The sequence below is a fragment of the Novosphingobium guangzhouense genome (assembly GCF_002896965.1).
In the GTDB taxonomy this organism is placed as follows: Bacteria; Pseudomonadota; Alphaproteobacteria; order Sphingomonadales; family Sphingomonadaceae; genus Novosphingobium; species Novosphingobium guangzhouense.
Genome location: NZ_LYMM01000001.1, coordinates 346,029 through 399,200 on the forward strand (window position 1 = coordinate 346,029; position 53,172 = coordinate 399,200).

The window sequence follows — 53,172 nt, forward strand, 5'->3', positions numbered from 1 at the left end:
CCCGCCTCTATTCCTATGACATCAAGGCGCCTGACGGTTCTACCGTCGTGCAGGGCCAGTCTAACTGCACCCTCACCGGCGACACCCGAGGGGTTCTCAACCCCACCACCGGCCTTCCGGCCGGCACTGCGGTGTCCAATCCGTACTTCTGCGGCACCATCCCGACGATGGCGAACCCGGTCACGGCGAACGTCACCAACACCGACTTCATCCGCCAGTTCCTGAACATCGGCACTAACCGCATCGTCGATCCCTCGGAAGGCGTGCAGGGCTATGGCCTTCTGCGCCGCACCAAGCATGCGCACGCCACTTTCGACTGGGAAGTTAGTGACAAGCTGACCCTCTCTGCGCTTGCCGGCTACAACCGTGAAGTCTGGACGACCATGATCGACCTTGACGGCTACGATGGTAGCGCCCTGCCCAGCGGCTATGATTATAGCGGCAATGGACAGATCGAGGCCAACGAAACCTACGGGCAGGGTTACTTCGACTATCCGTATCTGATCGAACGCAAGATCGACGACTTCTCGCTTGAAGGTCGCCTGCAGTACGTGTCCGGTCCGTTCCGCGGTGTTGCGGGCATCAGCTACCTAAGCGCTGACCAGTTGCAAGGCCTTGGCGGCGGCACCGGCGCGCTCACCGCGTCCAGCCTGTCGCCGGGCGGTCTCAGCCGTAACAAGACCACGGGCCTGTTCTTCGGCCTGACCTACGACCTGACCGACACCATCTCGGCCAGCTTCGAAGGCCGCTACCAGATCGACCAGTTGCAGTCGTTTGCACGCCCTGCCGGTGTCACGGTAGCATCGAGCGTGTTCATCCCGGCCGGTTTCTATTCGGGCGGTACTGTGCTTGCGAGCGCGAAGTACAAGAACTTCACTCCGCGTGCGATCGTGAACTGGCAGATCACCCCCGATATGATGGTCTACGCATCGTGGGCCAAGGGCGTGAACCCGGCGCAGTTCAACACCGGCATCCTTTCCAACGCGGCGTCAGTACAGCAGGCGGCATACGATGCCGGGGGCCAGCTGGCGATCGAGCCGGAGAAGATCACCAACTACGAAATCGGTCTGAAGGGTCGTATCGGTTCAACGCTGCGCTACACCTTCGCAGCGTACTATGCCCAGTGGCGCAACCAGATCAACTCGACCATCATCGTCGCGCCTGATGCCACGCAGGTTACTGGCTACAGCTTCGTCACTGCAAACATGAACGCCGGTTCGGTGAACCTGCGCGGCATAGAAGGCGAAGTGTCCTGGCGTCCGACCCAGTTCCTGACGATCGACGCGGCCGGCGCGATCAACGACTCCGACATTCAGGAGTTCAAAAGCTCGACGGTCAGTGCTCTCACGGGCATCTACGACTTCTCCGGCAAGGAGATGAAGAACACGTCGAAGTATTCGGCCAACGTTGGCGTTCAGGTCGGCACCGAAATCTCGGGCTGGGACGACAGCAGCTGGTTCCTGCGCGGCGACTGGAACTTCAAGTCGGGCGTCTGGTCGAACGAGGCGAACCTGGCTCGCACGCCTGACCTGCACCTGTTCAACGCACGTGCGGGCATCACGCGTGGCAATCTGTCGATCGAAGCGTTCGTCAATAACATCTTCAACAACAAGACGCCGCTGACGATCTCGGACAACTACACGCTCTCGCCGCTCTTCCCATATTCTTCGCGTACTTCCGCGCTGATGCTGGGCCTGGGCGATCTGCGCACCGCAGGCGTGCAGGCGAAGATCAAGTTCTGATCGAACGCTGCTTCGAAAAGGAAAAGGCCGGGGTTTCCCCCCGGCCTTTTTTTACGTCGGTTGCGGACGAAGTCATGGCTGATCCACGGCTTCGTCACGCGGGGATCACATTTTCGCCGTCACCGTCAGCACTGCCGATCGGGCATCGCCGGGGGTCGCCCAGCCATTGTTGCGAATGCGCTGGAAGTACAGCTTGTTGCCGATGTTCTTGACGTTGATCTGCGCCGAAAGATTGGGCGAGAATTCGTAGGACAGGAACCCGTTATGAACGAGGTAGTCCTTTGAATTGAGCACGACCGAATTGGTGGCGGAAGGCACGCCGAATGCGAACTTGCCCTGATAGGTCGCGCCGTACCCGATCGTCAGGCCGAACGGCAGGCGATAGGTCGTGAACAGACTGCCCGAATGCTTCGGGGTCTGCTGCAGCGACGATCCCGCACCCGGATTCGGCACATCAACGCTGTTCGGGCAGGTGTAAGTACCCTTGGTCGCGCCCGGATTGGCAAGGCAATAGTCGGAAACCGACTGCACCAGCTTGCTGTCCAGATAGGTGTAGTTCGCGGTGATCGACCAGTTCGGCGTGATATTGCCGGTGGCGCCCAGCGCAATGCCATCGACGCGCGACTGACCGTCAAGCTGCTGGGTGGGAACCAGCGGGTCTGCCGTGGCAACGGCGTACTTGTCACGCTCGTTGCGGAACGCGGCTGCGGTCAGCAGCAGGCCGCCGTCGAAAAGTTCGGCCTTCACGCCGATCTCGTAGTTCTTGGCGCTTTCCGGATTCACGTTGCAGGTGGAATTGATGACGCCGGTTCCCTCAGCCGTACACGAACCGTTGACCGAGTTCTTCGACGGCGTGCGCGAATTGCCGTAGGCCACATACAGGCTGACAGCTTCCACCGGCTTGTAGTTCAGGCCGACGCGGTAAGAGAACAGCGTGTCGGCATTGCTGCTTTCCGTCAGCGCCGTCTGCTCACCTAGCGCGAATCCGCCCGCACAACCGCCGAAGGTTGCGCAGATGCTATGGGTGTCAAGCGTGCCGGTATTGCGCTCGACGCGGGCGCCCGCGCTCAGCTCAAGCTTGCCCAGCTTCATCGTGTCGAAGATGTAACCCGCCACGTTGGTCTGTTCGCCTACCTGGTGCGAACCCGGCGTGAAGTTGACCGGGCCGACATAGACGTTGCTGCCATAGACCGACCCAGCCGGTCCGGGTACGATCTCGTTCGGGTTGGCGATGTTGATCAGAGGATAGCTGCTGTAGACCACCGAACCGTCGGCGTTGCGCAGCGAATTGCCGGTATAGAGGTCGTACTTTTCCCAGGTCAGCGCGCCGCCGACCGTCACGGTATGCTCGATCGCGCCCGTATTGAACACCGCCTTGATATCCAGCTGGTCGAACATCAGCTGGTTGCGGGTGTCACGGGTGTTGCCGCGCGGGCCGCCGGGGGCGTAGTAGCCTGCAGGCGTGGTGCCGCAGCTGGCGCCAAGCGGCGTCAGGCCGGTGCTGGCGAGGCAGTAGGTGCCCTGCGGCGGGCTGACGCGGGTCAACTGGCGTGAATCCTGCCAGCGGGCCAGATTGCGGATCGACACGGTATCGCTGAACTCATGCTCGAAAATGCCGGTCAGCTGGTCGATATTGATCTTCTGGCGGTCGAAGTTGCGGAAACCGAAGTAATCGCTGCGATGCACGCCGGGCACCAGACCCGAGTAATACGGCACACCGTACTGCGGGATATTGTCGTCCTCCTGGTGGCTGTACTGCAGCGTCAGGCGGGTCGGGCTGTCGATACCGAGAGTGATCGACGGTGCAACGCCCCAGCGCTTGTAATTGTCGACATCGCGGCCCGGCACGTCGTTGCGGTGCCACATGGCGTTGAGGCGCACCGCCACAAGGTCGTTGACGCGCTTGTTTATGTCCGCCGTGGCGCGATAATACTCATCGGTGCCGATGCCCGCCGTCGCGACGTAGGCATCGTCCGCCTTGGGCCGCTTGGTGACGATGTTGATGTTGCCACCCACCGAACCCGCGCCCGATATCACCGAATTGGCGCCGTTGGTCACTTCGATCTGTTCAAGGTTGAACGGATCGGTACGGGTCACCTGCGCACTGTCGCGCACGCCGTCGATGGTGATGTCGTTGCTGGCGCTGTAACCACGGAACGTGATGTTGTCGCCGGGGCCCGTGCCGCCCTCGCCCGCGCCGAAAGTGATACCGGGCACTGTCGCCAGCACATCGCGCAAGGTCAGCAGATTCTGCTGTTCGATGACGTCGTTCGAAAGCACTGTAATGGTCTGCGGCGTATCGCGAACGGGACGGGTACGCTTGGGCGACTCGAGCGTCCGGCCCGGTGCTTCGGTAATGGCCGAATCGGACACGGTGACACCCCCCAGGCTACGCTCGGCATCTGCGGACTGCGCCATCGTGCCGGTCGACGCGAAAGCTGGTGCGATACACGAAAGCGCAAGGAAAGTGCGACGGGCGGCCGCCTTTGACGATTGAATTGGCATGTGTTTCCCCCTCTGTGGACGAGGCGGCTGATAATGCGAATAACTCTCACTATCAAGACATATAACAGAATGTGGCTCTTATATTTCGATTCATGAAATATACGTATGCGCGGCTTCCCATGGTGAACTCCACAAGGCGCCAAATCCAAGCGGCCGCATTCTCGAATCCGACCCATGCGCAAGCCATTAAAGCCGATCCCGATTGCGCAGCCTGCCGACGCTGCTCCGCTCCCGCCGGGCATCCGGCGCTGAACCAATGCACAAGAAACCCTTTAATGCCCGAAGCATTCAAGCGGAAAAACCTTGCTCGCAGCCGCATAATATCAACGGCAATGAAGCAAAGCATCAGTCGCCTCTGCCTTTGCGAATTCCCCACGAAGGGGCATCGATATTTAGCGGGATCCCCAATATAGAACGGCTGACCTATTCAATCGGCGATCATCAACGGAGTGGGGGATGCTGACCTTCAGCCCTTCTGCCTCATCGGTTCTCTCTGATGCGTGGCAAATGAACGTAGCGCGGCGCGGGAGTCAGACCCCGGCAAGAAGCCGGACTGCCCGCTTCGCCCTTTGCAGGGTGCCGGGCTTTCGCTGTGCCCAAATATCCTCGATGTCCGGTTCCGTGGTTGCCGTGAACGCAAAGAACCGCTCGACGCCTTGCAACACGGATGCCAACCGTGCCGTGACCTGCGCTGGCGCGTAGATTTCAAGCCCGTTGCAGACCATGCCGCTTCCGTCGTGCGCAAGGACCGCCCGCACTATCGCATCAACGTCCCACGCCAGTGAATGGACCCGCAACTTATGGCTGTTGAAGCCGGGGTCGAGATAATCCGCAAGTGCATCATTGACGCTTGAAAATACCGTACAACCGTGCCCCATCGCCTCCAGGGGAGGCAGCCCGAAACCTTCGGTTGCGCCGACGTCGGCCCAATGTTCAAGCGAGTCATAGAGATAGACCTTGGAGCGTCGAAACCACGCGCCCAGATCCTCCACCCACCCGTCAAGCAGGGTGACGTCGCAATGCTCTCGCAACGCCGGCACCAGCCTTTCAAGGAGATAGCGAGAAGACTTTCTGGCCTGAACCAGAACATCAACGTCCCGATGCATCATTTCAGACGCTTCCGGAAGCTCAACTATGTTCGGCACGTGCGCAATGTAGGAGTTCGGTGCGTATCGCCCCCAATAGGCCATGGTGTTGCGGCTCACGCACAGGATCGGCACTTCGGGCGGCATGGTCATGCCCCAGCCTGTCGAATGGGCAAAGTAGACGACGTCACACCCTTTAAGCCGCTCCAGCAGCATGGCGATATCCGGCCCCCAATGGATCACGAATATCGGTGCTCCACCGCAACCCGATCTGACGGCTGGATCTGTCAGGATATCGTCCAGGTGGACCCACCCGCCAATACGCTCGCCATAGCTGGCCGCTTGCACAGGCCGTTCCACGCGGCATGCTTCCATGAAGCGGGATTGCGCGGAATTGCCACCAACGTCCATGCGATCGTGGGGAAAGAGAAATACTATCGGGCGCATCGAAGCTCCATCACGTCAGCGCGCCAGCCGGGCTCAGCGCGCGCATCAAAGGGACCAGATCGGCGGCGGACAAAGGCATACGCTTTTGCGCATCCCCCCCTGTCTGCGCGGCGTCCCATAGGCCAAGACGCTTGATGCAACTCTCGCGCAGGCTGGACAGAACAAGGCGGCGCGCTTCCCGATGCGGCCCCGCCACGCGCAGGGCGTCCAGAATCCGCCTTTCGCGCAGGGCATCAAGGGCCAACAGTTGCCGCCGCGCGCCCTCAAGATTAGCGAGCCTGGCACGCAGGAGTGCCGCAAGCCCAGCCTCGTTCGCTGAATAGCCGCGGGTCGCGGCGATCAGGCCGGCCAGGTCATCCAGCGCCAGACGATGCGACGTCGACTGGGCGTGACGACGGTAGAAATAGCTGATCCTTGGAAGAAACTCGAAACGCGCACCCGCGAGCATCGCTCTGAACAGGAGGTCGAAATCCTCTCCAATGCGTAGACCTTCGTCGTAGCGAATACCATTTTCCAGCAAGAATGCCCTGGCGAGCAGCGGCTTGAAATAACCGAGCGAGACTTCGCGCCCGCCAATCATGCCGCACCGTACAAACTCATTCGCGGTTATTCTACGCGCCCGCCGCCAGCGTGGTGCTGCGGCGAACGCCGCTGCCTGCACGCCATCCGTTGACTGGAAGAACGAAGCCATATTGCTGGCGCATATCTGCGCCCCCGTGGCTGCCTGATGCTCAAGAAGCCATTCAAGGTGTTGGGGATGAAGCAGGTCATCTGCATCCACAATGGCTACAAATGGGGCGCGGGCTGCCGCCAGGCTGGTATTGCGCACTGCGCTCAGTCCCATGCGTGGTCCATCCATCAACCGCACCCGCGGATCCTTGCCCACATGATCCCGCACGATCTCCGCCGTTTCATCGGTGGAACCATCATCCACCACGACGACTTCGATCTGTCGCAACGTCTGCGCAAGCACCGAATGCAGGGCCGCATCGATAAAATGCGCGACATTGCGCGCAACCATGAGCACGGAGACCAGAGGAGCGCTGGACGCGGATTCAATCATGGCAGTTCGGGCATAAGAGCGAAGTCCGATCGCTAGAAACCGTGCACACACGATAGCCACGGCTCGGCCCAGCGCGAACCGCAACGTCCTCCGTTCCGGATGCGATACTTTCACGCTGTCGCCGACGCTGACCTATGCTGCCTCCAATCCCGATACTGTAGCGTCGGAAGCAGACATTTGATGATCGTGAACGCCCTGGAGCAGCCACGCACGCAGACGCGTGCCTACAAGATATGCCGTCGCATCGCGATGCACATGGCGCTTAGCGCTTGTGCAAGCATTTCGGCGACCGCCGCTCCGGTGACGACACACGATGGTGGACCATTGTCTCACCTTGGCGCCCCATCTTTCGACGAACGCTTCGAAAGTTTTGACCATGGCAGCGATCAGGCACGCCCCCGGCGGCCGCATCGCTGGCGCACCGTTTTCGGGCACGGAGGACCCACATCAGTTTCCAACCGTCAGATGTCGGCGACCAGTTTCGCATCGGACTCCGGCTTTACGGGAATGACATCGGCGGGGCCTGGCCCAACTGCCCTGAACCTTGACCCCTTCCTGCATGAGCCAGGACGCCTTACAATACTGGGCCGCCGCACTCCTGCACATTTGCGCCAGTTGGCATGGAACAAACCGTTCTACGGCGGTGCCATCACTACGAAGTTCAGCTTTTCCCAGAAGTACGGCTATTTCGAAATCGAGGCCCGGCTTCCATCCGGAAAAGGAATGTGGCCGGCCTTCTGGCTAATGCCGACAGGCGGGAGCTGGCCCGAAGACGGCGAAATCGACGTGTTTGAAGGGCTTGGAGACCCCCATACTATCTACTGCACCGTGATAGCTGGAAAACTCCGGAAAAGCACACCCGTTCGGCTCACGTTCGACGCGTCGTCCGCGTTCCACCGCTACGGCATCTTGTGGGGGCCGAAGGAAATGACATGGTACGTCGATCGCAAGCGTGTGGCGCAAGCACAGACCCCGGCCGCGCTTACCAGACAACCCGCCTATATAATTGCCAACCTTGCTATCGGCGGAAACTGGGGTGGTTATCCTGACGCTAGCACATCTTTTCCGGGTAAGTACGAAGTGCGCCGCATCACCGCGTGGCCTCATCCGCACGATTGAGAAATCAATAGCCGAACGCAGCGGCTTGTCGGCGGACGACAGATCCTCAAACTCCATCACCGAGAAACGAAGCAATCAATCTGCGAGAGAGCCGCAGACTGCTGCCGAGCGCATGCTGCATGCGATTTCCACCGCTCAATTGCATTTGCGAATCATTATCTATAGCTGCAGTGGTGCGCGATACTTTCGCGTCTCGTTCTTCTTCCAAGCATGCCGGCCCCCTTCTGGCGGCCGCAGCTTGAACTGGAAAGAAATGCCCTGACATGAACACCCTTGATGACACCATGAAGCAATTCCTTGCTGTTCAATTGCCCATCCAGTCGACGGTGAGCAAAGACGGTTTGCCCGACATTGGCCCCAAACGCTCGCTCAGGGTCTATGATGACAAGACGCTGATATACAACGAGAATACCGGTGGACAGACGCTAAAGAATATTCTTGATGGTTCGAAAATGGCCGTCGCGGTAATCGATCGGGAAGCGCTCGATGGCTATCGGTTCGTCGGTCAACCGGAAGTGTTCTCCGAGGGCGAACCTTTCGACAACGCCGTCGCGTTCGCCAACGGCGCCGGAATGAAAACCCCCAAGTTCGCCGTACTGATCCATCTCGAAGAAATATTCACGCTTCGCTCAGGCCCCGCCGCCGGGACGAAAATCGCTGCCTGAGGTGTCGCTGCGTTACTGCTGAAACGGCTTCCGACCGTTCAGTTGACCAGTCGGAAGCCAAACCCTCGCATATCAAGCGCCTTGCGGCTTTCTACTGCCGATGCCGCACTCACGATTCGCATGCCGCCCATGCTAACGATTGCATATCGGACAATTTCCCCCCCGATGCGGCCAATCAGAATGGATGTTTAATCCAAAATGAATGTTTAAATTTTCAAGTCATCCAAATTCGATCGAATTTCAACATATGAATATTTCGGAAATCCTTAGTTTAGACACCATTGGATTGAAAAAGATGATCCATTTCATTGCAATTGGATCAATCATTCATACCGCACTGCAGCGTGAACCTGTTGACCCCACCTTAACTTATATTACGATGCCATAAACCAACGTATGGCAGGCAAACTGCCGGTCTTGTTTATGCAGGGTGGATCGATGGACGCTCTTTCGAGTCATTTCGACGACACGGCCCGACCTGAAGCGGCGCCACCGTTCACTGTCTATGAAAATCCGGGAAGGCCGCGACCGGTAGCCGGCGTAGTGACGCCGATCACCAACATCCCGGACAAGGTCACGTGCCGAGCGCGGGAGGAACAGATCATGGCGAACGGCACCTCTTCTGCCGGGCGCGCATTCGACATTGTAATCGCCCTGACCGCGATCATGATCTTTCTTCCGTTTCTTGTAATTGCCGCGATGGCCATCAAGCTCTCGGCACCCGGTCCGGTGCTCTTTGTGCAGTATCGCGTCGGTCGGGACGGCAAGCTCTTCCCGTGCCTGAAATTTCGCTCGATGGTCATAAATGCCCAGGAAGTGCTACATGATGTTCTGGCATCATCGCCCGAAGCACGCGCGGAATGGCACCGGGATCAGAAGTTACGAAACGACCCGCGTATAACCCCGATCGGATCGCTGCTGCGCAAGAGCAGTCTGGACGAGCTGCCGCAGCTCTTCAATATCCTCGCCGGACACATGAGCATTGTTGGGCCACGCCCCATCATCGAAGCTGAAATCCATCGCTATGGCGCGCGGTTCGGCGCATACTGTTCCGTCCGACCGGGGCTTACCGGCCTGTGGCAAGTCAGTGGCCGCAACGAAGTATCTTATGAAGCACGCGTCAGACTTGACGCATTCTACGCGCTTCGCAAATCAACGCTCTACGATCTTGCAATTTGCTTTCGCACCATTCCTGCCGTTCTGGCATCGCGCGGGGTGTACTAGGCTGCGGCATTCACCCGTTATAATGCGCTCGATGTAAGCAGGTTCTTGTGGACCACGCCATTCTTGACGATCACCAGCAGGTTGCGCTCGAAATCTTCCAGAAGTCGCAAGTCATCCAGCGGATTGCCCCTGATCAGAATAAGATCCGCCCAGGCGCCTTCGCGCAAGACGCCAAGCGGTGCGCTGCGATAGGGGTCGCGTTTGCCGCTGCGCGCGAACAGGGCGCAGTTCCCGGATGTTGCGATGCGCAGGACTTCGGAATTGGAGAAGACCGTGCCAAGGCGCGGCAGCATCGCGTTCTCGGTACGGGACGTGGTTGTCCGGGCGAATAGGTCTGTGCCGAATGCCACCTCGACCCCGTGCTTCTTCGCCAGTTCCACGCTCGAACGCCAACCGGCGCTGCCCAGTGATTGATGGGCCTTGTCCATCTGTTCAGGCGAGAGCACGTTGTCCCCGGTCTCAAACGGCTGGGTAGATAACCATGCGCCCTTCTCGGCCATGTAGGCTGCCGTCGCATCATCGATAAGATGGCCGTGCTCGATCGAAACCACGCCCGCATCAAGGCAACGCCGAACACCGGCCGCGGTATAGACGTGGGCGCAGGCGTAAGTGCCCCAGTCCGTGGCCGCCTGCACGATGGCGCGCAGTTCCTCTGGCGTAAACTGCAGAGTGTCGATCGGATCGAAGTCGGACGTGACGCCGCCGCCCGCCATGATCTTGATCTGCGTGGCGCCGCGCTTGAGCTGCTGGCGCGTTGCAGCAAGGACTTCGGGCACACCGTTCGCCACCGCCGTCATGCCAAGGCGACGATAGCGTGACGCATCGCCCCCCATCGTTGGCGGCAGTTCTTCTACCGGGTCGAAATCGCCGTGGCCGGACGTCTGAGAAATGGCCGCACCACTGGGATAGCAACGCGGACCAGGTACGATACCCTGTTCGATGGCATCGCGAATGCCGAACACCGCGCCTGCCGTATCGCGCACGGTGGTAAAACCGCGCTTCAATTGGCGCTCTGCATCCTTGAGCACCAGCGCGATGGAAACCGCATCTTGCGGCCCCATCCATGATGAACCCTTCACCGCCGACATGTGCCAGTGCGCATCCGTCAGGCCGGGCATCAAAGTCTGCCCTGCGGCATCGATCACTGTTGCACCCGGTGGCGCGGGAATGTCGCCAGGCGACACGGCATCGATGCGATCACCACTAATGCGCACATTGCGCGGCTCGCGCCGGCTGCCCGTGCCGTCGAACAGCATGGCATTGCGGATAAGCACGCAACTGCCGCCCGAACCGGGGGCGGTTGCGCCAAGCAGCGGCAACATCGCCAGACCGCCAAGAGCAGCGCGGCGGCTCACTGATGCTGTCATTCCCAAACTCCGGTTCCGGTGCGGGAGATTACGGGCGCTGCCCAAGCATCGCCGCGGCCAACGGACTGGCACCTTCCGCCGCGACGATTTCCGCAAAGGTCTGCGCGGTTTCGTCCTGCCCCAGCTTGAACTGGGCGTGCTGCGACAGAACCACGGCACGGAACGCGACGACGCGCTGGGTCATGCCTTCAAAGCGTTCCCCCATCCGGGCGACGGTCCAGGCGCCTTCGTGCGTTCCCTCCAGTTCGCTGACGAGTTCGACGATGGCCGCCCGATTGCGTTCCGGTCCAAACTGCAGCTCCACTTCGAACTGCGCGAAGCGATAGTTCCAGGTCGGCCCCCAGCCGGGCGCGGAGACCACGCCCGGAGAGATGTATCCATGCGGTCCAAGGAACGCGATCTGCGCACGCGGCGATGCCTGCGCGCGAGCCGTATGGGGGTTGGCCAATGCGAAATGGCCGACGAAGGCGCGGATCTCGCCGGTATGGTCCAGCTCCGCCAGCAACGGCAGAGGTGTGGTGACGAACCCCTGCGCATCGTGCGTAGTCACCAGAGCCAGCTTTTCCTCACGCACGAACTGCGCGACATCCGCATCGCTGCGGGGCGAGAACAGCCCCATCAACGCGCCGCCGTATCGAGCGTGCCGTAGACGGGCTTGCCCTTGAACATGGTCATCAGCACCTTGGTTTGGTGGATGCGGCGCGCGTCGAGCTTGAAGATGTCCTTGTCCAGTACGACCAGATCGGCGCTCTTGCCCGGCCGGATCGAGCCGGTTTCCTGATCGAGATGGTTCACGTAGGCAACGTCCAGCGTGTAGGACTTGACCGCCTGCGCCAGCGTAACAGCCTCACCCGCGATAAGGGGCTCACGGTCACCCTCGGGTGCCACGCGGGTCAGAGCGACTTCGATGCCCAGCAGCGGATCTGCCGAGGCGACCGACCAGTCCGCACCGTAAGCCACGCGCCCGCCGAACTTCTCGACGCTGCCCACGGGGTAGATGTACTGCGAACGCTTCGGCCCGATCCGTTCCTTGGTCAGATCCATGTACGGTTCGTTGCAGGTCCACAGCGGCTGGAAGATCGCCGTCACGCCAAGCGTCGCAAAGCGCGGCTGGTCGGCCGGATCGATCACGTTGAGGTGCGAGATCATCGGTCGCGTATCGGCATTGCCATCCGAACGGCGCGCGGTTGCCACCGCGTCCAGCGCCTCCCGCACGGCCGCATCGCCGATGGTGTGATAATGGGACTGCATGCCCTGTTCATCGAGCGCGGTCGTGGCGGCCGCGAGTATGCCCGCCGGAATTTGTGGTGCGCCCACTTCCTGCGTGCCCTCGTAAGGCTTGAGCATATAGGCAGTCTGCTGCGGGATGACGCCGTCGATATAGAACTTGACGCTGCGTGCGGTGATGCCAAGCGTGCGGGCGCGCTGCGATGCCTTGTATAGACCCGGCAGCTGTTCCAGCCCCTTTTCGTTCTTCCACTTTAGGTCGATCGCCACATCGACGGTCAGTTGGCCCTTGTCGGCCACCGCCTTGTAGGCATCGATCACCGCGCTTGAACCGTCTTCCTCCCACTCGATGCCCGCATCATGCCAGTTGGTGATCCCTAGCGAGTTGAAGTGCTTTGCGGTGTAGGCGATCGCGTCCTGCAGATCCTGCCCGGTGGTTTCCGGCATGAGCGCGTTTACCAGATCCTGCGCGGACTCCTGCAGGCCGCCGATGGGCTCCCCGGTCTTGGGGTCGCGATCGATCTTGCCGTTCAGCGGGTCTTTGGTCGCCTTGGTGATCCCGGCAAGCTGCAACGCCTTCGAGTTGACCCACAGGCTGTGCCCCCCGGTTGACCGGAAGATTAGCGGACGCGTGGTGGAAAGCTTGTCGAGGATGTCCTTGGTCGGCACGCCGTTGGGCGGGAACAGGCCATCTTCCCAACCCACGCCATATATCACCGAGGTGCCCGGCGTCTCGGAAATGCACTTGGCGATGATCTTGCGGTAGTCGTCGATGGACTTGCCGGCATGAAGCGCGCAGCGGGCGTGGCTCATCCCACCGAAGACGGGGTGATTATGCGCATCGCCGAAGGAAGGGAGCAGCAGCTTGCCCTTGAGGTCGACCACTTGCGTCTGCGTGCCCTTCTGGACCGCAACGTCCTTTGCGGTTCCCACGGCGATGATCCGACCATCGCGGATTGCCACGGCCTCGGCCCAGGGGTGGGTCTCGTCCACGGTATAGATGCGCGCATTGGTAATGATGAGGTCAGCCATGCCTTCGGCCGCAGCCATGGCCGGGGCGGGAGCAAGAGCGGCAATCACCATCGTCGATGCCGTTAGCGAGAGCGGGGCCAGAGTGCGGCGGATTGCGAGGCGAATGGCGGGGCGAAGATGCATGGCGTGGTCCTCGAAAACTGTATGCGACCGAAAAAGCGGGAGCCGGCTTGCACCGGCTCCCGTCAGGTCGGTTGGGTATCAGAAAGTACGGCGCAGTGTGGCAAGGACAGTGCGGTCCTTGCCGAGATAGCAATAGCCCTCGGTCGCAGTGGGGTTCCAGTTGCATGCGGTGTAAACGGTAGTGTTGAAGATGTTGCTGGCGTTGATGCCCAGCGACCACTTGTCATATGTCAACTCGAACATGGCATCGACAAGCGTATACGACGGCATCGTGAAGTTCTCGAAGCTGTCCGGCTTTTCGCCCGTGTAACGAATGCCGCCACCCACGCGTGCGCCGATCGCTTCGGTAAGGGCGAAGTTCTTGGTCGCCCAGACCGACGCGGCATGCTTGGGCAGGTTGGCAAGACGCAGGCCGTTGCTGCCATCTGCCTCAAGGTTGTGCGCATCAAGGTAAGTGTAGGCAGCAGTGATCTGCACATCGCCGGGCATGCGCAGGTTGCCTTCGATTTCGACACCGCGGGACTTCACTTCGCCCGACTGGATCGTGTTCTGGATGTCGTCCGGATCGGCCTGAAGGCCGTTCTTTTCCTTGATGTCGAACACCGATGCCGAAAGCATGGCTCCGCGAAACGGCTGGTACTTCACACCAGCTTCGTACTGGCGGCCGGTGCGCGGCACATAGACCTGCCCCTGCACGCTCTGCCCGAACACAGGCAAGAACGATTCCGCATAGTTCGCATAGACCGAGAACGTGTCGGTCACATCGCCGATAACACCGGCGCGGAACGTCCAAGCCGTGTTGTCGGGCAGCTTCACGCCGTCAGCCTTGGACGTCGCCCGGTCATGACGGCCACCCAGCACCACCGAAACACGGTCCCACAGGCGCATCTGGTCCTGGAAATAGAAGCCCAACTGCGTGTTCGTGTTGCGCGGCGAATAGAACGTCGAGGTTGGGATGGTCTGACCGTATGTCGGGTTGTAGATGTCGAACCCACCCAGATCGTAACCCCAGCCCTGATCGCTGCTCTGGTTGAACCAGGTGTAATCCACACCGAACAGGAACTGGTGTTCCACCGGCCCGGTGGTCAGCTTGAACGAAACGCGGTTGTCGGTTGACACACCCTTGCTGTCCTGAAGCATCACGTACCATGCGCGGTTGACCAGCGTGCGTGCCGCGTCGGCATAAGTCGCAAGGCCATAGACTTCAGCGTAGTCCACATCCGTCTTGAAGTAGCGGGTGTTGCTGTTGAACGTGATGTTGTCGCCGAAGTGCTGGGTCACCAGCAAGCTGGCCGCTTTGTAGTTGGTGTCCGTATGGTTGAAGCCCGGCTCGCCCAGGAACGTGTCGGCCGAAACCTTCTCAGCGTCGTTGTCGGCTCCGATGGTCTTGCTGATCGGCAGATAGGTCTGACTGCCAAGGCGGTCCTTCTGGTAAAGGCCAAGCACCGTGATTTCAGTATCCGGTCCCGGCTTGAAGGTAACAGAGGGCATCAGCACCAGGCGGTCGTTCTTCTGACCGGGCTGCTGAAGCTCGCCATCGCGCGCTACGCCCACGAAACGGGCCGAGATGCCGTCGGTGATCGGACCCGTGATATCGAGGTTGATCTGCCGGGTATCCTCGGTGCCGACAATCAGGTCGATCTCGCCGCCGAAAGTGTCCTGCGGGCGCTTGGACACGCCGTTGAACATGCCGCCGGCGCCACCGGCGCCGTAAAGGACCGAGGACGGGCCGCGCAGAACTTCGGCGCGCTCCAGCGTGAAGATTTCCATGCGCCCGCCGTATACGAAGCTGGGCATGCGGTTGATACCGTCAAGGTACTGGACGGTCGCAAAGCCGCGCGCGCTCATGAAGTCGCCGCGCGTATCGACGCCCTGCGTTTCTGTCTGCACGCCGGCGCTGTAGCGGAAGACCTCCTGGAAGTTCATTACCGCGCGGTCCTTGACCTCTTGGGCGGTAATGACGCTGACGGACTGCGGCATCTCCATGATGTCGGTGTCGACCTTGGTGCCGGTGGTGGCGCGCCCGGTGACAACGATCTCATCCTTGGCCGGATCGGCCTCTTCGGCATATGCGACTGCCGGCAGCAGCGCGAAAGTGCAGGAGGCGGCCAACAGTACGCCGTTCAGGCGTGTCTTGGCTGCGCGATTGCGCGTAGTTTTCCCGAAGCCCATGTCATTCCCCTTGAAATACCGTTCGACCTGAAACCGGGGCTGTTTTCGGCCTCCGGACGGTCCTCCTGCTTGCATGCCCATTGAACAACAGGCAGCGCTTCGCACCACGTCATAATCGGGGTAATCAGCTGGGTTCGATGGGTAAGGCGGCGGAAGGAGCTGGGGTCAGGGCGCTGTTTCAACCCCGGAATCGGCGATTCCTGCAGCCTCCGAAGCCGGAATGAGGCCCTGTTCGATGGCTACGCGCACGGCATCGCGGCGCTTGTCGACACCGATCTTTCGGAACACTGACTTCAGCCGGTACTTCACCGTATCCGGCGACATGCCGATAAGCCGCGCGATCTCCTTGTTGGAGTAGCCGCGGCTGAGATGGACAAGGATCTCCGTCTCCGGCCCGTTCAGCACGCCTTCCTCTTCCGGCACCGCCCGGCTGGTCAGCGCGCGATTGAGCGCACCGAGGAATTGCGCGCGATAGCGGTTGGTCTCCGAACCATCGGCCACCGCACTTTCGACGAAAGGCCGCATGAAACGCTCCCAATCGAGAAACGGCCGTTCCAGCGACTGGAACATCGACATGCCCACAGCTTCGTCGAAGGCCGATTTGCCTTCCTGCTCCTCGCCTGCCTGCGCCCGCAGGATCAGCACGTCGACGAGCAGGCGACCCGCACCGTGGCGGATCGCCCAACGCTGCAGCGCGGCGATATCCTCCTCCGCCCCGGCGACGTCTTCGGCGGCGAGGCGCAGAGCGGCACGGCAAGTCGCCGCAGCCGTAGCAACAGGCCGGTACAGCGGATTTTCCAGCACCATCTCACCCGCCAGCGCATCCAGCGACAGCGCTTCGGCACAGGCCGCCGTCTCCGCAATAGGCGCCGAATGGGCGATCAGCAGCTCCAGCCTGCACAGGCCAGCCAACTGGCTCAATTGGCGGAACCCCCGAGGAGCTGCGATGGCCTGCGCACGATCGAGGATCGCCAGACCATCGCTCAGCGATTGCCGCGCGGCGGCGCAGCGGGCGGCTGTCAGGTAGGCCGCCGCATAGACGTCTACCCAGGCATCCGACTGATCCATGTGCGGCAGCGCCCAGTCGAGCAGAGCCTGCGCTTCATCGATGCGGTTGCGCTCATACAGCAGCGCGGCGTCGAAGGCGGCGCAGTTCGCGGCCAGATCGGAACGGGGGCCGAAGTTGATGTCGATGACTTCGCGAATGCCGGAGATGATCGTCACCGCATCGTTGATCCGCCCCTGCGCATGGCGGATACGAGCCTCCAGAAAGTGCGTGAACACCTCGCTATAAAGCGATCCAAGCGCCTGATAGTGGCCACGGGCGTCACGCAACGGTTCCAGCGCGCGTTCCAGCCAGCCCCCTTCAAGGTACTTGGCCGCCAGCGTCTCGGTGAAATTGGCAAGGACCAGATGATCATCGGCAGGAAGCGCGCGAAGCAGTGCCTCGCGCTCCAGCAGATCGTCGAAGGTCACAGGCAGGTTCTCGTAATCGGACAGGGTATCGCCCACCACACGCAGTTCCGCGCGCAGTTCCGCAGGGGCATCCGCCGCGCCTGTCTCTGCCGCCAGCCGGTCATAGGCAGCGCGCGCGGGGCCGAGGTGGCCGTGCTTGATCTGGATATAGATCGCCGCCAGCATCAGCCTTGGACTGGCGTTCACTTGCGCTGGAGACAGGCGGCCCAGCGCGGCCTCCACCATCGCAAGATAGCCTTGCGGGATCAACCGCCAGCCGCCACCACTCTCTAGGATCGCCGCCACCAGATCGCCGTCATCCGCATTGAGCGCATGATCGATCGCAGCCGAAATCGCTCCCGAAGCGGCGAAATGCCGCGCCGCGTTGGCGTTCAGCTGGCGGAAGCGGGCAAGATCCTGTCGTTTCAGCCGATCGCGCAGGTACTCCGCGAACAGCTGATGGTAACGGTAGGCATCGCGCCCCTCCCCGGTCGGCGTCAGGAACATGCCTTGTTGTTCCAGCCGTTCAAGCACCAACCAGCCGTCGCCGCGTTCGCACAGCGCGTTGACCGCATCCCCGGTCAACCGGTCGAGCAAGGCCGTAGCCATGACCAGATCCTGCACTTCGACCGGAAGCGAGGTCAGCACCTGTTCCGAAAGGTAGCGCGCAAGGTCCGAACTGGACCCGCTGAACCGCTCCATCAGCCGGGTATGGTCGATCCCGCGCTTCAGCGACAGCGACGTTAGCTGCAACGCCAGTGGCCAGCCTTCCGAACGATCCACCAACGCCTTGCGGGCATCTTCCGGCAAGGCAGCGGACTGAGCGCGGTCAAGCAGCGCTTCCGCTTCGGAGCGGTTGAACCGCAAATCCTCGCTGGTCAGTTCGGTCAGTTGCTCTTCCGCAGCCAGCACCGACTGGCCCAGCCACGGGTAATCGCGCGATGCGATGACGAAGTGGCAATTACTTGGCGCAAGGCGGATCAGCGACTGGACGAAGGCGTTGACTTCCCCGCCCTCAACCCGGTGGAAATCGTCGAAGATCAGCACTACCGGCCGATCTTCCCGCGCGATGCGATTGATGATCGCGGATAGCGCAGCGCGCGGCGGCAGATCGGCGGCAGGCGCGTCTTCCAAAGCTTCGGCATCGTCCAACGCAAGCAGCAGGTAGCGTGAAAGGCGCTGGAGATCGGCATCCTCGCGCTCCAGCGTCAGCCAGCCGATCAAGATCTCCGCGTCCTCGCAACGGCGGCGCCACTGCGACAGCAGACTGGTCTTTCCATAGCCCGCCGGTGCATGGATCACCGTCATGCGGCGCGCAAGCGCTTCATCGAGCCGCTCCAGAAGCAAGTCCCGGCGAATCTGGCTACCCAGCCAGATCGGGGGCGCCACCTTGGTGCGAATCAGTTCATGCACGCGTCACAATCCTGTAGCGAACCCTCATTACAGCTTTCAGACGCGCTCTCCCTTTCGCCAAGCCTATGCGACCTGTCCGCTACGCTCAACCCCTGCGGACCGCTACCCCGACAGATCAGGCGTTTACCCGTTTACCCGGCCAGTGCACCCGTCTTGTTCGTTGCGGGCAAGCCATGGGCGCTCCTACTCCCTTTAAGGTACTCCGGGACAGGCCGGGGAATGAGTATCAACGGGCATGGAGAAGCGAGTGCGCATTGGCGTCGATGTCGGGGGCACTAACACCGACGCGGTCCTCATGGATCAGGGCAAAGTCCTGGCCTGGACCAAGCAACCCACCTCTGCCGATGTTGAAACCGGCGTCGCCGATGCGATCCGCTCGATTCTGTCGCAATCAGGCGTCAGCCCTGCGCGCATTGCATCCGTCACGATCGGAACCACCCACTTCGTCAACGCCCTTGTCGAGCGCCGCGAGCTTGACCGTGTAGGCGTGCTGCGGCTCGCCAGCCCTTCAGGGGAAGCGCTGCCACCGCTGACAGGCTGGCCGCGTGACCTTGTGGAATGCATTGACCGGCGCTGCTACCTGCTGCCCGGCGGCTACGAAGTCGATGGCCGCGAAATGGCCTCACTTGATGAGAACGCCCTGCGCGCCGCTGCCGTCGAACTGCGCGACGACGGCGTCACGGCGATCGCGATCACCTGTGCCTTCTCGCCTATCAATGCCGAAATGGAGCACCGCGCTGCCGCCATCGTGCGCGAATCCCACCCGGATGCCACCATTACCCTCTCTAGCGAGATCGGCCGCATCGGCTTCATCGAGCGAGAGAATTCGGCCATCCTCAACGCCGCGCTGACTACCCTGGCACGCCGCGTAGTGCGCTCCTTCGCCCGCGCCTGCGCCGCGATCGGAGTAAGCGCGCCGCTTTACATCTCGCAGAACGACGGCACGCTAGCCTCAGCCACCCAAGCGGAAGCCTACCCGGTCATGACCATGGGTTCCGGCCCGACCAATTCAATGCGCGGCGCCGCCTTCCTCAGCGGACTTGGCGATGCCATCGTCATGGACGTTGGCGGCACGACCACCGATATCGGCGCGCTGTCATCCGGCTATCCGCGCGAATCCGCCATTTCGGCCGATATTGGCGGCGTCAGGACTAACTTCCGCATGCCGGACGTGCTTGCCATCGGACTGGGCGGCGGCACCCGTGTCCACCTTGATCCTGCGCTATACGGCGCCACGGAACTGGACGAAGCGGCCTTTCGCATTGGGCCGGATTCGCTCGGCTACCGGCTGGCGCAGGAAGGCATGCTGTTCGGCGGCAATACGCTGACGACCAGCGATCTGGCCCGCCTTGCCGGCATCGTGTCGTTCGGATCCGCCGATGGCCTTCCCGTTCTTTCATCCACAGTGCTCGCGGCGTTGCAGGCGCGAATGCGCACGATGCTGGAAGACGGCGTGGACCGCATGAAGACCGCGCGCGGCGCCGTGCCGGTGCTGGCTGTCGGCGGCGGCAACTTCCTGATCCCCGACGACCTGCGCGGTGTATCGCAAGTGATCCGCCCCCCGCACGCCGAAGTTGCAAACGCGGTCGGGGCTGCCATCGCACAGGCCGGGGCGCAAGTGGAGCGCGTCATCAGCTACGAGGCGATGGACCGCGAAGCCGCGATCGAACACGTCGCCCAGCTTGCCCGCGAACAGGTTCTGACCAATGGTGGCGACCCTGCCACGCTTGCCACCGTGGACATAGAGGAGACCCCGCTCAGCTATCTTCCCGGCCGCGCCGTGCAGGTGCGTGTCCGCGTCGTAGCGGACCTTCTTCCGCCCCCCTCCATCGGAGCTTCCCATGCTGCTTGACCGCCAGGCCATCGGCGACCTCGCCCTCGGCGCCGCCTTCCTCGGCTCGGGCGGCGGCGGCGACCCTTACTACGCCACACTGCTTGCCGAAGCCGAGCTGGAACGGCGCGGACCGTTCGAGGTCATCGGCCTCGACGCTCTGGCCGATGACGCGCTTGTCGTGCCGTGCGGGTGGATCGGCGCGCCGACCGTCTCGGTGGAAAAGCTGCCCAACGGTCGTGAAGCTATCGACGGTCTGCGCCGGCTGGAAGAGATCATGGGCCGTCGGATCGACGCGGTGATCCCGATCGAAATCGGTGGCAGTAACGGCCTTGCGCCGCTTTTCGCCGCCGCGCGCCTTGGAATACCGGTGCTGGACTGCGACGGCATGGGCCGTGCCTTTCCCGAATCGCAGATGGCGATCTTCAATATCCGTGGTTTGTCCGCCTGCCCCTCCATCCTCACCGATGCGAGCGGTTCGCTCAGCCTGATCGAAACGGACGACAATCTCGCCCATGAACGGCTTGCCCGTGCGCTATCGGTGGCAGTGGGCGGCATCGCGCACCTTGTAGAATATCCGCTGACCGGGCGCGAAGCGAAAGACCACGCGATCCACGGCACCATCACCGCCGCTCGTGACGTAGGCGCCGCGATCCGCACGGCCCGCGGGCGCAGCGAAGATCCTTTCGCGGCGATGTTTGCCGCGCTGGAGGCAACGGGCCTTTACCCCCACGCCGGGGTGCTATTCGACGGCAAGATCACGGACATCGAGCGGGAAACGAAAGACGGCTTCTCCGTCGGACGCGTCGTGTTCGAAAGCTTCGACGGCGCCAGCCGCATGGAGCTGGACTTCCAGAACGAGAACCTGATGGCCCGCCGCGACGGCGCGGTCGTGGCCATGGTGCCCGATATTCTGACCGTGATGGACCGCGAGACCGCCGACAGCATCACCACCGAACGACTCAAGTACGGCCAGCGCGCGAAAGTGGTCGGCGCGGCCGCTCCCGCCATCCTGCGTGAAGAGCGCGCCTTGGAATTCGTCGGACCGCGCGCCTTCGGCTATGCGCAGGATTATATTCCCATCGAGGAGATCGGCGCTTGGCTGAAGCCGTAAGTCATCACGAATCCGGCGATCAGTACGCCAACGCGCCGCTGCCGCAGGCGCTGACCGTCGGCGGCTGGCGCGTGGCGCTGATCATCGCCAGCTTCTCCATATCGCTGCCGACGTTCCTCAACGGTGCGCAGACAGCTCTGGCGCTGGGCTTCTGGCCTGCGGTCGCTGCGGCGTTCCTGGCGGGTACTTTCCTGTGCCTTGGCGGATGCCTGACTTCGCTGGTCGCGGTCCGCTCGCGGCTCAATACCTATCTGCTGATCCGGCGCTCGTTCGGTTTGAAGGGCGCAGGACTGGTCAACATCATCATTGCCATCGTCCACTTCTGCTGGTTCGGCGTGAACGTGTCTTTCCTCGGTGATGCGGTTGCAGCGGCAGGCGAGGGTTTCGGCTTCTCGCCCGATTTCGCGACCATCGTGGTTGCAGGCGCAGCACTGATGGCGCTGACCACCCTGATCGGCTTCCGCGCGCTGGACCGGCTGGCGATGATCGGCGTGCCGCTGCTTGCGGCGATGATTCTGGCCGTCTGCATCGCGGCGGCGCGACGCCATGGACTGGTGCTCAGCCCACCCGTCACCAGCCCCTATCATATGACGTTCGGCATCGCCCTGTCAGCCCTGATCGGCGCCGACATGCTGACCATCACCACTCTGCCCGACCTTTCGCGCTACACCCGCACGCGCAAGGGCGCGGTTCTCAGCATGGCGCTGTCCTATCCCTTCACCGCACCGCTCCTGATGGCGGGCGCAGCAATCGCCGCCCTGGCGACTGGGCAGACCGACATCATGCGCATGATCACCGGCTTCGGGTTCGGCGCCTGGGCGCTGGCGTTGCTGGTCATGCCGACCTGGACGCTCAATTCGCTCAACCTCTATTCGGCAAGCCTCTCGCTGGCGGCGACATTCCCGCGCATCCCCCGCTGGGCGTTCATCCTTGTCGGCACGGTGGTTGGCACCGGCCTTGCACTGATGGGCATCATCGAAGGGTTTATCCCCTTCCTTGTAGTGCTGGGCGTTACGATCCCCCCGTTCGCCGCAATCTACGTCATCGATGGCTGGACCCGCTTCCGCGACATGGACGCGGCGCGCTCCATCGAAGACCTCTCCGGCATTCACTGGCCCGCGATCTGCACCTGGGCCGTGACGAGCGGCCTTGCGGCGATCGCGCTGCACTATGACTTTTCTGTCACGACAGTGCCCGCCCTTGACGCCGTCATCCTCGCCAGCGGGCTTTACTTTGCCTTGATGCAAGTCGCGGCGCGGCGACGTTCGCTTCTTCCCGCCTGATCGGAGATTTGCCCATGCTCCCCGCTCTGTTGTCGGCCGCCGCATCACTTCTTGCCCTGACGCCTGCAACAGCTACCGGCGCGGACGCCGCCCCGGAAGCATCGGGTTACACCCTTCCGGGCACGCAGGTTTTCGAGATGCGTAACAGCCAGGGCGAGCCCTATCGCATCTTCGTCTCCGCTCCCGAAGGGCCTGCTCCGGCGAACGGCTTTCCAGTGCTGTATGTGCTGGACGGTAACGCCATGTTCGCAAGCTTCGCAGAGGCGCGGCGAGTGCAGGAACGCATCGGCGCTGAACCATCCAGTGATCCGGGTCCGGGCGGGACGATCGTTGTAGGCATAGGGTATCCCACCGACCGCGCATACGAGGGTGCACGCCGCCTCTACGACTTCACGCCGCCCAACCTGCCCCAGCTTCCCCCCGTCCAACAATCGCTGGCCAAGTTCAAGACGGGCGGGCGCGACGCATTCCTTGCCTTCCTGCTGCGCAGTATCCGGCCGGAGATCGCGCGCCGCTACAAGGTCGATGCCAACCGTCAGGCGCTCTACGGGCATTCGCTGGCAGGCTATTTCGCTTTGCACACGCTCTATTCCCACCCGGACGCGTTCGATGCCGTGATAGCGGCAAGCCCGTCTCAGTGGTGGAACGATCAGGAAATTCTCACCCAGGAACGCACCTTCGCATTACGCCTGACACAAGGCCGCGCTCCGCAGCGCATGGCCCGGATACTGTTGCTTGCGGGTGATCGCGAAGAACGGACCGAAATCGTCCATGACGCAGAGGCATTGGCCGACCGGCTCAAGCCCTTGTCGACTTACGGCCTGCGCAGCCGGGCGGAAATCTTCAAGGGCGAAACCCACATCACCGTCCCCAGCCGATCAGTCACCACAGCGCTGCGCTGGGCCGCCGGATCGCCCTGAGCCGGCCAGCCCTTCACCTGTCACACGCCAAAGACGGCGCGATTAAACCGCGCCATGACAGTATCGACGCAGGACCCCTCGCCTGACCGAACTCGACAGCCTTGATCGTCGACTGATCTCGCTTCTTCGGGAAGACGGACGGGCATCCGTGTCAAAGCTGGCGCAGACACTGGGAGTATCGCGCGCGACGGTGCAATCACGGCTCGACCGGCTGGTTAAGTCCGGCACGATCCTGGGCTTCACCCTACGCACGCACGGGAATACGGAAAAACGCATTCGCGCCATCGCGCTTATAGAAGTCGAGGGGCACTCGACGGCAGCGGTGATCCGCTCGATGCGTGGCATTCCCGAAACCCGCTCGCTCCACACCACCAACGGCGCCTGGGATCTCATCGCCGAAATCGAGGCCGGCGACCTGCCCGAATTTGACCGGATATTGCGCGAACTGCGCTCGATCGAAGGTGTGTTGAACAGCGAAACCAGCATCCTGCTGCAATCCCTGTGCTGACACCGATCTGGGGCGGCCGCGCAGGAAGACGCCTTGACGCGCATGGCCTGCGCCGCAATCACGCCCCGATGACGCCCACCGCTGAGCAACAGGCAATCCTGGACCGGTCCCCATCCGGCACGATCAAGGTCGTCGCCGGTGCCGGATGCGGCAAAACCTCCACGCTGGTCCAGTATAGTCGTCGCTGGCCGGCAACCGCGCTTTATCTGGCCTTCAACCGGGCAATTGCCGACGAAGCGGGGCGCAGGTTCCCACCCATCATCGAAACGCGCACGGCGCACAGCTTCGCCCATCGCGCGCTCAAGGTCGGACAGCGCAACGCAGAACTGATCCCGCGCTATCGCCATGAACACCTGCGCGCATTCGATCGGATGATCCATCCGGTGCCGGGAATGAGTGACTGGCAAGTGCGTGCTGCAATCCTGCGCACGATCGACAGCTTCCTGATCGACGCCGGCTCCAAGATCCGGCCCGATCATTGCGACCTTGTGGTCAAATCACAACGCATCGCGGTGCGCGAAATGACGCGTGACATCGTCAAAAGCCTGCTCAAATTCGAACGCCACGACCTTCCGATCACGCACGACACGTATCTGAAATCCTTCGAACTGTGGCATCGGATCGAGGGGCAGTTCGCCTACATGCTGCTTGACGAGGCACAGGACCTCAATCCGGTGTTGATCTCCATCGCCCGCAAGGCAGGCTTGCCGACAATCCTGGTCGGCGATCCTTATCAGTCCATCTACCGCTTTCGCGGAGCCGTGGACGCGATGCAGCAATTCGATGCGCCCGAACTGCCATTGACGCTGAGCTGGCGGTTCGGACCGGAAATCGCGCAACTCGCCAACCGGATCCTGCGGCACAGTTCCAAGCCGCCGCGCCACCGCCTGCACGGTAACCCCCGGCAGGAAACCGAAATCGTGCGCTATGGCGGCAGACTGCAACCGCGTCCGGGGACTGCGATCCTCGCCCGCACCAATGCCCGCCTTTTCGAGAGTCTGGCAGCTATCGACAAGCCATTTCACCTGATCGGCGGTATCTCGGACCTTCATCGCCAGTTGTCTTCGGCCCTGGCGCTACGCCAGCGTCGCCACCACCACATCACCGATCCCGGCGTCGCCCGTTTCACGTCCTGGGCATTGTTCGAACACGCTGCCGGACGTGGCGACGGCGAAGCCCGGCGGCTGCTCGACATCGTGGAGCGCCACGGCGAACGGCTGCCCGATATCCTCACCAGGCTTGGCCATCTTCACCGCGAGCGCGAGGCAGATGCAGGGCTGATCATCTCTACCGCACACAAGGCGAAGGGGCGGGAATTCGACACCGTCGTCGTTCTCGACGATTTCGATGACCCGGCAGACCTCGTCGCGCGGCGGCAGAAGGACGCGAAGTGGACGACCGAAGCCGACCAGCAGGTCAACCTGCTCTACGTCGCCTGCACGCGTGCAACCAACCGGCTTTATCTGGCGCCCAAGTTGTTCGACGCCCTCTGCTGATGATCCGCGCACAGCAAGGCCGCAGTGTCACTGCGGCACAACGGTCAAAGGAAGTCGCACCTCAACCTTCAGTCCACCGCCCGTCGACTCATCCAGCCGGATAGTGCCGTGATGAAGCCGGACGACCTCCTGCGCGATACTCAGGCCAAGTCCGCTGCCCGTTCCCGATGGCTGCGCGCCCCGGTCGAAACGGTTCAGTACCCGCTCCCGGTCGGCCGCGCCCAACCCCGGTCCATTGTCCTGCACGATCAGTTGCACGCCTTGGCCTGTTTTGCCCACGGTCACGAAGATGCGGCCGCCCGCAGGCGTGTAATTCACCGCATTGTCGACAAGATTGGCCATCAACTGCTCGATCGCGTGCTGGTCTCCGTGGAACGGAACACCATCCGGCGGCGCATCGAACCCGATCTCGATCCCCTTCTTCAATGCCGCCGGGATAGACCATGCCACTACGTCCGCAACTACCGCGTCGATGGCGAAGTCCGCGCGATGAGCGAATCCGTCCGCACCCGCCTCGATGCGGCTGAGCGTCAGCAGTTGCCCGGTCAGCCTGACCAGCCTGCTGCTGGCGGCGTCGACTTTCTCCAGCATCGCGCGCATATCTTCATAGCTTCCCGCACGCAGGGCAAGTTCGACTTGCGTGCGGATGTTCGTCAACGGCGTGCGTAACTGGTGCGAGGCATCGGCAATGAAGCGTCGTTGCGCGGACAGCAGCGCAGCCAGCCGCGCAATGAGGCCGTTCATGACGCTGACCTGCTGGTGCAGTTCCATAGGCAGGGCATGATCGTCGATCCGGCGCAGATCGCTGGGATCAAGACGCGCGATCGCATCGCGAACCCGCGCCAGCGGCGCGATGCCCCGGCCGACGCCAATCCAGATCAGCACGATGATCCCCGCCATGAACAATGATTGCGGCGCAACCATGTAGGCCATGACCTCACGCGAGAGCATGTTGCGCTTCTGCCGGGTCTCGGCAACGCGCACCAGCATGAAGCGCCCGCCTGCACCGCTCACCCGCGTCTGGACGGCGCGCAAGTGCTGCCCGTCCCGCGTCAGGTCGTAGAAGACATTACCGTGGGAATTGGTTTGGCTCGTGACGGGCGCCGGCACTTCGCCGTTACCGACATGCCGCACTCCTTGATCGTCCACCATCTGATAGAGAATGCGATCAACCCGATCGAATTCCAGCATCTGCCGAGCGGCAGGCGGCAGGTCAACGGAGAAACCGCTGTCGCTGGCCACCACCTGCCGCGCGATCGTCTCCACTGAATCTTCCAGCGAACGGTCATAGGCCACGTTCACGAAGTGGACGACGATCGCATAGGCCGCCCACAGCCAGATCGCGGCCAGCGCCAGTGTCGTGGGCAGCAGCCATGCCAGCAACCGCCTGCGCATGCTGAGCCGCCTAGCCATCGCCGTGATGCTCCATCAGATAGCCAAGGCCGTGGATCGTGCGAATACTCACCGCATGAGGCGCCAGCTTGCGGCGCAGGCGGCTGACGTAGACCTCCACGCTGTTGGTGGCCACTTCGCGATCCCAGTTGCTCATCTGCTGGGCCAGACGCGCCTTTTGCAGCACTTCACCGACCCGGCTGATCAGCGCTTCAAGCACATCGGTTTCGCGCAAGGACAAGTCCAGCAGGCGCCCGTCGATGAAAGCCTGGCGCGTTTCGGGATCGAATTCGAGCGGCCCGTTGGCAAGGCGAACCACCGTGCCGGACAGCCGCCGCCGGATCGCCTCCACCCGCGCTTCCAGTTCTCCAAGTGCGAAGGGTTTGACCAGATAATCGTCCGCCCCGGCGCGCAAACCCGCGATGCGGTCATCGATGGCATCGCGCGCGGTCAGGATCAGGATCGGTGTCGCATCCCGCCGCCCCCGCACGCGCCGCAGCAGGTCCAGCCCGTCGATATCCGGCAAACCAAGGTCCAGCACCACCAGATCATATCCGCCTCCACGCAATGCAGCATCGGCCTCTTCCCCCGATGCCAGTGCATCGGTGCGATGCCCGGCGAGTTCCAGCGCACGCGCGATCGTTTCGCGCAAGTCCGCGTCATCCTCGACCAGCAGCAACCGCATTCACAACCTCGCGCCAATATCCAGGCTCATGCCAATTTCCGGGACCAGTCAGGACTTTGTCAGCCCTTGGCCATAGTCGGCGGCCGCAGGGCCGTCTTCACCCGAAGACGAAGAGCCGGGGAACCTTACGCATGGCATTGCGCTCGACGCCGACGCTGCGTCTTCTATTCACGCTGCTCGTATCGGCAAGTCTTTCCGCCTGTTCCGGACAGCCGGACGTCGAGAAGACCGACGCACCGCTCAGCCTTGGCGAGATGATCCGCCAGGGCTTCGTAAAGACCGAGCGCGTGGGCGAGGGCAACAGCGGCTTCGGCCTGCCGGTGCCCGGACGCGTGGCGTTCGAGGCGCAGGGGCTGGCTGCCATCGACACCCCCGTTCCGGCCCGCATCGTATCGATAGAAGCGCGTCCGGGCGAAGTCATCCAGCGCGGCACTCCGCTGGTCACGCTGGTTGGTGCGGATGTCGCGTCGGTGCGCTCGGACGTGGCGCAATCGCGCGCGCGTCTGGCGGCGGCAGAGGACATGTTGCGCCGCCAGACCGAGATGGTAAGCCGCGGCGTCGGCACCGAAGTGGAGCGTTTCGGGGCGGAAACCGCCGCACGCGAAGCGCGCGCGGAATATGCGCGGGCATCGCGCGCATCCTCGCTTATCGGCGGCGGCAAGGGCGGAACTTTCACGCTGCGTGCGCCAGTCGGCGGCACTGTGCTAAGCCTCAAGGCAAGTGTGGGATCGATGGCCGATGTCGGCGGCGATCCGATCATGGAAATCGGCGATCCGGCCCGGCTATGGGTGGTTGCCGACGCGACGGAGAGCGATCTCATAGGCCTGCGCGCCGGAATGGAAGCGCAAGTCGTACTGGCCGGAGAAACCATTCCCGCCCGCATCGACGGCATCGGCTCGCTGGTCGACAGCGAACAGCGCCGTGTGCCGGTTTATCTGCGCCTGTCAAGGAAGCCCGCCGGATTGACTGCAGGAATGCTGGCCGACGTCCGCCTTCCCGCCACCCGCGCGATCACCGTGCCGACTGACGCCGTTCTCGTCAGGGAGGGCGGCCAGCGCGTCGTCTACGTGCAGGCCGACAAAGGCAAGACCGTGGCACGGCCCGTGACCATCGGCGCATCGCGCGGAGGGCGGATCGTCATCTCCTCCGGCCTGAAGGCGGGCGAAACCATCATTTCCCACGGCGCCCTGCTGCTCGACAGCAGCGCCAGCCAGCAGCTCTGAGCTTTTCCATGCTGTCGCGTCTCATCGAATTTTCGGTCCATCGCCGCGTAGTGGTGCTGGTGCTTGCCGGAATCCTCGCGGTGTTCGGCATCCGCGCCTATCACAACCTGTCGATCGAAGCTTTTCCCGACGTCACCAACGCGCAAGTCCAGGTCATCACCCAGATGCCCGGCTATGCCGCCGCCGAAGTGGAACGACAGGTCACGATCCCGCTGGAACGCGCGCTGAACGGCACTCCGCGCATGACCCTGTTGCGCAGCGAGAACCTGTTCGGCCTGTCCATCATCACGCTGGTATTCGATGACGACGCCGATCCGTTCGACAGTCGCATGGTCGTCGGCCAGCGCCTGAACGATGCCGAACTGCCCGAAGGCATCACCCCGTCACTCGCCCCGGAATCGACGCCGCTGGGCAAGATCTACCGCTTTCGCGTAACGAGCGACCGGCACGACCTTTTCGCCATCCGATCGGAAATGCAGTGGACGGTCACGCGTATGCTGCGTCAGGTGCAGGGCGTGGCGGACGTGGTTCCGTTCGGCGGCTATCTGCAGGAAATCCAGGTCCAGCCCGATCCGGCCAGGCTCTACGCCGCCGGGATCAGCCTGGATACGCTGGAAGAAACGCTGAACAAGGCCAATCTCAATGTTGGCGGCGGCTTCCTACGCACGGGCGATCAGGAGCTGACGGTGCGCGGGATCGGCGTGATCAGCAAGCCTGCGGATATCAAGCACATCCCTCTGAAAGCGCGCGACGGCACCGCCCTTACCATCGGCGACGTGGCCACCGTCCAGACCGCGCCAACACCGCGGCGGGGCTCCGTTTCCTACAACGACAAGCGCGAAGTTGTGGAAGGGCTTGTGCTGATGCGCCGGGGCGAAAACCCGTCGCTGGTGCTCGATGGCATCCATGAACAGGTCCAGCGGCTGAACGATACCATACTGCCAAAGGGCATGAAGATCGTGCCCGTCTACGACCGCAGCGAACTTGTCGGCCACACCATCGGCACAGTGCAGGACAACCTGCTGCACGGCTTCATCCTTGTCATCGCCATCGTCTGGCTGTTCCTGCGCAGCGTGACCGGATCGGCAGTGGTTTCCGTAGTGATCCCGTTGTCGCTGCTTACCGCTTTCATCGGGCTCAGCCTGCTGGGCCTGCCCGCCAACCTTATATCGATGGGGGCGATCGATTTCGGCATCCTCGTGGATGGCGCGGTCGTACTGGTCGAGGCGGTGATGCACGCAATCCAGGTCGAAAAGCCACAGGATCGCAAAGCCATCCTTCGGTTGGTGATCGCATCCGCCATCGATGTTGGGCGTCCCACATTCTATTCGATGCTGATCATCATCGCCGCGCTGCTGCCGGTGTTCACGCTGGAATCGGTGGAAGGGCGCATGTTCCGCCCGCTGGCGCTGACTTACGCCTTTGCCCTGACCGGCGCGCTGGTCTTCGCGCTGACGGTGGTTCCGGCCTTATGCGCAGTGATGTTCAAGCCCAAGCACGCCGATATCGTCGAGCCGCGCTGGATCGGCAGCCTGCGCGAGCGTTATCGTTCGCTGCTCGACACGAGCCTGCGCCGCCGGATGATCGCCATAGTCGGTGCGGCCGCGCTGCTGCTGACCGGGGCGCTTGCGGTCAATCGTCTCGGCACCGAATTCCTGCCCGAACTGGACGAGGGCGATATCGCGATCTTCGTGGAGATGCCCAACTCCATCGCCATGCAGAAGGCGCAGGACGTCCTTCAGGAAGTCCACCGCCGCATCCGGGGCATTCCCGAAGTCCGTGATGTTCACTCCGAACACGGCCGCCCCGAGGACGGCACGGACAATGAAGGCGTCAACATGGTCAAGACCTTCGTGCGCCTGCTGCCCGAGGAAAACTGGCACACCGGCAAGACCAAAGCCCAGATCGTCGACCAGATGCGCCGTTCGCTGGCAGGCATTCCCGGCGTGCGCTTCAACTTCTCCCAGCCGATAAAAGACAGCGTGGAAGAAGCGGTGGCCGGGGTGCGCGGCAAGGTCGTGCTCAAGATCTTTGGCACCGACCTGACCGCAATGCGCCAGACGCTGCTGAAAGCGGTCGATGCCATCCGGCCCGTCGCGGGCGTTACCGAACTGGACCTCTACCGCGATGCCCTTGGCCCGCAGTTGCAGATCCAACTGGACCGCGCAGCGCTTGCCCGCGCCGATGTGTCGGTCGAGGATGCGCAACGCACCATCGAGACGGCGCTGGCGGGCCGTGTCACCACCGAATTCTGGGACGGCGAACGGCCGGTGCCCGTCCGGCTGATCCTGCCTTCGCCCTCTCGCGACGATGCGGACAAGATCGGCGCGTTGCAGATCACCACTCCGTCCGGCGCACGCGTACCCCTGGCGCGACTGGCAAGAATCTCTGTCGAAAACGGCCCAACCACGATCGTGCGCGAAGGCAACATCCGTTTCCTCGCGCTCAAGTTCAACGTCGAGGGCCGCGACATGGGATCAACCGTGAACGATGCGATCGCCGCCGTGAACGCCAAGGTCAAGCCGCCCGAGGGCAGCTACTTCGTCTGGGGCGGAGAGTTCGAGAACCAGCAGCGCGCGGCGAAGCGCCTGCAGGTGGTCGTCCCGGTGGCGCTGCTGCTGGTGCTGTGCCTGCTCTATGCAGCGATGAACAGTGGTCGCAGCGCCATCGCCATCATCGCCACGATCCCTTTCGCGCTGACGGGCGGTGCCTTTGCCCTGCTGGTTGCAGGCGTACCGCTTTCAGTCAGCGCTGCGGTGGGCTTCATCGCACTGCTCGGCCAGGTTTCGCTGATGGGCGTGTTGGTGCTGTCAGCGGCGGAAGAACGGCGCCGAAAGGGCATGGACCTGCTGCCTGCGCTGCTTGAAGGGGCGGTAGACAGACTTCGCCCGGTGCTCATGGCCTCTTCGCTGGCGATGCTGGGCCTGCTGCCCATGGTGGTCTCCACCGGGATCGGCAGCGAAACGCAGCGCCCCTTCGCCCTTGTCGTCGTGGGCGGCATGGTGACGACACTGATCGTCGCACTGCTCATCCTGCCGGTGCTCTACAGCTACATTACCCCCGGCAAACTCCAGACCCCAGAGGAGGCCGACGCATGAGCCTGCGTCCCCTTGCCATCGCTCCGCTGATACTGCTGGCAACGCTGGCGGCAGCGCAGGAAGCACCCGCGGCAGCGCAGGAAACGCCCGCAACGGTAGACCTGCAGACCGTCCTGAACTTGGCGCGCACAGCCAGCCCACGCGTCGCTGCCGAGGAGCAGGAAATCGCAGGAGCTGAGGCCGATCGCCAAAGCGTGAACGTGCTGCCCAATCCGTCGATATCCTATGCGGGATCGTACCAGCCTGCGGAACTGACCAACTACGAAGGTCGCCGCGCCCATGAAGCCACGATCGAAATGCCGCTCGACCTTAGCGGCAAGCGCCGGGCGCGGGTGAATGCCGCAGATCGCCGGATCGATGCCGCCCGATCGCGCGTCGCGGTATCCCGGCTTGAGTTCATGAACGAAGCTGGCGCGGCTTTCGTCGCATTGCTTGCCGCGCAGGAAACGGTGGGCGTGCGCAGAGATGCCATGGCGGAACTCGACCGGCTGCGCGGTATGGTGGCAGGACGGCGCAAATCAGGTGTCGCCAGCGATTATGACGTGGCCCGCGTCGATGTAGAGATCGAATCCGCACGCGCGGATCTGGTCGAAGCCGAAGCGGATGCGATCTCTGCAAGGACAGATCTTGCCAACGCCCTTGGTGTCGCGAACTGGCGACCGACGGCGGCGGGCACGATCGACGCATTGTCCGCTCCCGCCGCCAGCCCTGCTCAATCCGCGAATGCCTTGCCCGCCGTCCTCGCTGCGCACGACGAACAGCAGGCCGCGCAGGCAGACGTAGTCACCGCAAGGCGCGAGCGTTTCCCAGAGGTGTCTGTAAACGGTGGCCGCTTCTGGACGACAGGCCCGTTCGGCGCAACGTACTCCGCAGGGGTGACGCTGGAAGTGCCGCTGTTCGATCGCCGTAACGGGGCGGTGCGCAAGGCCGAGGCAGAAGCGCGCGCTGCCGAGCTGCGCACCGAAATTGCCAGGGCCAACGCTATGGCAGAGATCGACCGCTATGCCGCGCTGGTGGAAACCCGCGCCGCCGCGTTCGATATGTTCAACCGTAGGATCGGCGGAAAACTGGGCGCGCTGGGGCGCATGGCGGAAGATTCCTACAGACTGGGTGGCGGCTCGGTAATCGAACTGATCGACGCCACACGTTCGCGCTTCGACAACCTTGCCACGCGGATCGATCTGTCGGGCAAGCTGGCGGAAGCAAGGCTGCGCCTGAACCTTGCGCGCAGCGGCGTGCAATGACGGCCGGCGCGCTCAGCTATCGATATTCACGCTTCGCTCCGCGCGGTCGATTGTGAAGCCAAACCCGGTGCCGGGCGCGCTACAGCGTAGCCAGTCCGCACCGGGGCGTTCCCAATCCTCGACTGTCATCGCCTTGCCGTCGCGTGACTGCCAGACCACGGGGTCCGGAAATTGCGCGAAGGTGCGCAGATTGCCCGCCCTTGCAGCGGACAGGGCGATCACATGCTCTTCCAAAGCAAGGTCGCGCGCGTTCCAGTCCACCCAGCCGATCGCGTTGTCCTGACAGTATGCGTTGTTGTTGCCTTGCTGCGTCCGGCCGAACTCATCCCCAGCGGTCAGCATGATCGTACCTGCAGAAGCGAACAGCGTACCCAGCAACGCCTTCAGGTCCCGGCGACGGGCCGCGATTATCGCTGCATCGTTACTCGGCCCTTCCACGCCGTTGTTCCAGCTGAAGTTTTCGCCATGTCCGTCCCGGTTGTTCTCGCCGTTCGCCCAATTGTGCCGCTCTGCGTAGGCCACCATGTCCGCCAGCGTGAAGCCATCGTGAGCGGCGATGAAATTGATCGAACGGCACCCCTCCCCCACCCGTTGCGGACCGAATATGTCTGTCGATCCGGCAAGCCGCGTGGCCAGCACTCCGATGCTGCCGTCACCCTTCCAGAACCGGCGAACGTCGTCGCGAAAGCGGTCGTTCCATTCCAGCCAGTTTGGCGGAAAGGCACCCAGTTGGTATCCGCCCGGCCCGATATCCCAGGGTTCGGCGATCAGCACCCTGTCCGCCAGCAACGGATCGGCGCCGATTTCTGCGAAGATGGGCGCGGCAGGGTCGAAGCCGGGTCCGCGCGCCAGGATCGGTGCAAGGTCGAAGCGGAAGCCGTCCACGCCGCAATGCGTAACGAAATGCCGCATCGTGTCGATCGCCAGCCGCCGCACCGCCGGATTGGCGAAATCCAGCGTGTTTCCGCAGCCGGTGTCGTTGATCAGGCGGCCGTCAGGCTCAGGCGCCCGCGCATACATCGCGTCGTCCAGCCCGCGCAGGGACAGGATGCCGCCATGCACGTCACTCTCGCCCGAATGGTTGAAGACGAGGTCGAGCACGACCCCGATCCCCGCCGCGTGGAGCGCCTCCACCGTGCGGCGCAATTCCGCCACGCCCCCCGGACAGAGCCCCGGATCCAGCGCCATCATCGCCACCGGATTGTATCCCCACGAATTAACGAGGCCAAGCGGCGGCAGGTGCCGCTCATCGACCCACGCCACGATGGGCATCAGTTCCACTGCAGTGACGTTCAGCCGGGAAAGATGCGCAAGCACCGCCGGATGCGCGAGTGCGGCCACGGTGCCGCGCAGCGCCTCGGGGACGTCGGGATGCAGCATCGTAAAACCGCGCACGTTGAGTTCGTAGACAAGGCCGCCCCGCGCAAATCGTGGCTGTTCAGGCGGAAGCGGCGCCAATGGAGCAGGCACCACCGCGCGCGGAACGATACCGCCGGTGTCCTCTCCGAACGTCGCCAGAAGCGGACTCTGAACGAAACGGCGGTCCAGTTCGACCGCATAAGGATCGACCAGCAGCTTGGCCGGGTCGAACCAGCATCCCTCCTCAGGCGCCCATGGCCCCGCCGCCCGATAGCCATAGAGCGTACCGGAGAGGTCTCCCGGTAACGTGATCGTCCAATCGGAGCCGCTGCGCTCCATCGCATGGCGCGTTTCCGCCTCGCCCGCGAACAGACATAGCCATACCGCCTCTGCACGGGGCGAGCGCACGGTGAAACGGGTAGTGCCCGCCTCTGCCCGTGCGCCTGGCGTCGTCATGCGGTCAGCGTCGCGTAGAGATCGGCATAGGCTTTGCCGCTGGCCTCCCACGAAAAGTCGCTTTTCATCCCGTTCTTCTGAATGCGTTCCCAGATTTCCGGCTGAGCATGAAGCTGGACGGTGCGAGTGATGGCTGCGGCCAGCGCGTCGTAATTTACGCCGTCAAACTGGATGCCGGTGGCGCAACCTGCTGCCAGAGCGGCCGGATTCGCGTCAATCACGGTATCCGCAAGCCCCCCGGTACGCGCCACGACCGGAACGCAGCCATAGGCAAGACCGTAAAGCTGAGTCAGGCCGCAAGGCTCGAACCGCGAGGGGATCAGGATCGCATCACCGCCCGCCTGCATGCGGTGGGACAGTCCCTCATCATAGTCGATCCGGATGCCGATGCGGCCGGGATAGCGTGCCGCGCCGTCGATCAGCGCGCGCTCCAGAGCGGCATCGCCGGAGCCGAGAAGTGCCAGTCTTCCGCCGCTTCCGACGAGGTGGTCGAGCACTTCGGGCAGCACATCCATGCCCTTTTGCCAGGTAAGGCGGGACACGACGATGAAGATCGGTCCATCGCCTTCATCAAGGCCGAATTCGGCCTCCAGAGCACGTTTGCCAGCGCGGCGCTTTTCCAGCGTGCGGTGGCTATAGGGTGCCGCCAAAGCCGTGTCGGAGGCCGGATTCCACACGTTTGCGTCAATGCCGTTGAGTATCCCATGGACAGCCGCGCCACGCTCCACGATCAGTCCTTCAAGCCCCATCCCGAAGGCGCTCGAACGGATTTCGCGGGCATATGTCGGGCTGACCGTAGTGATCGCATCGGCGCTTGAGAGCCCCGCCTTCAGCATCCCCAGCCCGCCATGGTATTCCACCCCGTCCAGCGCCCAGGCGCTTTGCGGAAGTTCAATGCGATCAAAGACTTCAGGGGCGAACCAGCCCTGAAAGGCCATGTTGTGGATGGTGATGACCGAACGGCACCGAGCGGCACCTAACGGCACATAGCGCAGGTATGCGGGCGCCATGGCCGCCTGCCAGTCATGGGCATGGACCAGATCGAAGCCCTGCGGCTTGCCCCGCTTGAGGATCGCCCCGCCCGCGATGTCGGCAGCCGCTTTTCCCAGCGCCGCGAAGCGTTGCCAGTTGTCGGCCCAGTCGATCCCGGCCGCGTCGGTATAAGGCGCACCTTCCCGCGCGTAGAGCGCCGGCGCATCGAGCACCAATAGCGGATGACCGTCAGGCAGCGTGCCCGCAAGCAGACGCGCCGGGGTGCCCAGCAGGGCATCCCATGTGTGCAGCACTTTTGCCCGCCGCCCCCCGAGCGCCGCCAGCACCGAGGGATAGCCCGGCAGCAGCGTGGTCATTTCCACCCCATGTGGCGCCAGCGCGCCGGGAAGAGCGCCGACCACGTCGGCCAGCCCCCCCGTCTTAACCAGCGGCACCGCTTCGGATGCGACCGAAAGAACCTTCATGACGATACAGCCCCGGACCTCTTCACAGATCGAGCCGGTCTATCATCGGCTTGGTGATCAGGCACACACCGTTTTCGGTGCGGCGGAAACGGCGGCCGTCCAGTTCGGGATCCTCGCCCACGACCAGACCTTCCGGGATGCGGACGCCCGAATCGATGATCACGCGCTTCAGCCGGGCGCTGCGACCGATGTTGCAGTACGGCAGGATCACGCCCTCCTCCACGCTGGAGAAGCTGCCCATCTTTACACCCGTCATCAGCAGCGATCGCTTCGCCAGCGCGCCCGAAACGATGCAGTCGTTGGAGATCAGCGAGGAAATCGCATGGCCCCGGCGGCCGTCCTCGTCGTGCACGAACTTGGCGGGCGCGGCGACAACCGAGTCCGACCAGATCGGCCATTCGCGATCGTACATGTCCAGCTTGGGCACCGTATCGGTGAGGTCGAGATTGGCATCGAAGTAAGCGTCCAGTGTGCCTGCATCGCGCCAGTATTCCTCGATCTCTTCTGCGGCGCGGATGCAGCTGTCAGTGAAGCGATGGGCCTGCGCCTTGCCGTGCTTGACGATGTAGGGGATGATGTCCCCCCCGAAGTCCCGCTTGCTGTCGGGATCGGCGGCATCACGGCGCAGCTGTTCGAACAGGAAATCGGTGTTGAAGACATAGATGCCCATGGAGGCAAGTGCCATGTCCTCCTGCCCCGGAATGCCCGGCGGATCGGCGGGCTTCTCGACAAAGGCGGTGATGCGGTCCTTGTCGTCGACATGCATGACGCCAAAGGCCGTCGCCTCCATGCGCGGCACCACAAGGCACCCCACGGTCACATCCGCGCCCGAATTGACGTGCTGCTGCAGCATCAGCTCATAGTCCATCTTGTAGACGTGGTCGCCCGCAAGGATCACCATGTACTTTGGATCGTGGACCGCGATGATATCGATGTTCTGATAGACCGCGTCGGCCGTGCCTTCATACCACAGCAGCTCGGAGATGCGCTGACTGGCGGGCAGGATATCGAAGCTCTCGTTACGCTCGGGCCGCATGAAGTTCCACGCGCGCTGCATGTGGCGGATCAGGCTATGCGCCTTGTATTGCGTGGCTACACCGATGCGGCGGATGCCCGAATTGATGGCATTGGAGAGCGCGAAGTCGATGATCCGCGCCTTGCCGCCGAAGTAGACGGCGGGCTTCGCGCGGTTGTCGGTCAGCTCCCTCAGGCGGCTGCCTCGTCCGCCGGCCAGAACATAGGCCATGGCATCGCGCGCGAGCGGCGAGCCGGAAGCTGGTCTCATTGGGTATCTCTCCATTATTTCAAGTTGTTAGTGTTCGCGCCGCCTTTCCCTGTCAGGGCAGACGGTACAATGTGTCCGGCGTTACCCGGTATATTCGAGCATGATCGTTGCCAGCGGCGGCAGCGTAACCGTCGCCTCGCCGTGCAACGCCTTCACCTGCCCAAGGTTGCCTTTGCCGGTGCCGCCGTAGTGAACCGAATCGCTGTTCAGGATCTCGCTCCACTTGCCGTCCAGCGGCAGGGGCACGCGGTATCCCGTGCGCATGGTGGGCGTCATATTGGAGATCACCGCAACCGGCCTGGAATTCGGCACCCCCGGCGCCTTGCGCAACCAGGCGAAGACGCAGTTTTCCTTATCGTCCACTATCAGCCATTCAAACCCTTCGCCGTCGCAGTCCCCGGCATGAAGCGCGGGCTTCGTGCGATAGAGACGGTTCAGGTCGCGGACGAGGTTTCGCACGCCTTCGTGCGCCGGGGCCGCCCGCAAGTCCCAGTCCAGCGCGCGATCCTCGCTCCATTCGCGGCGCTGGGCGAACTCCTGCCCCATGAACAGCAGCTTCTTGCCCGGATAGCCCCACATGAAAGCGTAATAGGCGCGCAAGTTGGCGAATTTCTGCCAGTCGTCGCCGCTCATCTTGTTCAGCAGCGATCCCTTGCCGTGCACCACTTCGTCATGGCTGAGCGGCAGGACGTAGTTTTCCGAGAAAGCGTACATCAGCCCGAAGGTCAAATCCTCGTGGTGGTACTTGCGATGCACCGCGTCGCGCGACATGTAGCGCAGCGTGTCGTGCATGAAGCCCATGTTCCACTTGAAACCGAAACCCAGCGCCGTTTCGTGCCCCTTGCCATCGCCGTCGTAGGCGGGTTGGGTAACGCCGGGCCAGGCAGTCGATTCCTCGGCGATGGTCATGAAGCCGGGGTTTTCGCGGTAGACCGCGCGGTTGACTTCGCGCAGGAATTCAACCGCCTCCCAGTTTTCGCGCCCGCCTTCCTGATTGGGTATCCACTCACCCGCCTTGCGTGAGTAATCGCGGTACAACATCGATGCCACCGCATCCACGCGCAGCCCGTCCACATGGTAGCGTTCAGCCCAGAACAGCGCATTGTTGAGCAGGAAGCTGGCCACTTCACGGCGGCCGAAGTTGTAGATCAGTGTGTTCCAGTCAGGCTGGAAGCCCTGCCTGGGGTCGGCATGTTCGTACAACGCCGTACCGTCGAAACGGACAAGGCCATGCTCGTCGGTGGGAAAATGGGCGGGCACCCAGTCAAGGATCACGCCGATGCCCGCACGGTGCGCGCCGTCGATGAAGCGGGCGAACCCTGCGGGCTCTCCAAAGCGCGATGACGGGGCGTAGAGGCCGGTCGCCTGATAGCCCCATGAAGGATCATACGGATGTTCGCTGATCGGCAGGAATTCGATATGGGTGAAGCCCATCTCGACCACGTAGGGGATCAGTTCGTCCGCCAGCGCATCCCAGTCGAGGAACCAGTTCCAGCGGTCGCGCTTCCACGATCCGGCGTGAACCTCGTAGATCGAAACCGGCACCGTGCGCGCATCGATCGAAGCCCAGTGATCGCGGTGCGCCTTGTCTCCCCAGTCGAGCTTGGCCGGTACGGCGGTGACCGAGGCATTGTCCGGCCGGATTTCCGACATGAAGGCGAAAGGATCGGCCTTGAGCGGCTGCACCGCGCCGTCGACACCAACAATATGGTACTTGTAGGCGCGATAATCGCCAATGTCGGGGATGAAGATTTCCCACACGCCGATATCGGCACGGCTGCGCATGACGTGGCGCTTGGCGTCCCAGTCGTTGAAATCGCCAACCACGCTGACCTGCCGGGCATTGGGCGCCCAGACCGCAAAGTGGACGCCCTGCGCGCCTTCATGCTCGATCAGGTGCGCACCCAGCTTGTCGAACAGGCGATAATGCGTGCCCTGCGCGATCAGCAGGTCGTCCACCGGGCCAAGCACCGGGCCGAACGTGTAGGGATCGGTGACCAGCCAGTCATGTCCGCGTGCGGTGCAGCGATAGCGGATCGGCTGCGGCTTGATGCGCAGCCGTCCTTCGAACAGGAAGCGCTCGTCCACCTTTTCAAGCTTGCCCAGCCAATGGCCGTCGAGGCTGAACGCCTCGACTTCCTCGGCGCCGGGAAGGATCGCCCGCAAGTGCGTCCCGCCCGGTCCGGCATGGGTTCCAAGAAGCGAGAACGGGTCTGCGTTAGTGCCTTGAAGAAGGGATTCGAGAGCGCTTTCCGATGGCTTCACAGAACTTTCCAGATATCCTTGGCGTACTCGGAGATGGTCCGGTCCGAGGAGAACCATCCGACGTTGGCGATGTTCCTGATCGCCGACGCGCGCCATCCGGCTACGTCCTCCCACCGGCGATCAACCTCGCGCTGGGCGGCGGTATAGGCGTCGAAATCGGCAGCGCACATGAACCAGTCATGGTCGTAGATGCCGTTCACCAGCCCCTCGTAGCGGTGCGGGTCATCGTGCGAGAACACGCCTGAAGCGATGGCGGACAGGGCCTGCCCCAGTTCGCGCGATTCCTCGATGATCGCGCGCGGATTGTAACCCGCAGCCCGCTTGGCGGCGACTTCCTCTGCCGTGAGGCCGAAGATGACGATGTTCTCGTCCCCCACATGCTCCTTGATCTCGACGTTGGCGCCGTCAAGCGTACCGATCGTCAGCGCCCCGTTGAGCGCGAACTTCATGTTGCCGGTGCCCGAAGCCTCCATCCCGGCGGTCGAAATCTGCTCGGACAGGTCGGCAGCAGGGATGATCCGCTCAGCCAGGCTGACATTGTAATTGGGCACGTAAACCACCTTGAGCAGCCCGCCGACCGAGGGGTCGGAGTTGACGCGCCGGGCGATATCGTTGGCCAGCTTGATGATCAGCTTGGCGTTATGATAGCTGGGCGCTGCCTTGCCGCCGAAGATCTTGACCCGCGGCACCCAGTCCCGCTCGGGATGGCTGCGAATCTGGTCATACAGCGCCACCGTCTCGATCAGGTTGAGCAGCTGGCGCTTGTATTCATGGATGCGCTTGATCTGCACGTCGAACAGCGCATCGGGATCAAGGCGGATGCCCATCGTCTTCTTGATGTAGTCCGCCAGCGCAACCTTGTTCGCCCGCTTGACCTCGGCCACACGCTCACCCAGCGCCGCATCGTCGGCCAGCGGGTTGAGATCGGACAGCTTGCCTGCATCATCGAGGAACGCCGGGCCGATCGCGTCGGTGATCACCTTCGTCAGCCCCGGATTGCACTGCTGCAGCCAGCGACGCGGAGTGACGCCGTTGGTCTTGTTGTTGATCCGATTGGGGTAGAGCGCATGGAGATCGGCGAAGACCGTCTCCTTCATCAGTTCGGTATGCAGCGCTGCCACGCCATTGATCGAATGCGCACCCACGAACGCCAGGTTCGCCATGCGCACGCGCCGCTCCCCGCTTTCGTCGATAAGGCTGATCGCGGCGATCTGCGCATCGGTGCAACCGGCCTTGCGCGCTTCGCGCAGGACGCGGCTGTTGATCGCATAGATGATCTGCATGTGACGCGGCAGCAGGCGTTCGAACAGCGGCAGCGGCCAGGTTTCCAGCGCTTCAGGCAGGAGAGTGTGGTTGGTGTAGGAGATCGTCTGCTTGGTCAGCTCCCACGCCTCGTTGAACTCCAGCCCCTCCAGATCGACAAACACGCGCATCAGTTCGGCCACGGCCACCGACGGGTGCGTATCGTTCAGCTGGATCGCTGCCTTGGAAGGCAGGGTACGGATATCGCCTTCATACTGGATATGGCGGCGCACGATGTCCTGGATCGATGCGGCGGTAAGGAAATACTCCTGCCGCAGCCGCAGTTCCTGTCCCGCCGGGCTGGAGTCCGCGGGATAGAGAACCCGCACAAGGCTTTCCGCCCGTACCTTCTCCGCCAGCGCGCCGAAGTGATCGCCTGCGTTGAAGGCATCCAGCTTTAGCGGATCGATCGGGTTGGAGGTCCACAGGCGCAGCGTATTCACGCGCTTGCCGCGCCAGCCGACCACCGGCGTATCAACGGCGGTAGCGTCCACTTCCTCCGCCGGTTCCCACATCACCCCGTCACCTTGCGCCACGACTTCGCCGCCGAAGCCGATGCGGTAGGTGCTTTCCAGCCGCTCGAACTCCCAGGGGTTGCCGTGCGCCAGCCACGTTTCCGGCAGTTCGACCTGCCAGCCGTCGTCGATGCGCTGGCGGAACATGCCGTTCACATAGCGGATGCCATAACCGTAAGCCGGGATGTCCAGCGTCGCCAGGCTTTCCATGAAGCACGCTGCAAGCCGGCCAAGGCCGCCGTTGCCAAGCGCCGCGTCAGGTTCAAGCTGCTCAAGCTCGGCAAGGTCAAGCCCAAAGGATGCCAGCGCGCGTTCCATGTCGCGCGTCACGCCCAGGTTCGACAGGGCATCGCGCAGCAGGCGCCCGATCAGGAACTCCATCGAAAGGTAATAGACGCGCTTTCCGCCCGTCTCATACGTGCGCTGGGTGGATTCGATCCAAGCATCGATGATGTGATCGCGCAGCGTCAGGATCGAGGATGCGTACCAGTCATGCTGCTTGGCCGCGCGCTGATCCTTGCCGATCCGGCGTCGAAGAACGCGCAGGATATCCTTTTTCATCTGCGTGACGGCGGCAGGCTCGGAAACGGGGGGCTCGATATCGGTGACGGGGCCAGACACAGGTTCGCTTGCCACGAGAGCACTCCTCAGCAGGCCATCCCAACGCGCCGAATTCGGCTCGACGGGACGGGCCGGTTAACGCAGGGCGGAGCCGTGGCCCCTCCCGTTCCTATGATGGTATGGCTAGCACAGGCCCGCGTTGCGGCAAGAGAGATTGTGCAGTGCGGCAACGATTTTCCCGCTCCTGCCGATGCCGGACGGAGGGGAAGGCCGGAACCGCATGATGCGGCCCCGGCCCCTGCATGGACCTTAGCGGTCCTCCTCCCAGGTGCAGTCCTTGATCTCTATTCCCAGATCGGCGACGAGCGCGCGCATTCCCAGCACGTCGAACAGGATTTCTCCGTCCGCGATACGGCGGCGGAACTCCACTTCTGCGGCAGCGCGCTTTTCCGCATTGGTGACGGCCAGTTCCAGCAATGCCTTGGGAATTACCAGCACGCCGTCCGAATCGCCGACGATCACGTCGCCCGGCTCCACCGTCACCCCATCGACCACCAGCGGCACGTTAACCGCCGCCGGGCCGCGCTTCTTGGGATGCTCAGGCGAAACGGCCGTGGCCCAGACCGGGTAACCAAGCGCGCGAATGGCATCGACATCGCGCGTGGCGCCGTGAACCACGGTTCCGGCAAGCCCTTTCTTCTGCGCGAAAGAGCAGGCGACATCGCCCCACAGCGCGCCCTGATGCCCGCCGCCGTTGGTCAGGACCAGCACGTCGCCCGCCTGAGCCGTATACAGGGCGGCATGGATGGCAAGATTGTCTCCCGGGAAGTTCCATGCCGTCACCGCCGGGCCGCACACCTTCTGCCCCGGCGCGATCGGCGCCATCATCGGGCTCATCAGGCACATCCGCCCCGCAATTTCTCCCAGCCCTTCGTGCAGGTCCGCAATCCCGAACTTTGTCGCCCTTGCAACAAGTGCCGGGTCGGGACGGTCAACCTTGGCGTAGATCACGGAGCGGGTAGGCACGGTCACGGCAGAACCTCCGGGTTGAGCAGCGTTGCGGGCACTTCGCCGCGGCTGACAGTATCGATGACGGCTGCCACATGCAGCGCCATGTCCCGCATCCCCGCCTCCGTCACGCCCGCGACGTGTGGGGACAGCAGGCAGTTGGGCAGGCCAAACAGCGCATGATCGGGCTCGGGAGGCTCGTTCACGAAGACGTCGATACCTGCCCCGGCGATCTGCCCGGAACGCAGCGCCTCTGCCAGGGCCGCCTCGTTGACGATCCCGCCGCGCGAACAGTTCACCAGAATCGCATGCGGGCTCATCATCGCCAGTTCGACCGTATCGACAAGGTTGCGTGTACCCTCTGTCAGCGGCACGTGGATGCTCACCACGTCGCAGGCCAGAACCCCGGGCAAGTCGGCGGACTCTACCCCGACGGCGCGCATGTCGGCTGCGGGAACCAGCGGATCGCAGGCGAGAACTTCGCACCCGAAGCCGCCGCTGCAAATCCGGGCCACCCGCTGCGCGATGCGGCCAAAGCCGATCAGGCCCACCCGCGCGCCAGTAAGGTCACCAAGGCGGATACCCCAGCGCTCGGCCCAGCGCCCTTCGCGCACCAGCGCATCCATGTCGCGCGTGCGCCGCAAAAGTCCCAGCATCAGCGCTACCGCACCTTCGGCGACGGCGGTGGAATTGTTGCCGCCGGGGGTATTGGCCACCATCACGCCTTGCGCACTTGCGGCGGGAATCGCGATGTTATCCACCCCCGCGCCATGCTTCACGATAGCCTTGAGCCCGTGCATCGCCCCGAAGATATCAGGCCCCAGCGGGCTCGTGCGGATGACCAGAACGCTCGTTTCGCTTACGCGCGGATCGTCAGGACCGATGACATCATGCATCGTCGCAATGCGCTCCACCCCCACCGGATGGATCGGATCGATGATGCAGACGCATTCGCGGACTGGCAATTCAGTATCCTCTAACCTAGGCCGCGATGTATACCATCGGGACGATCTTATGCCCTGGTGTTGCGGCTTACTTGCCAGATCGTCAAGTTTGGATATCGTTCCAAGGCAATACGATGTATCCGATCGGGAAATTTTCGTCCCGGCGATGAATATAAAGGAGAGGACGATGTTCGCAGCCCCGCCTAGCGTCATGGCCGAAGTGTTCTGCCGCATCCCCGACAAGTTCCGCCGCTTCGGCGAGACGACACAGTGGGCGCAGGTCCAGCTTCATGGCGCTGCCGCGCCGGTGTTTCTCGAAGGGCCGGTGTTCGATGACGCTGGCAATTTATGGGTGACGGACATCCCCTGGGGCCGGCTGTTCCGTATCGCGCCGGACGGCACCTGCGAGCTTGGCTTCGAATATGACGGCCAGCCCAACGGCATGAAATTCCTGAACGACGGCCGCCTGCTGGTGGCCGACCATCACAAGGGCATGGTTATCTGCAACGTCGCCACCGGCAAGGCTGAAACCGGGCTGGACCGCTACCTGCTTGAGCCTTTCCTTGGCTGCAATGACCTGACCATCGCGCGCAACGGCGATATCTGGTTCACCGATCAGGGGCAGTCGGGCTGGCAGAACCCCAACGGCCGCCTGTTCCGCGTACGAGCAGGAACCGGCCGCCCCGAATTGATGCTGGACCGCATCCCCAGCCCCAACGGCCTTGTGCTCAACCGCGCCGAAACCGCACTTTACCTTGCCGTCACCCGCGCGAACGCCGTGTGGCGCTGCCCGCTGGTGAACCCAACCGGAGAGCCCGGCGCCGAAGTCATCTCCAAGGTCGGCACGTATATCCAGCTATCCGGCGGCTCCGGCCCGGACGGCCTCACCATCGATGAGAACGACAACCTCGTGGTCTGCCATGTCGGTTTCGGCGCGGTCTGGCTGTTCTCCGACCGGGGCGAGCCGATGCTGCGGATCGACGTGCCCGAGGGGCGCTACACCACCAACGCGGCTTATGGCGGGCCGGACAACCGATGGCTGTTCTTCACCGAATCGAGCACCGGCACGGTCTACCGGGCACAAATGCCGGTGGCTGGACGGCCGCTCTTCACCACGCAGATCTAGGACCGGCTCAATCCACCGCCAGCGTGGGCGCTCCATCGCCTAGCAAGTGCCCGTAGCGTACAAGGCCGGTGCGGGTGCGGCGGATATGCATGACCAGCGCCGCCTGCGCCGTCTCGATTTCCCCCTTGGCGATGGCGTCGTAGAGCAGCTGGTGCTCAAGGTCGTGCGTGCGCGCGCCCCCGGTCTTGGCGCCGCCGCTCCCGCCACCATTGCCGCCATCTGCAGCGCTTGCCATCGCCAGCTTCATGTAAGCCCGGCGGTAGCTTTGCGTGGTATCCCACACCCTCTCGACGATCTGCGCCAGCAGCGGCGTCGAATGGCGACGGTAGGTGATCCAGTGGAATTCCCGGCCCAGCGCAATCGCTTCGTCAACGTCCACGGTTTCCTCGTTGCGCGCCATAACCGCGCGCAAATCCGCAAGATCCGCGTCAGTCAGGTGAGGCACACTATCGGCCAGAAGCAGCGGCTCTATGCGTTCGCGTATCTCATAGGACACCTCAAGATCACGCCGCGTCAGGCTGGTGACGCGCGCACCGGCGTTGGCCCGCATGGTAACAAGGCCGCGCGCTTCCAGGATTCGCAGGGCATCGCGCACCGGGATGCGGCTGGTGGCAAGTTCGTCCGCAAGTTCATCCTGCTTGATCCGGGAGCCGGGTGGCAGCGCGCCGGAAAGGATACGTTCGGCCAGGACATCGGCGACGCGCTGGCCTGCCGCCCCCTGCGGAACAGCATTGTCTATCGTCATCGCCGACCCCTGCATTGGATACATTCACCCCCGATAGCCGGTCAAAACGCCCGCGCATAGAGGGACATAGCGGCACCCAGACGTACCACAAGCGCACCCAGGCGCACCAAAGCGCCCTGCAGGCTCCGCTCAGTGCTGCGCCCACTCCACCCGGTAGAGGTCGAAACGCCGATCCTTGAGGTTCTGCACCGCGCCGGACTGGCGCGCCGTCAGCAACGCGTCGAGGCTGAGATCGGAGATCGCGATCGTCTCGGTATTAGGCGCGGTGTCCGCCGCCACACCGTCGCGCGCGAAGGGGAAGTCGCTGGGCGTCAGGATGGCGCTTTCCGCGTAGTGAACGTCCATGTTCTCGACATTCGGCAGATTGCCGACAACGCCCGAAGTGACGACGTAGCACTGGTTCTCCACCGCACGGGCCTGCGCGCAGTAGCGTACGCGAAGATAGCCGCGCCGCTCGTCGGTGCAGAACGGCACGAACAGCATCAGCGCCCCCTGATTGACGAGGTGGCGCGCCAGTTCGGGAAATTCGCTGTCGTAGCAAATCATCACGCCGATGGGCCCACAGTCGGTGGGGATCACGTTGGCGCCGTAACCGCCCTTGATGTTCCACCATCGCCGTTCGGAGGGCGTGGGGTGCAACTTTTGCGTTTCGTGCACCGCGCCATCGCGCAGGAAGGTATAGGCGATGTTGCGGATCTCGCTCTTGCCGCCGCCCAGCTTGACGCGGGTGGGGTGCGATCCGCCGATGATGTTGATGTTATAGCTGACAGCCATGCGCTGCATGAACTCGACGAAGCGCTCGGTATATTCCGCTATCTTCTCGATCGCCTCGACCGGCTGCAGCTTTTTTTCCTCGATCGAGAGCAGTTCCAGCGTGAACAGTTCGGGGAAGACCACGAAGTCGCTTTCATAATCGGCGGCAACGTCGATCCAGTATTCAACCTGGGCCTCGAATTCGTCGATCGTGTCGATCTTGCGCATCTGGAACTGCACGGTCGCCACGCGTACGCTGGAGGGAACGCGCTCTTTCAGGCCGGGCACCGATTTGCCGGTATCGAGCGGGGCCAGCGGGTTGGTCCAGTACATCAGCACCGCATTGCCGCCGCTTTCCCGGTCTGTTGGGATGTAATCCGGCAGGATGCCGCGCGGCTCGTAGCCTTCGTTCATCTGGAAATTGATGACCTGATCGCGGATCTTCTTTTCGCGCACCGCCTGCACGTAGTCGGCCGGATCGGGGTAGGCGCGCTTGCGGCGATAATAGCCGGGCATGCGGCCTGCGAAGGCGATGCCCTTCAGTTCGAAATACTGGCACACCTCGCGCCGCTTGCGATAAAGGCGCTGGCCGATGCGCAGGCGGCGGTAATCGGGATCGACGCAAACCTCGAACCCGTAGAGCACATCACCTTCGGGCGCGGGCGGGCGACCATAGCCGCCATTGCTGATTTCCTCCCAGGTATGCGGCTTGAAGGCGAGGTCCGATGTCACGATCATCGTCGCACAGTGGCCGACGACCTTGCCTTCATATTCGGCCACGAACTGGCCTTCGGGGAAATTGATCACCTGCCCGCGGATTTCAGCGCGGGTAAAGGCATCGGCCTTGCCGTAGACCTTGACGGAGAGGCGCGCGATGGCGGCAGCGTCCGCGACGCTGGCTTCGCGGATGATGAGCTTGGCTTTGGTCTGGTCCATGAGCGCTGTTTTACGCACCGCAGCGCGGAAGGTTCCAGCCCGTAATCGTCTTGAACGGACTCATTTTTCTTGGATTGGCGGGATACATGAGGTGCCCGGACCGTTGTTCTCCCTGAAAGGAGACTGCCCCATGAGCGCAACCCTTTACGCCCTAGCCCTGTTCGCCTGTTCGGACGACGGCACGGCCTGCCAGCGTCTGGAGACGCCCGTGCAGACATACGAGACGCGCAATTCCTGCAACGCCGGGCTGGATGAGGCGCTGGACACCGAAGCTGCGCGCAAGGCCGAGGCACCCACCGTCTATGCCCAATGCCTGACAAGCCGCCAGATGGCATCGATCGGCAAGGGCACCATCGACCTAACGCGGGTCAACGGCACCCGATTCGCCGGTGCGGGGTTCTGACGGCCACAGTCGACCGCCTGCCCCCCGGCGTGATCTTGTCGCCAGCCTGATCTTTTCGAAGGCCCGGAGCCGATCAGCCCCGGCCGCGATAGCCCGGAACGCCCTGATCGGGCACCCACAGACCGGCAGGCGGCGCATCAGACTGCCAGAACACGTCGATCGGGATGCCGCCGCGCGGATACCAATAGCCGCCGATACGCAGCCAGCGAGGCTTCATCTCGTCGAACAGGCGCTGGCCGATCCCAACCGTCACGTCTTCGTGGAACGCACCATGGTTGCGGAACGAACCGAGGAAAAGCTTGAGGCTCTTCGATTCAACGATCGTCGCTTCAGGCGCATAATCGATTACCAGATGCGCGAAGTCAGGCTGGCCGGTAACCGGGCACAGCGAAGTGAACTCTGGCGCTGCGAAGCGAACAAGGTAAAGACTGCCGACGCGCGGGTTGGGCACGTAATCAAGCACGGCCTCCTCGGGCGAGGCGGGCAGACCCGTCTGCTGGCCAAGGTGGAGGGGAAGGGAGTTGTCAGGAATGTCGGTCATGCTCCGGCAATGCCTTCAAGCCACCATGATGGCAAGGCCGATCGCGAAAGCGCGCGCAACCGGCGACTATGCGGCACGTACCGGCGCGCGGACGTGCGACATTAACGCGCGGTTCACACGCGGTCAGGCGAAAACGGGGCAATCATGAGGGGTACGAATTCGATCATCGCGCGCGCGGCACTGGCAGCCGCGCTTGTTGCCAATGCTGGCGGGACTGCGCATGCCCAGTCCACCGGGCAATCAGGGGGCACCTGGAGCCTTCCAGACCCCACCGAAACGCAAAGCCGTTCGCGCGCGCAAGGCCCAGTGGATGCCCAGAACCCGGTGGTCCGGCCGGGCAGTACCGCGCCGCAAGCCCCGACAGCTGTAACCACGCCGACCCCTGCGCCGGCACCTGCACCCATTGCCACGCGTGCACCCAATGCGGTGCCCACCATCGCCGCTCCGCCGCCACGCCCTGCGGCCACTCGCGCGCCTGCCGTTACGCCCACCCCAACGCCGTCGCCCACGCCGAGCCCGCGCGCCTCCGCCGAGCCCGCGCCCGAGCCCAGCGCAGCAACTTCGGCTGAACCGACCGCTCCCGCCGAAGTCGCGACCAGCGCGCCTGCTGCTCCATCGGCGGCCGAACCGGAAACGGTTCCGGCACCAGTGCCCGCAGCGCAGGGCTGGCCGGTCTGGTCATGGGCGGTGCCTGTGCTGCTCCTGGTGCTGGGCGCACTGGCGTTCCTCCTGCGGCGCAAGCGTCCGCAGGGAGAAGATGCCGAATACGTCGAGGCCGAAGCCGCCCCCGTGGCACCCCCAGCGCCGCGCCCCGAAGCAAGGTCAGAGGCGGCCTCCGCCGTACCCCAGCCGACGTTCACGCCGCCCCCTGCGCCATCGGCACCGCCGCCCGTTCCTTCCTCTCCCGCCTCCGCCGACACCGGCCCGCAGATCGCGTTCGAGCCGCTGGGTATGCGCCTCTCGCTGGTCTACGCCACGCTGCGCTATCGCATCACCGTAACGGCCGCAGAAGCTCTGCCGGCCGGGCAGCTGATCGGGGACATGACCGGCGCGCACGGCTCCATCCCGCCTGAACAGCAGCTTGCCCCCCCGCCGGAAGCGCTGGCTGCGCTCAAGCCGATCCCGGCGCTGGCTGCCGGCGAAGGCGTGTCGCTGACCGGCGAAGTGCTGCTGCCGCTCAACGCGATTCGGCCGTTGCAGCGGGGCAATGCCTCGTTCTTCGTGCCGCTACTGCGCCTTTGCGCGCTGTTCGGCGATGACGCGTCCCCGGTTCGCCGGGTCTTCACGCTGGGTATCGAGGGTGACACCGCACTGGCTCCGCTGCGGCTCGATACCGGCCCCAACGAGTTTCGCGACCTTGCCGCGCGGGAAGTGACGGCAGCGCGGGCTTATCCGGTCATGCCGGACGATCGGCGGGTCGCGGCGGGATGAACCGACTGCGCAAGGGCAGCACAGGGGTGTTTCCCCTCTGCGCAGAATTCGCCTAGGGTCAGCGCTCCCCCACATGCGGAGACGACATTGAGCACCAAGCAAGCGCCCGAAGACCTGTCCGACGCCACGCGGATCGTCGGTGCGGGGCGGCGCAGCGAATGGACCGGGCCGGTGGTCAATCCCCCCGTCTGGCGCGCCAGCACGCATCTTTACGAAAACACCGCAGCACTGGCACAGGGACCGCGCACGAACGAGGACGGGCGCTTCTTCTACGGCCGCCGCGGCGCGCCCACCCAATGGGCGCTGGCCGATGCCCTGACCGCCCTGGAACCGGGGGCTGCGGGCACCGTGCTCTACCCATCGGGCGTCGCCGCGATCGCCGGAGCCATGCTTGCCGTTCTGCGCCCGGGCGACGTGGTGCTGATCAGCGACAACGCCTATGATCCCACCCGATCGATGGGCAAGGGTCTGCTGACCGACTTCGGCATCGAACCGCGCTTCTTCGACCCGCTGGACCTTGACGCCTATCGCGCCGCCTTCTGCGAGCGTACCCGCGCGGTGCTGCTGGAAGCGCCGGGCAGCCTGTCGATGGAGATGTGCGACCTGCCCGCGCTGGCCGCCATCGCGCGCGAAAAGGGCGCGATCTCGATGCTCGACAACACATGGGCCAGTCCCCTGGGCTTTGCCGGGCTGCGCCACGGGATCGACATCGTGATCATGGCGTTGACCAAGCATGTCGGCGGTCATTCGGATCTCATGATGGGCAGCGCCAGCGCAGGGCCAGAGCTTTACGAAAAGCTGCGCAATCGCGCGCAGCAGCTGGGCAATGTCGTCTCTCCCGACGATGCGGCGCTGGCCCTGCGCGGCCTGCGCACGCTGCACTTGCGACTTGCTCACGAAACGCAAAGCGCGCTGGCCGTGGCGCAGTGGCTGGCCGCCCGCTCCGAAATCGCCCAGGTGCTCTGCCCGATGCTGCCCGGCGCGCCGGGGCATGACGTGTGGCGGCGCGATTTCACCGGCGGTTGCGGTCTGTTCAGCTTCGTGTTCCGTGGCGGCGATGCGGCCGCGCGCAACCGCTTCATCGATGCGCTGACGCTGTTCGGCATAGGCTATTCCTGGGGCGGCTTCGAAAGCCTGGCGATCCCCATCGAACCATCGGCCTACCGCAGCCGCATGACCTGGCCGCCCGCCCCCTGTGGCGAAGGGGATCGCCATGGAGTGCGCCTTGCCATCGGCCTTGAAGCGCCAGAAGACCTCATCGCAGACATCGAACAGGCTCTGGACGCATGGCAGCCCCGCTGAGCGCCCTCCCTACCGCAACGGCCAGCCCGTCGCCCACCGCGACGGCCACCGCCGTGGTGATCGAACATCCCGAGCCCGTCGCAGGGGCAGAGGGGATCAAGAACGTCGTCTCCGCGCGCAGCGACACGATCGGCGACATCGTCGACACGCTGGACAAGCTGGCAGTACAGGTCGGCGGCAGCCGGTTGTCGCTATGGGATATGACCGTAATCATCACGGTGCTGGTGCTGGTTATCTCCGTGGCCTGGGCGACCAGCCGTCTGTCCAGCCGGGTGCTCGCCCGCGCGACGCGGCTGGACATGACGCAGCGGTTGCTGGCCGAAAAGATGACCAGCATGTTCATCTGGATCATCGCGATCCTCGTCGGCATCGACGTGCTGGGCATCGACCTGACGGCGCTGACGGTCTTTTCCGGAGCCTTTGGCCTGGCCATCGGCTTCGGCCTGCAGAAGACGTTCGGCAACCTGATCGCCGGGATCATCCTGCTGATGGACAAGTCCATCAAGCCCGGAGACGTGATCGCCATCGCGGACCAGAGCGGCCAATACACCTTCGGCCAGATCCGCCGCATCGGCATCCGCGCCGTCTCGCTCACCACACGTGACCAGAAGGAATACCTGATCCCGAACGAGAACCTGATGATCAATCAGGTGGAGAACTGGTCCTATTCATCCAAGAACGTGCGTATCCAAGTGCCGGTCGTGGTCCCCTACGCCTCCGATATCGAGCTTGCCGAGAAGCTGATGCTGGAAGCGGCTGGTGCGGTTAAACGCGTGCTCAAGGCTCCGCCGCCGACCGTCTGGCTCGATAGCTTCGCAGAGAACGGAGTCGCTTTCGTAATCCACGTTTGGATCACTGACCCTGAGGAAGGCACCGGAAATGTGCGGTCCGACGTGCTCAAAGGCCTTTGGAGGCTCATGAGGGACAACGGAATCAAGGTGCCCTTCCCCCAGCGCGACATCAACTTGCGCGATACCGAAACGATGCGCGAACTGATCGAAGCGCTGCGCTCCAATCAGGACGTCACACCTCCTACCTGACAGCCGTATACCCAACTGATCAAGTCCACCCCGGAAAGGCTTGTCGGTATCCAAATTTACCCTTATCGACCCTTGGCACACGATTTGGATACTATTTGGATACCGAATTTCTGGATACCGGGGGCGAGATGGCTACCAAGACCCAATTGACGATTTCCGCGATCAAAGCAGCCGATGCGGCGCGGAAGCCCGCTAGGTGTTGATTGCCACTGAGAAGTGACCCGGGAAGGCTATAAGTTTCCGCTGAGAATTGACCCATGTTTTCCTGCCTTCCGGCTGCCAGTCGGAGGGTCGTGGAGTGATCGACATG

The 53,172-nt window shown here is 63.2% G+C and carries 38 protein-coding genes (1 of these 38 cut by a window edge); 18 read left to right on the plus strand and 20 right to left on the minus strand.

The window, feature by feature from the left end; translation table 11 throughout:
• A protein-coding gene (locus A8V01_RS01355; protein WP_103094138.1) for a TonB-dependent receptor crosses the window boundary here: on the plus strand, positions 1-1,742 show its 3' portion. Its footprint begins 775 nt before the window's first position; only the last 1,742 of its 2,517 coding nucleotides appear in the window; the start codon falls outside the window, past its left edge; the stop codon is at positions 1,740-1,742.
• A 105-nt stretch (positions 1,743-1,847) separates the two neighbouring features.
• On the opposite strand, the gene A8V01_RS01360 is transcribed toward A8V01_RS01355, so the two are convergent.
• The 3 genes from A8V01_RS01360 to A8V01_RS01370 all read right to left on the minus strand — a co-directional run bounded on the left by A8V01_RS01360 (position 1,848) and on the right by A8V01_RS01370 (position 6,842).
• A complete protein-coding gene (locus A8V01_RS01360) occupies positions 1,848-4,247 on the minus strand; it encodes a TonB-dependent receptor (RefSeq protein WP_103094139.1) in 2,400 nt (799 codons plus the stop codon).
• A gap of 530 nt (positions 4,248-4,777) precedes the next feature.
• Positions 4,778-5,548 (minus strand): glycosyltransferase family 4 protein, encoded by a 771-nt coding sequence (locus A8V01_RS01365; protein WP_170065795.1) that lies wholly within the window; start codon positions 5,546-5,548, stop codon positions 4,778-4,780.
• A 241-nt stretch (positions 5,549-5,789) separates the two neighbouring features.
• Positions 5,790-6,842, minus strand: a complete 1,053-nt coding sequence (locus tag A8V01_RS01370; protein ID WP_103094141.1) for a glycosyltransferase family 2 protein — start codon at positions 6,840-6,842, stop codon at positions 5,790-5,792.
• Positions 6,843-7,022: 180 nt separating this feature from the next.
• Between A8V01_RS01370 and A8V01_RS01375 the strand changes: the two genes are divergently transcribed.
• The 3 genes from A8V01_RS01375 (at position 7,023) to A8V01_RS01385 (ending at position 9,850) form a co-directional block, all read left to right on the plus strand.
• Positions 7,023-7,961: a glycoside hydrolase family 16 protein gene (locus A8V01_RS01375; protein ID WP_170065796.1), complete on the plus strand. Its 939-nt coding sequence runs from the start codon at positions 7,023-7,025 to the stop codon at positions 7,959-7,961.
• Between the two features lie 263 nt (positions 7,962-8,224).
• A complete protein-coding gene (locus tag A8V01_RS01380) occupies positions 8,225-8,626 on the plus strand; it encodes a pyridoxamine 5'-phosphate oxidase family protein (RefSeq protein WP_103094143.1) in 402 nt (133 codons plus the stop codon).
• A gap of 396 nt (positions 8,627-9,022) precedes the next feature.
• Entirely contained in the window at positions 9,023-9,850 is an 828-nt protein-coding gene (locus A8V01_RS01385; protein WP_245892228.1) for a sugar transferase, read from the plus strand.
• Positions 9,851-9,867: 17 nt separating this feature from the next.
• Here the strand turns inward: A8V01_RS01385 and A8V01_RS01390 are convergent, their stop codons facing one another.
• The 5 genes from A8V01_RS01390 to A8V01_RS01410 all read right to left on the minus strand — a co-directional run bounded on the left by A8V01_RS01390 (position 9,868) and on the right by A8V01_RS01410 (position 18,639).
• On the minus strand, positions 9,868-11,217 hold the full coding sequence (locus A8V01_RS01390; RefSeq protein WP_211294928.1) for a metal-dependent hydrolase family protein: 1,350 nt from the start codon (positions 11,215-11,217) through the stop codon (positions 9,868-9,870).
• A 28-nt stretch (positions 11,218-11,245) separates the two neighbouring features.
• Entirely contained in the window at positions 11,246-11,836 is a 591-nt protein-coding gene (locus A8V01_RS01395) for an FMN-binding negative transcriptional regulator (protein WP_103094144.1), read from the minus strand.
• Positions 11,836-13,599, minus strand: a complete 1,764-nt coding sequence (locus A8V01_RS01400; RefSeq protein WP_103094145.1) for an amidohydrolase — start codon at positions 13,597-13,599, stop codon at positions 11,836-11,838. Before A8V01_RS01400 ends, A8V01_RS01395 begins: the two co-directional genes overlap by 1 nt.
• 78 nt (positions 13,600-13,677) lie before the next feature.
• Entirely contained in the window at positions 13,678-15,771 is a 2,094-nt protein-coding gene (locus A8V01_RS01405) for a TonB-dependent siderophore receptor (protein ID WP_170065797.1), read from the minus strand.
• 165 nt (positions 15,772-15,936) lie between these two features.
• Positions 15,937-18,639 carry a helix-turn-helix transcriptional regulator gene (locus A8V01_RS01410; RefSeq protein ID WP_103094147.1) on the minus strand — a complete coding sequence of 901 codons (2,703 nt, stop codon included), beginning with the start codon at positions 18,637-18,639 and terminating at the stop codon, positions 15,937-15,939.
• Between the two features lie 235 nt (positions 18,640-18,874).
• Here A8V01_RS01410 and A8V01_RS01415 point away from each other — a divergent pair, with 235 nt between their 5' ends.
• The 6 genes from A8V01_RS01415 to A8V01_RS01440 all read left to right on the plus strand — a co-directional run bounded on the left by A8V01_RS01415 (position 18,875) and on the right by A8V01_RS01440 (position 25,791).
• On the plus strand, positions 18,875-20,491 hold the full coding sequence (locus tag A8V01_RS01415) for a hydantoinase/oxoprolinase N-terminal domain-containing protein (RefSeq protein ID WP_245892230.1): 1,617 nt from the start codon (positions 18,875-18,877) through the stop codon (positions 20,489-20,491).
• Positions 20,481-21,584: an S-methyl thiohydantoin desulfurase family protein gene (locus A8V01_RS01420; RefSeq protein ID WP_103094206.1), complete on the plus strand. Its 1,104-nt coding sequence runs from the start codon at positions 20,481-20,483 to the stop codon at positions 21,582-21,584. Before A8V01_RS01415 ends, A8V01_RS01420 begins: the two co-directional genes overlap by 11 nt.
• Positions 21,569-22,867: a purine-cytosine permease family protein gene (locus A8V01_RS01425; RefSeq protein WP_103094148.1), complete on the plus strand. Its 1,299-nt coding sequence runs from the start codon at positions 21,569-21,571 to the stop codon at positions 22,865-22,867. Before A8V01_RS01420 ends, A8V01_RS01425 begins: the two co-directional genes overlap by 16 nt.
• A 14-nt stretch (positions 22,868-22,881) precedes the next feature.
• Positions 22,882-23,787 (plus strand): alpha/beta hydrolase, encoded by a 906-nt coding sequence (locus A8V01_RS01430; RefSeq protein WP_103094149.1) that lies wholly within the window; start codon positions 22,882-22,884, stop codon positions 23,785-23,787.
• An 82-nt stretch (positions 23,788-23,869) separates the two neighbouring features.
• Entirely contained in the window at positions 23,870-24,295 is a 426-nt protein-coding gene (locus A8V01_RS01435) for an Lrp/AsnC family transcriptional regulator (RefSeq protein ID WP_103094150.1), read from the plus strand.
• Positions 24,289-25,791, plus strand: a complete 1,503-nt coding sequence (locus A8V01_RS01440; protein WP_103094151.1) for a UvrD-helicase domain-containing protein — start codon at positions 24,289-24,291, stop codon at positions 25,789-25,791. Before A8V01_RS01435 ends, A8V01_RS01440 begins: the two co-directional genes overlap by 7 nt.
• Before the next feature lie 27 nt (positions 25,792-25,818).
• Here the strand turns inward: A8V01_RS01440 and A8V01_RS01445 are convergent, their stop codons facing one another.
• Together A8V01_RS01445 and A8V01_RS01450 are read right to left on the minus strand one after the other, a co-directional pair.
• Positions 25,819-27,186: a sensor histidine kinase gene (locus A8V01_RS01445; protein ID WP_170065798.1), complete on the minus strand. Its 1,368-nt coding sequence runs from the start codon at positions 27,184-27,186 to the stop codon at positions 25,819-25,821.
• 10 nt (positions 27,187-27,196) lie between these two features.
• Positions 27,197-27,868, minus strand: coding sequence for a response regulator transcription factor (locus tag A8V01_RS01450; protein WP_103094153.1), 672 nt, complete (start codon positions 27,866-27,868; stop codon positions 27,197-27,199).
• A gap of 131 nt (positions 27,869-27,999) precedes the next feature.
• On the opposite strand from A8V01_RS01450, the gene A8V01_RS01455 reads away from it, so the two are divergent.
• The 3 genes from A8V01_RS01455 to A8V01_RS01465 are packed head-to-tail and all read left to right on the plus strand — an operon-like array spanning position 28,000 to position 33,433.
• Positions 28,000-29,091, plus strand: coding sequence for an efflux RND transporter periplasmic adaptor subunit (locus tag A8V01_RS01455; RefSeq protein ID WP_170065799.1), 1,092 nt, complete (start codon positions 28,000-28,002; stop codon positions 29,089-29,091).
• Positions 29,092-29,099: 8 nt separating this feature from the next.
• Positions 29,100-32,189, plus strand: coding sequence for an efflux RND transporter permease subunit (locus A8V01_RS01460; RefSeq protein ID WP_103094154.1), 3,090 nt, complete (start codon positions 29,100-29,102; stop codon positions 32,187-32,189).
• Positions 32,186-33,433, plus strand: a complete 1,248-nt coding sequence (locus A8V01_RS01465; RefSeq protein WP_103094155.1) for a TolC family protein — start codon at positions 32,186-32,188, stop codon at positions 33,431-33,433. The genes A8V01_RS01460 and A8V01_RS01465 overlap by 4 nt, the downstream gene beginning before the upstream one ends.
• Before the next feature lie 12 nt (positions 33,434-33,445).
• Here A8V01_RS01465 and glgX read toward each other — a convergent pair whose 3' ends face one another.
• The 7 genes from glgX to A8V01_RS01500 all read right to left on the minus strand — a co-directional run bounded on the left by glgX (position 33,446) and on the right by A8V01_RS01500 (position 44,606).
• Positions 33,446-35,248 (minus strand): glycogen debranching protein GlgX, encoded by a 1,803-nt coding sequence (gene glgX, locus A8V01_RS01470; protein ID WP_103094156.1) that lies wholly within the window; start codon positions 35,246-35,248, stop codon positions 33,446-33,448.
• Positions 35,245-36,711, minus strand: a complete 1,467-nt coding sequence (gene glgA, locus A8V01_RS01475) for a glycogen synthase GlgA (protein WP_103094157.1) — start codon at positions 36,709-36,711, stop codon at positions 35,245-35,247. Before glgA ends, glgX begins: the two co-directional genes overlap by 4 nt.
• A 16-nt stretch (positions 36,712-36,727) precedes the next feature.
• Positions 36,728-37,990: a glucose-1-phosphate adenylyltransferase gene (glgC, locus tag A8V01_RS01480; protein WP_103094158.1), complete on the minus strand. Its 1,263-nt coding sequence runs from the start codon at positions 37,988-37,990 to the stop codon at positions 36,728-36,730.
• Between the two features lie 81 nt (positions 37,991-38,071).
• Positions 38,072-40,255 (minus strand): 1,4-alpha-glucan branching protein GlgB, encoded by a 2,184-nt coding sequence (gene glgB / locus A8V01_RS01485; RefSeq protein ID WP_103094159.1) that lies wholly within the window; start codon positions 40,253-40,255, stop codon positions 38,072-38,074.
• Positions 40,252-42,708 (minus strand): glycogen/starch/alpha-glucan phosphorylase, encoded by a 2,457-nt coding sequence (locus A8V01_RS01490; RefSeq protein ID WP_425437236.1) that lies wholly within the window; start codon positions 42,706-42,708, stop codon positions 40,252-40,254. Before A8V01_RS01490 ends, glgB begins: the two co-directional genes overlap by 4 nt.
• A 234-nt stretch (positions 42,709-42,942) precedes the next feature.
• Complete coding sequence (locus A8V01_RS01495) at positions 42,943-43,665, minus strand: 4-carboxy-4-hydroxy-2-oxoadipate aldolase/oxaloacetate decarboxylase (RefSeq protein ID WP_103094160.1); 723 nt, start codon at positions 43,663-43,665, stop codon at positions 42,943-42,945.
• Positions 43,662-44,606, minus strand: a complete 945-nt coding sequence (locus A8V01_RS01500) for a hydroxyacid dehydrogenase (RefSeq protein ID WP_103094161.1) — start codon at positions 44,604-44,606, stop codon at positions 43,662-43,664. The genes A8V01_RS01495 and A8V01_RS01500 overlap by 4 nt, the downstream gene beginning before the upstream one ends.
• Positions 44,607-44,772: 166 nt before the next feature.
• Between A8V01_RS01500 and A8V01_RS01505 the strand changes: the two genes are divergently transcribed.
• Entirely contained in the window at positions 44,773-45,711 is a 939-nt protein-coding gene (locus tag A8V01_RS01505) for an SMP-30/gluconolactonase/LRE family protein (protein ID WP_103094162.1), read from the plus strand.
• 7 nt (positions 45,712-45,718) lie between these two features.
• Here A8V01_RS01505 and A8V01_RS01510 read toward each other — a convergent pair whose 3' ends face one another.
• A complete protein-coding gene (locus A8V01_RS01510; RefSeq protein ID WP_103094209.1) occupies positions 45,719-46,456 on the minus strand; it encodes a GntR family transcriptional regulator in 738 nt (245 codons plus the stop codon).
• A 129-nt stretch (positions 46,457-46,585) separates the two neighbouring features.
• On the minus strand, positions 46,586-48,145 hold the full coding sequence (locus A8V01_RS01515) for a carbon-nitrogen hydrolase family protein (RefSeq protein WP_103094163.1): 1,560 nt from the start codon (positions 48,143-48,145) through the stop codon (positions 46,586-46,588).
• A gap of 130 nt (positions 48,146-48,275) precedes the next feature.
• On the opposite strand from A8V01_RS01515, the gene A8V01_RS01520 reads away from it, so the two are divergent.
• Positions 48,276-48,548, plus strand: coding sequence for a hypothetical protein (locus A8V01_RS01520; protein WP_103094164.1), 273 nt, complete (start codon positions 48,276-48,278; stop codon positions 48,546-48,548).
• A gap of 73 nt (positions 48,549-48,621) precedes the next feature.
• Here the strand turns inward: A8V01_RS01520 and queF are convergent, their stop codons facing one another.
• The gene (gene queF / locus A8V01_RS01525) at positions 48,622-49,089 is read right to left on the minus strand and encodes a preQ(1) synthase (RefSeq protein ID WP_103094165.1); all 468 of its coding nucleotides are present in this window, start codon (positions 49,087-49,089) and stop codon (positions 48,622-48,624) included.
• A gap of 144 nt (positions 49,090-49,233) precedes the next feature.
• Between queF and A8V01_RS28015 the strand changes: the two genes are divergently transcribed.
• From A8V01_RS28015 to A8V01_RS01540, 3 genes are all read left to right on the plus strand, one after another.
• The gene (locus A8V01_RS28015) at positions 49,234-50,520 is read left to right on the plus strand and encodes a hypothetical protein (protein ID WP_146037156.1); all 1,287 of its coding nucleotides are present in this window, start codon (positions 49,234-49,236) and stop codon (positions 50,518-50,520) included.
• 87 nt (positions 50,521-50,607) lie between these two features.
• A complete protein-coding gene (gene metC / locus A8V01_RS01535) occupies positions 50,608-51,822 on the plus strand; it encodes a cystathionine beta-lyase (protein ID WP_103094167.1) in 1,215 nt (404 codons plus the stop codon).
• A complete protein-coding gene (locus A8V01_RS01540) occupies positions 51,807-52,862 on the plus strand; it encodes a mechanosensitive ion channel family protein (RefSeq protein WP_103094168.1) in 1,056 nt (351 codons plus the stop codon). The genes metC and A8V01_RS01540 overlap by 16 nt, the downstream gene beginning before the upstream one ends.
• Positions 52,863-53,172 lie beyond the last annotated feature (310 nt).

What these genes read in the sequence shown, in the direction of transcription:
- A8V01_RS01360 (WP_103094139.1), bottom strand. Translation starts at nt 4,247, where the DNA reads ATGCCAATTCAATCGTCAAAGGCGGCCGCCCGTCGCACTTTCCTTGCG.
- A8V01_RS01365 (WP_170065795.1), bottom strand. Translation starts at nt 5,548, where the DNA reads ATGCTGCTGGAGCGGCTTAAAGGGTGTGACGTCGTCTACTTTGCCCAT.
- A8V01_RS01370 (WP_103094141.1), bottom strand. Translation starts at nt 6,842, where the DNA reads ATGATTGAATCCGCGTCCAGCGCTCCTCTGGTCTCCGTGCTCATGGTT.
- A8V01_RS01375 (WP_170065796.1), top strand. Translation starts at nt 7,023, where the DNA reads ATGATCGTGAACGCCCTGGAGCAGCCACGCACGCAGACGCGTGCCTAC.
- A8V01_RS01380 (WP_103094143.1), top strand. Translation starts at nt 8,225, where the DNA reads ATGAACACCCTTGATGACACCATGAAGCAATTCCTTGCTGTTCAATTG.
- A8V01_RS01385 (WP_245892228.1), top strand. Translation starts at nt 9,023, where the DNA reads ATGGCAGGCAAACTGCCGGTCTTGTTTATGCAGGGTGGATCGATGGAC.
- A8V01_RS01390 (WP_211294928.1), bottom strand. Translation starts at nt 11,217, where the DNA reads ATGACAGCATCAGTGAGCCGCCGCGCTGCTCTTGGCGGTCTGGCGATG.
- A8V01_RS01395 (WP_103094144.1), bottom strand. Translation starts at nt 11,836, where the DNA reads ATGGGGCTGTTCTCGCCCCGCAGCGATGCGGATGTCGCGCAGTTCGTG.
- A8V01_RS01400 (WP_103094145.1), bottom strand. Translation starts at nt 13,599, where the DNA reads ATGCATCTTCGCCCCGCCATTCGCCTCGCAATCCGCCGCACTCTGGCC.
- A8V01_RS01405 (WP_170065797.1), bottom strand. Translation starts at nt 15,771, where the DNA reads ATGGGCTTCGGGAAAACTACGCGCAATCGCGCAGCCAAGACACGCCTG.
- A8V01_RS01415 (WP_245892230.1), top strand. Translation starts at nt 18,875, where the DNA reads ATGGAGAAGCGAGTGCGCATTGGCGTCGATGTCGGGGGCACTAACACC.
- A8V01_RS01420 (WP_103094206.1), top strand. Translation starts at nt 20,481, where the DNA reads ATGCTGCTTGACCGCCAGGCCATCGGCGACCTCGCCCTCGGCGCCGCC.
- A8V01_RS01430 (WP_103094149.1), top strand. Translation starts at nt 22,882, where the DNA reads ATGCTCCCCGCTCTGTTGTCGGCCGCCGCATCACTTCTTGCCCTGACG.
- A8V01_RS01445 (WP_170065798.1), bottom strand. Translation starts at nt 27,186, where the DNA reads ATGCGCAGGCGGTTGCTGGCATGGCTGCTGCCCACGACACTGGCGCTG.
- A8V01_RS01450 (WP_103094153.1), bottom strand. Translation starts at nt 27,868, where the DNA reads ATGCGGTTGCTGCTGGTCGAGGATGACGCGGACTTGCGCGAAACGATC.
- A8V01_RS01455 (WP_170065799.1), top strand. Translation starts at nt 28,000, where the DNA reads ATGGCATTGCGCTCGACGCCGACGCTGCGTCTTCTATTCACGCTGCTC.
- A8V01_RS01460 (WP_103094154.1), top strand. Translation starts at nt 29,100, where the DNA reads ATGCTGTCGCGTCTCATCGAATTTTCGGTCCATCGCCGCGTAGTGGTG.
- A8V01_RS01465 (WP_103094155.1), top strand. Translation starts at nt 32,186, where the DNA reads ATGAGCCTGCGTCCCCTTGCCATCGCTCCGCTGATACTGCTGGCAACG.
- glgX (WP_103094156.1), bottom strand. Translation starts at nt 35,248, where the DNA reads ATGACGACGCCAGGCGCACGGGCAGAGGCGGGCACTACCCGTTTCACC.
- glgC (WP_103094158.1), bottom strand. Translation starts at nt 37,990, where the DNA reads ATGAGACCAGCTTCCGGCTCGCCGCTCGCGCGCGATGCCATGGCCTAT.
- A8V01_RS01505 (WP_103094162.1), top strand. Translation starts at nt 44,773, where the DNA reads ATGTTCGCAGCCCCGCCTAGCGTCATGGCCGAAGTGTTCTGCCGCATC.
- A8V01_RS01510 (WP_103094209.1), bottom strand. Translation starts at nt 46,456, where the DNA reads ATGACGATAGACAATGCTGTTCCGCAGGGGGCGGCAGGCCAGCGCGTC.
- A8V01_RS01515 (WP_103094163.1), bottom strand. Translation starts at nt 48,145, where the DNA reads ATGGACCAGACCAAAGCCAAGCTCATCATCCGCGAAGCCAGCGTCGCG.
- A8V01_RS01520 (WP_103094164.1), top strand. Translation starts at nt 48,276, where the DNA reads ATGAGCGCAACCCTTTACGCCCTAGCCCTGTTCGCCTGTTCGGACGAC.
- queF (WP_103094165.1), bottom strand. Translation starts at nt 49,089, where the DNA reads ATGACCGACATTCCTGACAACTCCCTTCCCCTCCACCTTGGCCAGCAG.
- A8V01_RS28015 (WP_146037156.1), top strand. Translation starts at nt 49,234, where the DNA reads ATGAGGGGTACGAATTCGATCATCGCGCGCGCGGCACTGGCAGCCGCG.
- A8V01_RS01540 (WP_103094168.1), top strand. Translation starts at nt 51,807, where the DNA reads ATGGCAGCCCCGCTGAGCGCCCTCCCTACCGCAACGGCCAGCCCGTCG.